We start from the raw sequence: 54,152 nt of genomic DNA, 5'->3' as shown, positions 1-54,152 counted from the left end.
GCACGCCCTCGGCTAGGCGGCGCGGCACGGACAGGATCAACGCCATCGTCATGTCGGCCGTATCCTCGGTGAGCACACCGGGGGTGTTCGTCACGACGATGCCCTTGGCCCGCGCGGCCTTCAGATCGATATGGTCGACGCCATTTCCGAAATTGGCGATCAGTTTCAGCTGCGGCCCGGCCTTCTCGATTAGCGCCGCATCGATCTGGTCCGTCAGCGTCGGTACCAGCACATCGGCCCTCGCCACCGCCTCTTCCAGACGGGCGCGGTCGAAGGGCTTGTCGTCCAGATTAAGCTCGACGTCGAAAAGCTCGGCCATGCGGGTTTCGACTGCTTCGGGCAGCCTGCGCGTGACGATCGCCTTGGGGCGGCGGGGACGCTGCTTGTCGCTCATTCCTCGCGCTATCCGGCCTTCCCGGCCATGCGTCAAGCCGAAGCGTGAAAAGGCCGACGCTGGTTAACAGGACTTGCGACAACCGGGCAGTTGCGACAATGAGAGGCCGCAGGCGTTAACAAGCGGGAGGATCGATGTTCGAGCTGCTGGCAGCCGTCGTGCTTTCAACCACCCCATCCGCCAATTCGGGAAATCTGCCGCGCGACGCGGTCGAGGGTCTGTCGGGCCTGCCGGTGCCAAGGTACGCCTCGCTGGCGTCTGGCAAGGCCAATATGCGGACCGGGCCGGGAGAGCGCTATCCGATCACCTGGCTTTACCAGCGCAAGGGCCTGCCGGTTCGCGTGGTGAAGGAATATGGCATCTGGCGCGAGGTGGTGGACCCGGATGGCGCGCGCGGCTGGATGCACCGGACGATGGTGTCGGGCCAGCGCACCGCCATGGTGCGGAACGGCGTACAGGGACTGCGCGCGCGCCCGGACGCTGGCGCGCCGATCCTCTGGCGCGCGGAACCCGGCGTGGTCGGCGTGCTGAGCGATTGCGCGAACAGCTGGTGCAAGTTCACCGTGGACGGTCGCGGCGGCTATGTCCGCTCCGAAGGAATATGGGGCGTTTCGGCCAACGAGACGCTGGACTGAGGCTTTCCAAGCGACGTTCAGCCCAGCACGATCTCGGCGTCGCGCGCCTGGCCCAGAAAATCGACCAGCCCCCCCGGCTCGACGCCTTCGGGCAACGCATCGGCGGAGAGGCCGGTCAACGCCAGTCCGGTCTGGCAAGCCGTGACCCGCACGCCCAATTCCATCGCGCTTGCAAGCAATTCCGCAATGGCGGGACTGCCGACGGCGGCAAAGCGCACGTCTTCCGCCCAGTTGAGCCCCGGGTCCAGCAGCCGCACCGCATCGGCATGGAGATATATGGCGACCGCCCGCCCGAGCGCGGCGCTGGCGGCCGCCAGCGACAATCCGGCGTGCAGCCGGTCGTGCGCGGCGGAACCGAGCATGAGGGCGAGCGGGCGCTGCTCCGTCATTTCACTGCACCGCAAGCAGGGCAGGCCGGGTCTTTCGGCAGGGACAGCGTCTTCACCCGCATCGTCAGCGCATCGAACAGCGCCAGGCGACCCGCCGCGTCCTCGCCGAAGCGAACGAGTTCACGCAACGCCTCCAGCGCGCCCCAGCTTCCGATCACGCCGGTGAGCGCGCCAACCACGCCCTGATCCGCGCAGCTTGCATCCTCGCGCGCCGGGTCCGCGCCCACGAAGCAGCGGTAGCAGGGCTTGTCCGCCTCCCACCCCCTAAAGGTAGCGATCTGCCCCTCGAACTGGCCGACAGCCGCCGACACCAGCGGGATACGGAGCGTAAGTGCCGCGTCGGCCACCGCCAGCCGGGTCGTGAAATTGTCGCAGCCGTCGACGATCACATCATGCCCCACCAGCATCGCCTCGGCATTGCCGGCGGTGATCCGCGCCTCCACGGGCATGACGGCGACATCGGGGTTGAGCCGTGCGACGGCGCGTGCGGCCGCATCCACCTTCACATGGCCGACTTCGTCCGTACCGAACAGCACCTGCCGCTGAAGATTGGACAAAGAGATGGCGTCGTCGTCGATAATCGTCAGGCGGCCGACGCCCGCCGCCGCGAGATACTGGATCACCGGAGAGCCTATGCCACCCGCGCCGATCACCGCCACGCGCGATTCCAGCAGCCGCGCCTGTCCCGCGCCGCCGATTTCCTTCAGGATGATGTGGCGCGCATAACGGTCGAGCTGTTCGTCGCTGAGCGTCACTTCACAAGCGCTTCGCGCCCCGTGGAGCCGAAGCCGCCCTCCCCACGTGCGGTTTCGTCAAGCTCCGCCACTTCGGCGAAACGCGCCTGCTGCACGGCCGCCGGGACAAGCTGCGCGATCCGCTCACCGCGCCGCACTTCAAAAGGCTCGCCGCCCAGATTGGCGAGGATCACCTTCACCTCGCCGCGATAATCGGCATCGATCGTGCCCGGCGTGTTGAGGCAGGTGACGCCATGCTTCAGCGCAAGGCCGGAGCGCGGCCGGACCTGCACCTCGAAACCCGCCGGAATAGCGATTGCGAAGCCGGTCGCCACGGCATGGCGCGCACCCGGCGCGAGCGTCACATCTTCGGCGGCAACCACATCCATGCCCGCGGCATGGGCGGTCGCATAGGCCGGTAGCGGCAAACCCTCCCCATGCGGCAGGCGCTTCAGGCGGATTTCGATCTCGGCGTTCATGTCTTCAGCCCCCCAAGCGCTTCGGCGATACGTTGAGCGAGGCGGGCGGCGACCATCGGCTTTGGCAGCCGTTCCCAGCTTTCAACGCCTGCGTCCGTCACTAGGTGGACGGTGTTGTCGCTGCCGCCCATGACATCGCCCGACACGTCGTTGGCGACAATCCAGTCGCAGCCCTTGCGCGCGCGCTTGGCCGTGGCGTGGTCCAGAACATCGTTGGTTTCGGCGGCAAAGCCGACCACCAGCCCCGGCCGCTTCTTGGCCGCAGCAAGACCCGCCAGAATATCGGGATTTTCCACCAGCCGGAGCGGCGGAGGCGCGCCATCTCCGCCCTTCTTGATCTTGGTGGCAGACGGTTCGGCCCGCCAGTCCGCGACGGCCGCCACCATCACCGCCGCGTCCGCAGGAAGCGCCTGCTCCACCGCCTCGGCCATTTCCAGCGCCGTCTCGACGTCCACCCGGCGCACGCCGGCAGGCGTCGGCAGCGCCACCGGCCCCGCCACCAGCGTGACCTCGGCGCCAATCGCTGCAAGCGCGCCCGCGATCTCGAACCCCTGCCTGCCGGACGACCGGTTGGCGATATAGCGCACCGGATCGATCGGCTCATGCGTCGGCCCTGCGGTGACGATGACATGCTTGCCCGAAAGCGCGCCCCCACCGACCATTCTCCGGCGGATCGCCTCCAGCACCGCGGCGGGTTCCGGCAGGCGGCCCGGCCCGAACTCGCCGCAGGCCATGGGGCCTTCGTCAGGCTCCATCACCGTCACGCCATCCGCGCGAAGCCGGGCGACATTGCGCCGGGTGGCGGCATGCAGCCACATCCGAACGTTCATCGCGGGCACTGCAAGCACCGGCTTGTCGGTTGCAAGCAGCAGGGTGGAAGCAAGGTCTCCGGCATGGCCGTTCGCCATGCTCGCCAGAAGATCGGCCGTCGCCGGGCAGACTACCACCAGATCGGCCTCGCGGCTCAACTGGATATGGCCCATCTCGGCCTCGTCCTTCAGGTCCCACAGGCTGGTGTGGACGGGCTGTTCGGACAGGGCGGCAAGCGTCATCGCGGTCACGAACTGCGCGCCACCATCCGTCAGCACGCACCGCACCGTGCCGCCTTCCTTGCGGATCAGCCGTATCAGCTCGCACGCCTTGTAGGCCGCGATCCCGCCGCCCACGATCAGGAGAATGCGCTTGCCGTTCATGTCCCTATCCTAAAAGCGCCATCGCGCCCGCGCCAGCCAATATGCCGAGCAGGGCCGAAAGCACGAACCAGCGGGTCTGCGCGACCCGGATGATCTGGATGTCCGGCAGCGGCGGGGGCGGCGGCGCGGCCCCTTCCGGCGGATAGTGGCGGGCGATGCGGCGGACAAGCTCCGGCAGGTCCGCGAGCGTCCGCACATCGCGGATCAGTCGTTCGGAGAACCAGGCTTCCGGCCCCAGCTCGTCGCGTATCCATTCGCGCACGAAGGGCTCTGCCGTTTCCCACATGTTGATATCGGGGTCGAGTGCGGTCGCAACACCTTCCACCATCACCATCGTCTTTTGCAGAAGCAGCAGATGGGGCTGGGTGGGCATGTCGAAATCGCGGGTGATGGCAAACAGCCCATCCAGCATCTGGCCGACCGAGATGTCTTTTACCGGAAGCCCGCGCATCGGCTCGCCCACCGCGCGCAACGCAGTGGTGAACTCGGCCAGATTATGGTGCGGCGGCACATAGCCCGCCTCGAAATGGATTTCGGCGACCCGCGCGTAATTGCCGGTGATGAGGCCGTAGAGGATTTCGGCAAGCCACAGCCGCGCGCGCCGGTCGATCCGCCCCATAATGCCGAAGTCCACCGCCACAAGGCGGCCGTCCGGCAGCGCGAAGAGATTGCCCTGGTGCAGATCGGCATGGAAGAAGCCGTCGACGATCGCTTGTCTCAGAAACGCCTGGACCAGCCGCGCGGCAAGCCGCTTCAGATCATGCCCGGCCGCCACCAGAGCATCGCGATCGGTCAGCTTGATGCCGTCGATCCATTCCAGCGTCATCACGCGCCGCGAGGTGCGCGTCCAGTCGATGGCCGGAACGGTGAAGCCAAGCTCCGCCTGAAGCGATTCGGCAAGTTCGGACGCGGACGCCGCCTCGCGCCTCAGGTCCAGCTCGCGCGCCGTCCACTGCCTGAACATGGCGATCACCAGCCGGGGCCGCAGCCGTGCCGCCTCGCCGCCCAGTGCCTCCACTTGGGCCGCCGCCCATTCATATGTCTCGATCGCGCGGGCGAACTCGTCCTCCACGCCCGGCCGCAGCACCTTGACCGCAACCGACCGTCCGTCGGTCGTGACCGCGCGGTGCACCTGTGCGACCGATGCAGCGCCGACCGGCTCCGGATCGATCGAGGCGAACACCGCCTCCACCGGCTTTTCGAGCGCCGCCTCGATCGCCGCATGCACCGCCGGGAAGGGCGCGGGCGGTAGCGCGTCCTGAAGGCGCAGGAGATCGCGCGCCGCCGCTTCGCCGACCAGATCGGGTCGGGTGGCAAGCGCCTGCCCCAGCTTGATCGCGGCGGGGCCTATCGCCTGGAACGCATCCGCATAGGCCGGCTGTTTCGGCACGCGCGCGCCGAATCGGGCCACGCGGCAGAGCAGCCGCACGCGCGGCGGAGTCAGCGGGTCGCGCTCGATGCCCTTGAGCGCGCCGTGACGGGCAAGCGTCCGCCCCCATCGTACCAGCCGCCAGAGGTGGGTGATGGAGGTGCTCATGCCCGCCCCGGGGCGCGGCCGCGCCGCCAGTTCGCCTGCCGAACCGGGCGCAAGCTCAGATCTTCCAGCCGCTGTGGATGGCGACCACGCCGCCCAGAACAGGCTCGACCCGGGCCTGGGCGAAACCGGCCTCGGCGATCATCGACCTGAAGGTTTCCATATCGGGGAAACGGCGGATCGATTCGATCAGATAGCGATAGCTGTCGGCATCGCTTGCCACCAGTTCGCCGATGCGGGGCACGACATGGTGCGAATAGGCGTCGTAGACCTTGCCGAAGCCGGGCCATTCGGTCGTCGAAAACTCAAGGCAGAAGAAGCGCCCGCCGCGCTTCAGCACGCGATGCGCTTCCCGCAAGGCGGCCGGAATGTCGGTGACGTTCCTTATGCCGAAGGCGATCGTATAGGCATCGAACATGCGGTCGGGAAAGCTCAGCCGTTCGGCATTTTCCTCTGCCCAGACCAGCCCTTCGACCTTCCGTTCGGCCGCGCGCTTCACCCCGACCTCGAGCATCGCCGGGTTGATGTCGGCCACCGTCACCTGAGCGCCGCGGGCGGCCATGCGGAACGCGATGTCGCCCGTGCCGCCCGCCATGTCCAGGATCGCTTCGCCCGGGCGCGGTTTCACGCGCCGGACAAACTGATCCTTCCACAGCCGGTGCAGTCCTCCCGACATCAGATCGTTCATCAGGTCATAGCGGGCCGCAACGCTGCGAAAGACCTCGCCCACCCGGCGCGTCTTTTCCTCGCGGCTCACCTGCTCGTAACCGAAGGATACCTGTTCAGCAGCGTCGTCCATGGATTTGCCCTTAGCCAAGGCTTGTTCGGCAGGCAAACGCGCCATAAGGCTTTTCGCGCCATGCCCGAGCTTCCCGAAGTCGAAACCACCGTGCGCGGGCTGCGCCCCGTGCTGGAAGGCCAGTTGCTCATCCGGGTGGAGCCGCGCCGCGCCGACCTGCGGCGGCCGATCCCGCCGGACCTGAGACAGCGGATGGCCAGCGCGCGCGTGACGGGGCTGGGGCGGCGCGCCAAATACGGCTTGATCCACACCGATCGCGGCGACACGCTGATCTTCCACCTCGGCATGTCCGGCCGCTGGCGGATTTCGCCGGAAGCGATCGGCCCCCACGACCATCTTCTGATCGAGACCGGCAGCGGCATATTGCTGTCGCTCAATGATCCCCGCCGCTTCGGCTCGCTCGATCTCGTGCCGAGCAGCGATCTGACGGCATTCCCCGCCTTTGCCGCCATGGGGCCGGAGCCTCTGGGGCCGGAATTGAGCGCGGCCTATCTGCTGAAGGCGCTGTCCGGCCGCGCCGCGCCGATCAAGGCGCTGCTGCTGGACCAGCGGATCGTGGCGGGCCTCGGCAACATATATGTCTGTGAGGCGCTGCACCTGTCGGGCATCCGCCCGGATGCTCCGGCGGGACGAATCGGCCGCGCCCGGATGGAGCGGCTGGTGGACGCGATCCGGCTGGTGCTGGACGCAGCGATACTGGCGGGCGGATCAAGCCTCAGGGACTATGCCCGGCCCGACGGCGAGCTTGGCTATTTCAGCAAGGAATGGCGCGTCTACGGGCGGGAAGGCGAGCCCTGCGCCTGTGGCGCGCCCGTGCGGCGGCGCGCAGACGGCGGCCGATCCACCTTCTGGTGCGCCCGTTGCCAGCGATAGCCCGCGATTTTCGCCGCGAGGCGGTTGACCGCGCGGCCATCGGAAGGTAGTGAGCGCGCTTTCCGGACGCGGGTCAGCCCGTGGCCGCAACCTATATTGCGTCCGTCCACGACGGACAGGCACAGAAAGTTCGAGGGTTTTCCGATGGCGAATACGCCCCAGGCCAAGAAGCGCATCCGCCGGAACGACCGGCGCGCAGACGTCAACAAGTCGCGCGTCAGCCGTATCCGGACCTTTGTCAAAAAGGTCGAATCGGCGATCACCGCCGGCAACAAGGACGAGGCGGCCGAGGCGCTGAAGGCGGCCCAGCCGGAAATGATGCGCGGGGCGTCCAAGGGCGTTCTCCACAAGAACACCGTCGCCAGGAAAATATCGCGCCTGACCAAGGCGGTGCGCGCGCTGGCCTGAAGATTGTTCCGGAACCGGATCGGCAGATTCGTTCCGGATTAGAAAATATCCGGGCCATGTCACAAAGCTGACATACGGATTTCACGCGATTCGCGAGAGGGGCTGGAAACAGCCCCTTTTCTTTTCAGTGTCTTAGCGGCAAATCTCCGGAATCGCGGGCTTGCGTGTCAATCTTTTTATTTCAAGAAGATGACGTGCGAATCCCTTGATCGACGCTCCACCTTGTCTAAAGTTCCCCCCTGTGAGCGGCAGTCGTCCGGTCACAGAGTATCGCTGTCCAATTCGTGATCTAAGATTTGCAGTTGTATTAACCACAACTGCGAATTGGGGGGAGTTTTGCTCGGTGAATAGAGAGAAGTCTCGGTAGATTCTGCACTATGCCGGGTAATCGCCAAGACCATTCTTGGCCCATTTGAAGAAGGGGATGGATCGGATGCGGCCTGACACGGCGCTCGATCAGTATAAATCCGGATATCGACCAGTGGAGGAAGTCGGATTTCCTTCCGGGCGCGATATGAACCTTTGCGAATCGGCCGAGCAGGTCTGGCCGCAGATACGCGCGCGGCTGCGCGACGAGTTCGGCGGCCGCACCTTTGAGAGCTGGTTGAGCCCGCTCGAGTACGACAGGTTCGACAAGGAGCGCGGCGTGCTGCGCCTGTCGCTCCCCACGCGCTTCATGGCCGACTGGGTGCGCAACCATTTCCTCGAACGGCTGCGCTCGATCTGCGCGACCGAGATCGCGGGCCTTTCGAACATCGAACTTTCCGTCGCGGCCCGTCTGCGCAGCGTCCCGACCGATGAAATCGCGAGCGAGGCGGAGATGCCCGCCCTGCCCGCCGTCCGGGAAGAGACGATCGGCGGCGTGATCGAGGGCCGCTACACCTTCGACAATTATGTGGTCGGTAAGCCCAACGAGCTTGCCTACAACGCCGCCCGCACCCTGGCGGAGGGCGGCAAGATCGCCTTCAATCCCCTTTTCCTCCATGGCCAGACCGGGCTCGGCAAGACGCATCTGATGCACGCCATCGCGAATCAGGTGCGCGCGCAGGATCCGCGCGCCAGGGTCTCCTATCTTTCCGCCGAAAAGTTCATGGTCGAGTTTCTGGCCGCGCTTCGCGCCAAGGACACGATCAGCTTCAAGCAGAAGCTCCGTTCCGTCGACGTGCTGATGATCGACGACGTGCAGTTCATCGCGGGCAAGGATTCGACCCAGGAAGAATTCTTCCACACGATGAACGAGATCATCAGCGCCGGAAAAAGGCTGGTGATCACCGCCGACCGCAGCCCGCAGAACCTGGAAGGCATTCAGGACCGCATCCTGTCGCGCCTGTCATGGGGGCTGGTCGCCGACATCAACCCCGCCGACTATGAGCTGCGACTGAACATCCTCACGGCCAAGCTCGCCGGCATGGCGGAAACGCGCGTGTCGGAGGATGTGATCGAGTTTCTCGCCCGGCGCGTCACGTCGAACATCAGGGAGCTTGAAGGTGCGCTCAATCGCGTGGTCGCCTATGCCACGCTCACCCGCAAGCCGGTCGATCTCGATTTCACCCGTGAAGTGCTTGCCGATGTGCTGCGCGCCAATGACCGCAAGATCACGATCGACGAAATCCAGCGCCGGGTGGCCGAGCATTTCCGGATCAAGCCCGCCGACATGGTCTCCGCCCGTCGCGCGCGCGAGGTCGCCCGTCCCCGCCAGGTGGCGATGTATCTCGCCAAGCGGCTGACGCCCCGCTCGCTGCCGGAAATCGGCCGCAGGTTCGGGGGACGCGATCACACCACGGTGATGCACGCGGTGAAGCGGATCGAGGAACTGCGGGTGGAAGACACCGAGCTGGACGCCGACATCACGCTGCTTTCGCGGCAGTTGGAAGGCTGAGCCCTTTCAACCGGGCCGCACCACGCCTATTCCATGGGAATGTCTTCCGCCGCCCATCTTGCGCCGACGCTTGAGGAGATCGAGACGCTTGCCCGCGCCGCGATCGGCCGCCTGCCGGACATCTTCCGTTCGCATCTGGACGGCGTGGTGTTGAGGGTGGAGGAGTTTCCGGATTCCGAAGTGATCGCGGAGATGGGCCTGGAATCGCCCTTCGACATATTGGGCCTCTACAGCGGCCGTCCGGTGGGCGACAAATCGATCGATCTTTCGGGAAGCCTGCCCGACATGATCCACCTCTACCGTCGCCCGATCCTCGATGAATGGGCTGAAAGCGGGGAAAGCCTGGAAGCGCTCGTCACCCATGTGCTGGTGCATGAGGTGGGCCATCATTTCGGCCTTTCGGACGAGGCCATGCACGCGATCGAGGCGCAGGCGCTCGATTAGAGGGCACCACCGGATTTCCCGCCCGGATAATACCAAATTAACCATTGCAGGACAGAACGCCGAGGCTCGACCTTATTTGGGGAAGAATATGCCTCGCGCGTTGTTTTCGTGTTCGCTGGCGGGCCTGTGCCTGCTGTCCACTTCCATCTCGGCCCTGGCCGCGGGCACCGCGCTCGTCATCGGCAGCGATAGCAGCGGCAGCGCAGGCGCGGGTCTGAAGCTTCGCCTTGAACATGCCGGCTACACCGTCACGACGGTTGCGGACGGCACCGGCTCGCTGGCCTATGATCAGGTCTGGGACGTCCGCATCTCTCCTGCCCTGAGCGTGGACGAGCAGAGCAACTACCTCGACTATATGCAAGCAAGCGGCAGCCTGTTCCTGCTCGGCGAACATTCCGGCTTCGCGGCGCGCAACCAGTCGGTCATCGATGTCATCGCCGCTGCCGGCGGCGGTGATGTGCCGCTGCCCGCAGGCAGCATCGGCACCCAATATGTCACCGCCACCTTCAACGGCGCCAATCTGATCGTCGATGATCTGAATACCGGCTTCTACGTGCCGGCCGCCGGCACTGTGACGAGCCCGGGCAACGGCATCTTCTTCACCACTTCCGAAGCCAATGGCGGCGGCGGCGGTTCCGGCATCGCCTTCGACAGAGGCACGCTGACGAACGCGCTGGATGCCCGGCTGCTCACCTACTTCGACACCAACACCTTTCAGCAGAGCTTCTACGATGCGACACCGGCGCTCCGTGCACTTACCGACCGGATGATCAGCTTCGTCGGCGGCCAATTCACTGCCGACCCCGATCTCGATCCCCCGGGACCCGCCAAGATCGATGACAGCCAGTCCTTCTTCACGCTGGACGATGACGTGGTGGACGAAGATCTCATCACCTTCGACGGCGGCACGCTCCGGCTGTCGGGCGGCAGCTTTGGTGGCAATATCGTCCCGTCCGCCGTGGCGGTCGAGGACGGCGGCGCCTTCGTCGACACCAGCACCGGCAATGGCGGCTTCTCAGGCCCGATCAGCGGCACGGGCGGCGTGATCGTCGAGGGTGGCGGCCGTCTCGCGCTCAGCGGCGACAACAGCTTTTCCGGCGGCGTGGTCGTCGATGGCAGCACGCTCGAGATCACCGGCGCGGGTGCGCTCGGCACCGGCGATGTCGACCTGCTCGGCGGCATGCTCGCCGTCACCGGCGGCGGCACCCTTGCGAACGGCATCACCGTTGGCACTGCCGGCGGCATCGTCAACACCAGCGCGGATGTGACGTTGAGCGGCGTGGTCGACGGCGTGGGCAGCCTGGTGAAGCAGGGCGCCGGCATTCTCAACCTCGCCGGCAACAACAGCCTCTCGGGCGCGACCGTGGTCCAGGAAGGCCGGCTCGCCGTCAACGGTTCCATCGGCAGCTCGATCGCAGCCGTCATGAGCGGGGCCGAGATCGGCGGCACCGGCACGCTGGGGGGCCTCATCGTCCGCAACAACGCGACGGCTGCGCCCGGCAATTCGATCGGCACGCTCAGCGTCGCAACCTTCGCCCGCTTCGAGGAGGGCTCCTTCTACCAAGTGGAGGTTGATGCCGCGGGCGCCAGCGATCGGCTCGCGGTCACGGGCGACGTCACCATCGAAGGCGGCACCGTCCAGGTTCTGGCCGAAGCAGGCGACTATCAGCCGGTGACCGACTATGCGATCATCACCGCCGGCGGCGCGGTCGACGGCACGTTCGACGCGGTCACCTCCAACCTCGCCTTTCTGACGCCGAGCCTCGCCTATGCCGCCGATTCGGTGACGCTCACGCTCATCCGCAACGATCTCAGCTTCGCCTCGGCGGGCGTCACGCGCAACCAGCGCGCCGCCGGCGCCGCCGTCGATCAGGCCTTCGCGCCCGACAGTGCCGTCTACGCCAATCTTGTGGGCGCGAGCGTGGCGCAGGCGCAGGCCGCCTTCGACCAGCTTTCGGGCGAAATCCACGCAAGCGCGGTCGCTGCGGCCGTCACCGATGCGGGTCTGGTGCGCCAGACGCTGCTCGACCGCAGCCGGACGGGCGGCAGCGCCGATGGTGAGCGCTTTTCGCTCTGGGGCCAGTGGCTCGGCTCCTGGGGCGATACGGACGCAAGCGGCAACGCTGCCCGGCTCGATCGCGAGACCGACGGCTGGCTGATGGGCGGCGAGGCACGGCTTGGCGAACATGTCGTGCTCGGCATCGCCGGGGGCGCCAGCAAGACCGATCTGGCGGTCACCGATCGCGGCTCGGACGGGAACATCGATTCCGCCCATGCGGCGATCTACGGCGGCGTCGGCGCTGGGGCGCTGCGGCTGCGCGCCGGCCTCGGCTATGCTTGGCTCGACCTCGACACCAGCCGCACCATCGCCTTCCGCGGCTTCACCGACAGCGCCACGGCGCGCTATGACGGCTCGGTTGTCCAGTTCTTCACCGAAGCCGGCTATCGCGTCGCTCTCGGGCGGTTCGCGCTTGAGCCGTTCGCCGGCCTGACCGCGCTCTGGACGACGACCGAAGCCTTCGCCGAACAGGGGGGCGAGGCGGCACTCAGCGTCCATGGCCGCGACCGCGACGTCCATTTCACGACACTGGGCATGCGGGCGGAGGCACGGTTCGGCGAGGAGTCGCCGCTCGCCGCCAATCTGCAACTCGGCTGGCGGCGGGCGTTCAACGAACTGGAGCCGACCGCCTCGTCGACCTTCCGCGCGGGTGGCCAGGCGTTCACCGTGGCGGGAGCCCCGCTCGATCGCGACAGCTTCCTGATCGATGGCGGGCTCGACTGGCTGGTCGCGCGTCGGCTGACGGTCGGCGCACGCTATGCAGGCGTCGTCGGCAACCGGTCGCAGGACCATGCCGCCAAGGCGACGCTATCCTTCAGCTTCTAGAGCGGGGTGCGTCAGCATGTTCTCGTCGGCCAGCGCCAGCATGGATGCCGCATGCCGTCTGGCCACCGCCATGCGATCCTCGCCATAGCCGCCGCCTAGCGTGCTTGCGAGCGGAATTCCCCTGAGGCGCGCGGCGCGCATCGCAAGGCGGTCGCGGGCCTCAAGTCCGGCGTCGGTCAGCGAGAGCCGCCCCAGCCTGTCGGCGGCATGAGAATCGACCCCGGCCTGATAGAGGATGAGGTCGGGCCGGAAATCATCCAGCACGCGCGGCAGCACATCGCCCAGCATCGCCAGATATTCGCCGTCGCGCACGCCGTCGGGCAAGGCGATGTCCAGCGAGGACTCGGCTTTCCGCGCGGGATAGTTCGCCTCGGCGTGGGCCGAGAGCGTGAAGACGTCGGGCCGCCCTGCAAGCAGCAGAGCGGTTCCGTCCCCCTGATGGACATCGAGATCGAGAATGAGGATGCGGGCGGCATCGCCTTCCGCCAGCAGGCGATTGGCGGCGATCGCAAGGTCGTTGAACACGCAATAGCCCGCACCGGTCGCCGCCTGCGCGTGGTGGCTCCCGCCCGCGCTGTTGGCGGCATGGCCATGGCGCAGCGCCAGCCGCGCCGCCAGCCAGGTGCCGCCTGATGAGAGAAGCGACCGCCTGGCCACCCGCGCAGTGACCGGAAAGCCGATACGCCGTTCCTTGGACGAAGGCACGGTCGAGGACAGCACCTCCTCGACATAGGCAGGATCATGCACCGCCTCTATCCAGTGACGCTCCATCGGCCGGGGTTCATGAAGCGCGAAGGCCCGGCCCGCCGCCGCCAGCGCTTCCATCACCAGCCCGTATTTGTCGAAGGTGAAGCGGCTGCCGGGCGCGGCTGGCGAGACATAGCCGGGATGGTGAACGACCTGGAGCACGCCTGGCTAGCGGTTGACCGGCAGGCAATCGAAGCCGCCGGCCGCAGCGGACGCGCAAAGCGCCAGCGCCGCCGCCCGGCTGCTCCCGCTGCCGAGCTGCACCCTGACGAGCCTCCTTCGCCCGGGCACCTCCTCATAATAGGGCCGGTAAGCCGCGAGGCCGGGGGCTGACCTTCTCACCTGTTCCCACGCCGCTTCCGCAGCCTTTCGGCCCGTATAGGCGCCGATCTGGATTCGCCACCCCTCGCCCGTTCCGGGATTGTCTGCGGCAACACCCTCCGCCGTCGGGGACGCCGCGCTTGCAGCCGCAGCCTCTTTGCCGTGGGTCGCGCGCCACGCGGCCAGATCTTCCCGATACTGGTGATAGGCCCGGTAGAAGGCGACGATCGGCGCTTCCAGCCGTGCAAGCGCCGCGCCGGCATAGCTCTCGAAATCGGCCGGCGGAACCGCGCTCAGCCGAATCACCTCGGCGCTGGCGGCACGGCAGAATCCGGGCAGGGCGGGCGGCTGCGCGAAGTAATTGTAAAGAAGGGTCATGTGCCGGTCCAGCGTCGCCCGACCGTGCCGCGACGTCTCCGCCGCCCAGGCCTTTTTCAGCACCTGTTTGCGATCGGCGAGAAAGCGGTTGTAGGCGCTCGTAATCGCCTTGCCGTCGCCGCACGCAAGCGCCGCGACGTTGAACGCAGCGCGCAGATGCCAGATCGTCTCCTTGGGGCCGATGTCGCTGTTGACGGTCGCGAATTGCCCGTCGGGACCGGGATTGGGCACCGGCAGGTTCAGCGCCGCGCCATAAGGGGGGCGCGGCTCCGGCGGCGGCCGGACGGGTTCGGGTGTCGGGGGCGGCGGCGGAACGGACGCGCAGGCGGCCAGCAACCCGCCCAGCAGGAGCGCGCCGAACCAGCCAGTCTTCCAACCCATAAGCGTCCCCTGTGCGCCGACCGTTTCCCATGAGACGGGAATGGAACAAACCGCTTTCAGGACAGAGCGTTGCGGTCCTCAGATCAGCAGTGCCGGTTCCTCGCCCGTCTCGACAGGATAGCCGCTTTCGCGCCAGGACTTCATCCCTCCGTCAAGCGCGGTCACGCGACGGAAGCCAAGCTCGCGCAGGGTCGCCGCCGCCAGGGTGGAAATCTTGCCGAATTCGCAGACCGTCAGGATTTCGAGATCCGGATCGGGAAAGGTCTCGTCGATCCTGATCTCGAGCTGGCCGCGCGCGAGGTGGCGCGCACCCGGCACATGGCCGCGCCCATAGGCGTCGCGTTCGCGCACGTCGAGGATCACGAAATCGTTGCGCTGCCGGCCGATCCGCCGCGAAAGCTCCTCCAGCGACATGAACGGAATGGCCGACGCCGCCTCGGCCAGAAGCTGCCGCACCGTCTTTCCGCCCGAGATATTAGTACGAAGCGCTTCGGTCAGATGACGCGGCGCGCCGAGATTGAGCCCGCGCATCATCTCGACGAAGGCAGCGCGCTCGCGCTTTTGAAGCCGGGGATTGTTGGCCAACTCCGCCGCGATCGTCGTATGGCCCAGACCCTTATAGTCATGCGCCGGATAGACCAGCGTCTCACCATCCAGCTTCAGCAGCTTGTCGAAAAGGCTGTCATAAAGCTGTTCGGCGTCGCCAGTCGGAAGATCGGTACGGCCGGTGCCGCCGATCAGCAGCGTATCGCCGGTAAAGACCCGGTCTTCGACATGGACGCACATGGAGTCGCGCGTGTGGCCCGGCGTGTGGATCATGTTGAGCCGCAGTTCGCCCAGCGGCAGCAGGTGGCCGTCCTCCACCCGAATGTCGACATGAGGCGAGGGGCTTTCGCGGTGCATGACCGTAGCCGCGCCGAATTCCTGCTTCAATTGCCGCACGGCGGAGAAATGATCCGCATGGGTGTGGGTGTCGATGATGAACCGCACCCGCAGGCCGCTGCGGTGAGACAGGCCGACATAGCGGTTGGCCTGCCCCAGCGCGGGATCGATGATGGCCGCGACGCAGCTCTTTTCGCACCCTATGAAATAGGATTGGCAACCCTCGCCGTCCGCGATCTGCTCAAAGAACATGCGCCGCCTCCCCCAGGTCAGTCGATCGGTTGCGGCACCATGCGAAGATAGGGCTTCACCGCCTTCCAGCCGCCGGGGAAGCGTTCGCGCGCTTCCTCTTCGCCGACCGAGGGCACGATGATCACATCCTCGCCATGCCTCCAGTTGACGGGGGTGGCGACCTTGTGCCTGGCGGTAAGCTGGCAGGAATCGAGCAGGCGAAGCACTTCGTCGAAATTGCGGCCGCTGCTCATCGGATAGAGCAGCATCGCCTTGATGAGCTTGTCCGGCCCGATCAGGAAGACGGTGCGCACCGTCTGGTTGGTGGCCGCCGTCCTGCCTTCGGACGTCCCCGCTTCACCCGCCGGGAGCATTCCGTAGAGCTTGGCGACGTTCAGGTCATGATCGCCGATGATCGGGTAGCGGACCTCGCCTCCGGTCGCGTCCTTGATGTCGGCGAGCCAGCGATCATGGTCGCCCACGGGGTCTACCGACAGGCCGATGATCTTGCAGTTGCGCTTTTCGAACTCGGGCTGGATTCGCGCCAGATAGCCAAGCTCGGTCGTGCAGACCGGCGTGAAGTCCTTGGGGTGCGAGAAGAGCACGCACCAGCTGTCGCCGATCCAGTCATGAAAGCGGATTTCGCCCTGGGTGGTCTGCGCCGTGAAATCCGGCGCCGTGCTGCCGATGGAAAGTGTCATGCCGCTACTCCTCGTGAATCTCCGCACCCGCCGGGGCGGGAAGACGCCGCTCCGGCCGGGGCTCACTGAAATAGCAGATTAACCATGCGAAACGAAGGGGCGGAACGGCTAATGGGCAGGCGTCGCGGCCATCAGATAGTTGAGCGTCAGATCGTCGCTCAGCACAAATCCCCGCGCGGGCGAAAAGCCCAACCCTTTTCGGTCCGACACCTTCAGCCCTGCGTTCAGCAGATACTGCTCCAGCTCATCGGGCGTCAGAAAGCTGGACCAGTCATGTGTCCCCCGCGGGATCATCTTCAGCCCCTCGCCGAGCGTGATCATCGCGAGCCGCGCGGCGGCGGTGCGGTTGGGAGTGGAAAGCACGACAAGCCCATCGGGCTTCACCAGCGCGGCAAGCGCCGCAATGAAGGCGGGCACGTCGCTGACATGCTCGACCACCTCCATCGCGGTGACCAGATCGAACCGGGGGCCTTCATCGCGCAAGGCCCCGACCTCGCCCGCGCGATAGTCGATCTCCAGACCCATTTCGGCGGCGTGGCTCCGGGCGACTGCGATGTTCTCCGGCGCGGCGTCGACCGCCGTCACCTTCGCGCCAAGCCGGGCGAGCGGCTCCGCCAGAAGGCCGGCGCCGCAACCGACGTCCAGCGCCGTCCTGCCCGCCAGCGGATGGCGGTCGCGCCGGGATGCGCCGAAATGGGAATCGATGCGCTCGCGCACATAGGCGAGCCGCACCGGGTTCAACCGGTGGAGCATCGCGGATTCGCCGGACGAGTTCCACCAGTCGGCGGCGAGCCTGCCGAAATGCGCGGCTTCGTCCGGATTGATCGTGGCGGCGGTCATAGGCCCTTCTACACTGGCGGTCATTGCCGGTACAGCGCCTCCAGCCGCGCCGCGTAGACGCCGCGCAGCACATGCCGCCTGATCTTGAGGGACGGCGTAAGCTGCTCGTTCTCGACCGTGAAAGGCGCATCGGCGAGGATGATCCGCCTGACCCGCTCGATGACCGAAAGATTGGCGTTGACCCTGTCCACCGCCGCCATCATGGCGCGCTGGAACTCATGGCTTGTCGAGAGCGCGGCCGGATCATCCGGCAGCCCGCGCGCCGCCGCCCAGGTCCTCGCCCATTCCGGATCGGGAACGACCAGCCCGACCAGATGCGGCCGCCGGTCGCCATGCACCATCGCCTGGAAAATCTCGGGCTGCAGGGTGAGCATTCCCTCCACCCGCTGCGGCGCGACATTGTCGCCCTTGTCGTTGACGATGATGTCCTTCTTGCGGTCGGTGATGACCAGCCGCCCGCGATCGTCGAGGTGGCCGACATCGCCGGTATGGAGCCAGCCCTGCTTCAGAACCCGCGCCGTTTCCGCGTCGTTGCGCCAATAGCCGTGCATCACCAGCTCGCCCCTGACCAGGATTTCCCCGTCTTCGGCGATGCGGACCTCCACCCCCTTCAGCGGTGGGCCGACCGTGTCCATGCGGATGCCCGCGCCCGGCCGGTTGCACGAGATCACCGGCGACGCCTCGGTCTGGCCATAGCCTTGCAGCAGCGTCAGCCCCAGCGACTGGAAGAACAGCCCCACATCGCTGTTGAGCGGCGCGCCGCCTGAAACCATGGCCTTGATCCGCCCGCCGAAGCGGTTGCGCACTTTCGGGCGGAAGGTTCGCTCCAGCAGCAGGTCCAGCGGCTTTTCATACAGCGGCAGACGGCCCCGCTCATAGCGGACGCGGCCCAGCCTCAGCGCCTGCTCCAGCATCCACTGCGCCGCCTTGCCCTGCTTTTCGATCGTCTTGACCATGCGGGCGCGCAGCACCTCGAACAGGCGCGGCACCACGACCATGATCGTCGGGCGCACCTCCTCGATGTTGGAGGCAAGCTTTTCGAGCCCTTCGGCATAATAGATCTGCCCGCCGATCCCGATCGGCAGGAACTGGCCGCCGCTATGCTCATAGGCATGGCTCAACGGAAGGAAGGACAGGAAGGTTTCGGTTCCGTCCGGAAAATCATTGGCGATGATATCGAAGCAGCCCGCGACATTGTGGAGGATGCCGCCATGATGCTGCATCACGCCGCGCGGTGCGCCGCCGGTACCTGACGTATAGATGATGCAGGCGAGATCGTCGCGCGTCAGCGCTTCGGCCCTTTGTTCGGCGGCCGTGACATCGGCCGGACAATCGGCGACCAGCCTATCGAGATCGTACAAAGTCACGTCGGATTGCTGGCCGATGCGCAACGGCTCGAACCCGATCACCGTCCTGCATTCCGACGACTGCACAACGGCGGGCAACAGTGTCCGCGCCAGCTTTGGCGTGGAGACGAACACGGCCTTGGCGCACGCGTTCTCCAATATGTGCAGGTGATCGCGCTCGGTGTTGGTGGTGTAGGTCGGCACCGTGACGCAGCCCGCCGCCATGATCGCAAGGTCCGCGATGCACCATTCGGGGCGGTTTTCGGAGACCAGCGCCACCCGGTCTCCCCGGTTCAGGCCGAGCCCGGCGAGCGCCTCGGCCAGGCAGGCGACCTGCCGGGCGGTTTCGGCCCAGCTTGTCGGCTGCCAACCGTCGCCATGCTTGCGCCACAGAAAGGGGGCGTCCCCGTGCTGGCGCGCACGGGAAAAGAACATCGACACCAGATTCGGAAAATCCTCGAAGCTCCGGACCATGCTCTTCCTCTCCCGCCGCGTCACTCGGCGAGCGCGACGCCTTCACTGCGCGGGTCGGCCCCGCCTTTCCACGCGCCGTCGCGTCGTTCGACCGCATTCACCTTCGATCCAAGCTCGGCGGGCGTGACGATGTGGCCCAGCGCCGTCAACTGGTCACGCATGGCCTCGAGCGACGTTCCCTTCTCCACCAGAATGGCGTTGCCGCTCAGGAAGATATTCGGGAGAGCGATCGCCTGATCGACCGGCAGCCCCCAATCGAGCACGCCGACCAGCGTCTTCATGACATGCATGATGATGCGAGGCCCGCCCGCCGAGCCAAGCGCAAGCATGGCCTTGCCGTCAGGCCCCTGAACGATGGTTGGCGACATGGCGCTGCGCGGCCGCTTTCCCGGCTCCACGCGGTTGGCGACGGGCAGGCCGCCGCGCTCGGGCACGAAGCTGAAATCGGTCAGCTCGTTGTTCAGGTGAAAGCCGTTCGCCATCAGGAAGCTGCCGAACGGGCCTTCGATCGTGGAGGTGACGGCCACGAGATTGCCAGCGCCGTCGCCCGCGGCGAAGCTGGTGGTGGAAGGCACTTCGGCCGCCGGTGCATAGCGCCACGCGCCAGCCCCCGGGGGCTTTCCGGGAAGCGCCTTGGCCATGACCGAGTCGATGCTGATCAGCGCCGACCTTTCCCGGATGTACCCCGGATCGATCAGCCCCGCGACAGGCACGGGCACAAAGCCGGGGTCAGCGATATAGGTGTCGCGATCGGCATAGGCGAGGCGCATCGCCTCTGAGATCAGGTGCCAGCTTCGCGGGTCATTGGGGCCAAGCGCCTTCAGATCGAACCGCTCGAGCATTCCGAGCATCTGGACGATCGCGATTCCCCCGGCCGATGGCGGACCCATGCCGCAGACCCGATAACCGCGATAGCTGCCGCAGACGGCAGGCCGCTCCTCCGCGCGATAGGCAATGAGATCGGCCTCGGTCAGTTGGGAAGGATTGCGCGGAGCCGTTGCAACGGCGGATGAAAGCCTGCGCGCGGGCCAGCCCTGGTAAAAGCCGGGTGCGCCGTGCTTGGCGACATGCCTCAATAGACGGGCCAGTTCGGGATTCTTTATCCGTGCGCCGACCGGCTTGGGCGCACCCGACGCATCGTAATAATGCGCGCGAATGGCGGGAAAGTCGCGCAGCGCGACTTTCATCTGCTCAAGACGCTTGTGGAGCGCCGGCGTGATCTTGAACCCGTCGTCGGCCAGTTTGATCGCGGGCTTGAACAGGCGCGACCATTTGAGCCTGCCCCAGCGCCCATGCGCCATTTCCATCAGCCGCACATTTCCCGGAACGCCGACCGACAGACCGCCAGCGACTGCCTCGCGGAATCCCATCCTGGTGCCATCGGCGTTCAAAAAACGGTTCGCCGTGGCGGCGGCGGGCGCCACCTCGCGCCCGTCGATGGTGGTGACGCCGCCGTTCCGGGCGTCATGGTGGACCAGAAAGCCGCCGCCGCCGATGCCGGACGACTGCGGCTCCACCACGGTGAGCGCAAGCATCATGGCCAGGGCCGCATCCACGGCGGACCCGCCTTCGCGAAGCATCTCGCGCCCAGCCTCCGCCGCGCGCGGATCGGCGGCGGAAACCATTCCCCCCTCGGCAAGGGCCGCCTGAAACGGCAGCGCCAGCAGGGAGAGGACAAGAAGAAGTCGGACCATCATTTCTCTTCGGTTCCCACGGCATCGGCCAAGGTTGCAAACCCGTCGCGTTCCAGCAGCCGGGCAAGTCCCTGATTGATCCTTCGGACCAGCCCCGGCCCCTCATACACAAGCGCGGTGTAAAGCTGCACCAGGCTGGCGCCCGCGCGAATACGCTCATAGGCGTCTTCGGCCGAGCCGATACCCCCGACGCCGATAAGCGGAAGCGCGCCGCCCGTGGCCCGCCGGAACTGCCGCAGCATCTCCAGCGCGCGCCCTTTCAGCGGCGCGCCCGACAAGCCGCCCGATTCACCCGCAAGCGGAGAGCGGAGTTCGCGCGGCCGGTCGATCGTCGTGTTCGAGACGATCAGCGCATCGATCTTCCGCGCCATCGCGACGCCCGCGATATCGTCGACATCGGCGGGCTCCAGATCGGGCGCGACTTTCAGGAACACCGGCGGGCCACCCGCTCCGCGTGACGTCATGACGCCGTCCAGAAGTTCGTCCAGCGCCTCGCGCGATTGCAGCGCCCTCAACCCCGGCGTGTTGGGCGAGGAAATGTTGACGGTGAGATAGCTCGCGAGGCCAGCCATCGCCCGCGCGCCCTCGGTATAGTCGGCGATTCGATCGTCCGAGTCCTTGTTCGCGCCGATATTGACGCCGACGATGCCGGGCCTGCCAAGCCGCCGCGTGAGCCGCTGCGCCGCCGCTGCCTGCCCGCCGTTGTTGAAGCCCATTCGGTTGATAACCGCGCGGTCCTCCGCCAGCCGGAACAACCGGGGCGTGGGGTTGCCCTGTTGCGGACGGGGCGTCAGCGTGCCCACCTCTACAAAGCCGAAGCCCTGCCGGAGCATGGCGTCCGGCACCTCCGCGTTCTTGTCGAAACCCGCCGCAAGCCCGACCGGGGACGGGAAATCCAGCCCCGCCACACTTGTGCGCAGGCGCGGCGATGTTTCCCGCAGCCCGGTCTCGGGCAGCATCTTCAGCGCGGCGATGGTCAGGCCATGCGCCCGTTCGGCGTCGAAGCGGAAAACAAGCGGGCGAATCAGACGGTAAGGCATCACAGCGGGGAGCTATGGCAGTCCGTCGGCCATGGGTCAAAACCCGCGTTTTCCGCGAACGGCGCCGCCGCATGCAAATAATTCACGGCCGATGTCGGATTTGTCCAAGACTCGACACCTTGCATTGCACCATTAGCGGGGCGCGACCCGAGGGGACCGTCAAGAAGCGTTCGCGCTTCGCCACGGAACCTCACAACTTGAAGCCCGGCCGGTTTCGGCCGGTCGGGCCTTTTTGTTTCCAGATCAGCAAATTTTCGGTGGACTGGCCCCATGCGGCCCGGCTAGCATGGATCATTCCAGTAAAGCCGGGGGCCCTCGAGTCAGCAATGTTGTCGCTACGCTATGCTGCGCCTGCACCTGAACTACGAGAGTTTATCTCTACTTATTATCTGTTTCGCGCTGATCTTTCCGATATTGCCGACAGTACTCGGGCCGATCTTCCACAGATCAGGTTCATGCTTTCCGGCAGTGGCCACTATACTTTCGGCGACGGATCCAAAGCGAAATGCCCGGAAGCGATGGTGACCGGCCCAACGACGTCCGCCACCCGCATCACTGCCAAGGGACCGCTTGTCGTGTTCGGCATCGGCCTGCTGCCTGCGGGCTGGAACGCGATCATCGGCGGCAGCGCTGCGGAAATGACCGACCTTGTCGAGGATGCGCGCGCTGTTCTCGGCACTTTCGCCGAGGACATGCTCGACATCCTGCGCCACAGCCAAAGCTTTGATAACATGATCGGAATCGCCGATCTTTCGATGCGCAGCCTGGTCCAGCAGCCGCGCGACCGCCCGCTCGAATGGTTCATCCATGCCACCAACGAATGGCTGATGGGCGACATATCACCCAATGTCGATACGCTGATCGCCGAAACCGGTCTTTCCGGGCGCCAGGTCGAGCGGCTGACCAACCGCATCTATGGTGCGCCGCCAAAGCTGCTCGCCCGCAAGTACCGCGCGCTCAGAATCGCTTCCAGCCTTTCCGATGAGGGTGTCGACTGGCAGGACCTTATGGGCGACGCCTTTTACGACCAGTCCCACTTCATCCGCGAGTTCAAGCGCTTTACAGGACAGACCCCGCGCCAGTTCCAGCTTGTGCCCACGCCCCTCACCCGTCTGATGACGGCGCGGCGCAGGATCAGCGGGCTGGTGTCGCCGCTGACCCTGAAAACCTGATCCGGCGGGGGTTGACCCCGGCGCGCCGAGACCCCAAGTGCCAATCGGAACGAATCGGTCCGAATTAGGATCGCGATTGGAGTTGCCCCGGTGCGCCTGACCAGTCTTGCCGATTATGCAGTGGTGGTGATGTCCGCTGCCGCGCGTGCCGAACCCGGCACAAGGCTGTCGGCGGCGCTTGTCGCCGAGCAGACCGGCGTCCCCCTGCCCACGGTCCAGAAGCTGATGGGGCGGCTGGCACAGTCCGGGCTGCTCGGGTCCGCGCGCGGCAGCGGCGGCGGGTTTGTGCTGGCGCGCGCCGCCGACAGCATCAGCCTTGCCGATATCGTCGAGGCGGTCGACGGACCGATTGCGATGACGGCGTGCGTCGATCAGGGCCGGCATGATTGCGGGCTTGAAACAGGATGCCGGGTTCGGTCGCACTGGCCCGCGGTCAACGGAGCGATACGCGGGGCGCTGGCGGGCGTCAGTCTTGAAAGCCTCGCCCATGGAGTGGTTCAATGAATGTGCGTAACCCCGAAGCAGCGGCCGCCGTCGCCGAGGCGTCAAAGTACAAATGGGGCTTTTCCAGCAATATCGAGCAGGAGTTCGCGCCCAAGGGGCTGAGCGAGGATACGGTGCGCTATATATCGGCCCGCAAGAACGAGCCGGAATGGATGCTCGACTGGCGGCTGAAGGCCTATCGCCTGTGGCAGAAGATGCCGTCGCCGGAATGGGCCAAGCTCAGAATCCCGCCGATCGACTATCAGGACGCCTATTATTACGCCGCGCCCAAGGCCAAGCCGACGCTTGCCTCGCTTGACGAGCTAGACCCGGAAATCCGCTCCACATACGAAAAGCTGGGCATCCCGATCGAGGAGCAGAAGCTGCTCGCCAATGTCGAGGGCGCGCGCAAGGTCGCCGTGGACGCGGTGTTCGACAGCGTTTCCGTCGCCACCACCTTTCGCGAGGAGCTGAAGAAGGCGGGGGTCATCTTCCTGTCGATTTCGGAAGCGATCCGCGAATATCCCGATCTGGTGAGAAAGTGGCTCGGCAAGGTCGTGCCCCAGGCCGACAATTATTTCGCGGCGCTCAACTGCGCGGTCTTTTCCGACGGCACCTTCGTCTATGTTCCCGAGGGCGTGCGCTGCCCGATGGAGCTTTCCACCTATTTCCGGATCAACGCGGCCAACACCGGCCAGTTCGAGCGGACGCTGATTATCGCCGACAAGGGATCATATGTCAGCTATCTGGAGGGCTGCACCGCACCACAGCGCGACGAGAACCAGCTTCACGCGGCCGTGGTGGAGCTGGTCGCGCTGGACGATGCGGAGATTAAATATTCCACCGTCCAGAACTGGTATCCGGGCGATGCCGAAGGCAGGGGCGGCATCTACAATTTCGTCACCAAGCGCGCCTTGTGCCAGGGCAGACGCTCCAAGGTGTCGTGGACGCAGGTTGAGACCGGCTCCGCCATCACCTGGAAATATCCAAGCTGCGTGCTGTCGGGCGAGGAATCGGTGGGCGAGTTCTATTCCGTCGCCGTCACGAACAATCATCAGCAGGCCGACACCGGCACCAAGATGATCCACCTCGGGCGAAACAGCCGGTCCACCATCATCTCCAAGGGCATATCGGCGGGCAAGTCGGACAACACCTATCGCGGCCTGGTGCGCGTCGGCCCCACCGCCGAAAACGTCCGCAACTTCACCCAGTGTGATTCGCTGCTGTTGGGCCACGACTGCGGCGCGCACACCGTGCCCTATATCGAGGTGAGGAACCCCTCGGCGCAGATCGAGCATGAGGCGACAACCTCCAAGATCAGCGACGATCAGCTGTTCTACGCCATGTCGCGCGGGCTTTCCGCCGAGGATGCGGTGGCGCTGATCGTGAACGGCTTCTGCCGCGAAGTGCTGCAACAGCTTCCCATGGAGTTCGCGGTCGAAGCCCAGAAGCTCCTGGGTATCAGCCTTGAAGGGAGTGTAGGATGAAAAAGCTGCTGCTCGCGCTGCCGCTGGCTCTTGCCGCATGCGGGTCGGCCACCGAAGCGCCGCCGCCGCCGGACGGCAACATGGTCCGCGAATCCATCAACGCGCAAAGCATCGCCTATGGCGAATGCGTTCTTGGCGCGATCAAGAGCATGGAGATCAAGGACCGCCTGGCCTCCACCCTGGCAGACGAGGCCTTCGCCAATTGCCGGTCGATGCGCGAGGCGCTGCTCGCCGACGTGCTGCGCTTCCGCCGCATCGGCAATCCGAGCGAACCCGAGGCGTCCTCGCGGCTCACCGCCGAACAGTCCGTCCTCAACCTCGAGGAGACGCTTCGGGAAAAAGTGCTTGCCGAAGCAACGGTGCGCAAGCTCTCCGACGAGAATGGAAACAATGCTCAGAATTGAAAACCTTCACGCCGAGATTGACGGCAAGCCGATCCTGAAGGGCCTGAACCTGACGCTGAACGCGGGGGAAATCCACGCGATCATGGGGCCGAACGGCGCTGGCAAATCGACCCTGTCCTATGTGCTGGCCGGACGCCAGGGCTATGAAGTGACGGAAGGCTCCGTCACCTTCATGGGCAAGGACCTGCTTGGGCTGGAGCCGCATGAGCGCGCCGCCGCCGGCATCTTCCTTGGCATGCAATATCCGGTGGAGATACCTGGCGTATCGAACGTCCAGTTCCTGCGCACGGCGCTTAACGCCCAGCGGCGCGCGCGGGGGCAGAGCGAAGTGTCGGCCGGAGAGTTTCTGAAGCTGTCGCGCGCGCAGGCCGATGCGCTCGGCCTTTCCGCCGACATGCTGAAGCGCCCGGTGAACGTCGGCTTTTCGGGCGGCGAGAAGAAGCGCAACGAAATGGTGCAGATGGGCGTGCTCGACCCGGCGCTCGCGATATTGGACGAGACCGACAGCGGGCTCGACATCGATGCGCTGCGGGTGGTCGGCGACGGCATCAACCGTATCATGCGCAAGCCGGACAAGGCCGTGCTTCTCATCACCCATTACCAGCGCCTGCTGGACGTGGTGAAGCCCGATTTCGTGCATGTGCTGTCCGCAGGCCGGATCATCCGGTCGGGCGGGCCGGAGCTTGCGCATGAGCTGGAGCGCGAGGGCTATGGCGCAACCGTCGAGGAGGATCAGGCGGCGTGACCCTGCTCACCCTCCCGTCCACCCGCGAAGAGGCATGGCGCTGGAGCGACCTTGCCGCACTGCCCGCGCTCGCCGAGACGCAGCCGAGCGGCAGCGCAGGCGATGCGAGCGGGTTCTTCCTCGGTTGCGGCGGGCCGCGTCTCCTGTTCGTCGACGGCGTCTATCAGGCGGACAGCAGCAGCCCCGGCCCGGTCACCGTAGGCGCAATTGACGCATCGGCGGGCGATCACCCGCTGGGAAGGCTGGCGGAAGGCAAGGGCTGGCGGCTGGCGCTGGGCCGCGACCATGCGCCCGGCGCGCCGGTGGAGATCGTCCACCTGTCCACCGGCGGGACGAACCATCTGGCGGCGCGCATCGACATGGACGACGATGCGCAGGCGAGCATCATCGAAACCTATGCGGGCGAAGGCTGGGTGAACCGGCTGACCGCCATCCGCCTTGGCAGGAGCGCGCGGGCGATGCGCGCCGTGCGGCTGCTGGGCGGCAGCGGCTTTCAAAGCATGACCGAGCGCGCGGAACTGGCCGAGGGGGCGAGCCTTTACACCAGCTTCCTCGGCGCGGGCGGGGCCGACAGCCGGATAGATGTCCGGTCCGAGCTGGCGGGCGAAGGCGCTTTCGCCGAGATCGGCGGCGCTCTGCTGGCAAGAGGCAAGCAGCGTCATGACGCCAATGTCGTGCTGCGCCATGCAAGCCCCGAAGGGATGAGCCGCCAGACGTGGCGGATGGTGGCGGCGGATCAGGCGACGGCGAGCGTTGCGGCGCGTGTCGAGGTTGCGCGGCAGGCGCAGAAGACCGACGCCGAGCAATCGCTGAAAGGGCTGCTGATGGAGCGCACGGCCACCATCAACCTCAAGCCCGAGCTTGAGATTTTCGCCGACGACGTGAAATGCGCCCATGGCGCGACGGTGGGCGAGTTGAGCCGGGACGCGCTCTTCTATCTCTCCGCCCGTGGCGTTCCTCCGCTTGACGCGCGCGCGCTGCTGACCCGCGCGTTCATCGCCGACGCGCTGGACCGGATCGGCGAGGAGCAGGCGCGCGAGGCCTTCAAGGGGGACGCCGACGAGTGGCTGGGAGGCGCGGCATGACCGCGACCGAAACCCTGCTGAAGATCAACCGCCGGGCCGATTTTCCGGCGATCCCCGATGGCTGGAGCTATCTGGACACCGCCGCCACGGCGCAAAAGCCGCAGCCGGTGGTCGATGCCATAGCGCAGGGCTATGCGCGCGACTATGCGACGGTCCATCGTGGCGTCTACACACGTTCTGCCGACATGACGGTAGCTTATGAGCGGGCGCGGGCGCGCGTCGCGGCGTTCATCGGCGCCGATTCCCCCGATGAAATCGTCTTCGTGCGCGGCGCGACCGAAGCGATCAACCTTGTCGCGCAAAGCTGGGGCGTCACCCATCTGAAGCCCGGCGACCGGATCATGCTGTCGGTGCTGGAGCATCACAGCAACATCGTGCCGTGGCAGTTGATCCGCGACCGGACCGGCATCGAGATCGACGTCGCCCCGCTGACGGCGGACGGCAAGATCGACCTCGACGCAATGGCGGCAATGCTGACCCCCGCGCACAGGCTTGTGGCGCTGGCCCATGTGTCAAACGTGCTTGGATCGGTGCTGGACGCCCGACGCGCCGCCGATCTGGCGCATGCGGTTGGTGCAAAGCTGCTGCTCGACGGCTGCCAGGCCGCGCCCCGCATGAAGCTCGACATGGCGGCGCTCGATTGCGACTTCTACGTGTTTTCGGCACACAAGCTCTATGGCCCGACCGGCATCGGCGTGCTGTGGGCAAGGCCCGACATATTGGACGGCATGCCGCCGTGGCAGGGCGGCGGCGCGATGATCGACCAGGTGACCTTCGCGCGCACCAGCTATGCCCCGCCGCCCGCGCGGTTCGAGGCGGGCACGCCGCACATCATCGGCGCGATCGGGCTTCACGCCGCGATCGACTATGTCGAGGGCATCGGCATGGACCTGATGATCGAGCATGAGACCGCGCTGGTGCGGCTGGCGCGGGAAAGGCTGTCGCGGATCAACTCCGTGCGCCTGTTCGGGCCGGAGAACGCGGCCGGCATCGTCAGCTTTGCGGTCGACGGCGCGCATCCGCATGACGTCGGCACCATATTGGACGAGGCGGGCGTGGCGATCCGCGCCGGGCACCATTGCGCCCAACCGCTGATGGAGCATCTGGGCGTGCCGGCGACCGCTCGTGCGAGCTTCGGCATCTACAATGACGAAAGCGATGTCGAGGCGCTGGTCCGCGGCATCGAGAAGGTAAGCAGGATATTCGGATGAACGACGAAACGGGCAAGTTCACCGTGGAGGAAGTCGATGCGGCTCCGGCAAAGCCGGAACGGCCGCAGGTGGACCCCCGCGCAGATCGCAGGCCGGATTATCTGGAGGGTTTCCTCACGCAAAAGGCGGAGGCGCTGACCGGAAATGAGCCGGGCGGCGAACTCTATGAGGCGGTGATCACGGCGCTGAAGGAAATCTATGATCCCGAGATACCCGTGAATATCTATGACCTAGGTCTTATATATGGACTTGAGATCGACGATGACGCCCATGCCGTCGTCACCATGACGCTCACGACGCCGCATTGCCCGGTCGCCGAATCCATGCCGGGCGAAGTGGAATTGCGGGTGGGCGCGGTGCCGGGCGTCGGCCATGCCGAGGTCAATCTGGTGTGGGACCCGCCCTGGGACCCGCAGAAGATGTCCGAGGAAGCGAAACTCGAACTGGGAATGCTGTGATGAGCACCACGACCCGCGCCCGACCGGCCGCCCTGAACGTGACTCCGAACGCCACCGAACGGATTCGCGAGCTGATGGCCAAAGCCCCCGAAGGGACGGTGGGCGTACGCCTTTCGACGCCCAAGCGCGGCTGTTCCGGCCTTGCCTATTCGGTGGATTATCTGGCGGACGCCAGCCCGATGGACGAGCGGATTGAAACCCCGGGCGGCATATTGTTCGTCGACGCCGGTTCGCTGCTTTATCTGATCGGATCGACGATGGACTGGCGCGAGGACGATTTCACCGCCGGATTCGTGTTCGACAATCCCAACGCCAAGGGCATGTGCGGCTGCGGCGAAAGCTTCACAGTCTGACACGCCGCATCAGTTGCAGACCCTCGCCCTGGCGGCGGCGTATTCATCTGCCAGACGATCGATGAAGGCGGCCGCGGGCTGAACGGCCGTGACCGCGCCGATGCCCTGGCCGCAACCCCAGATTTCTTTCCACGCCTTTGCCTGCCCTTCGCCCGCGAAGTTCATCTTTGAAGGGTCGGCGTCCGGCAGGGCGTCGGGGTCCATTCCGGCGGCGCGGATCGACGGTTTCAGATAATTGCCATGAACGCCGGTGAAATAGCTGGTGTAGACGATGTCGGCCGCCGCGCCGTCTACGATCGCCTGCTTGTAGGCGTCGGACGCATTGGCCTCGTCGGTCGCGATGAAGGCCGAACCGACATAGGCGAAATCCGCACCCATGGCCTCGGCCGCCAGCACCGCGCCGCCGTTGGCAATGGAACCCGACAGGGCGAGCGGGCCATCGAAGAACTGGCGGATTTCCTGGATCAGCGCGAAGGCCGACTGGGTGCCGGCATGGCCGCCCGCGCCGGCTGCCACCGCAATCAGCCCATCGGCGCCTTTTTCCACCGCCTTGGCCGCGAATTGGCGGTTGATGACGTCATGAAAGGTGACGCCGCCCCAGCCATGAACCGCATCATTCACATCCGTTCGCGCGCCAAGCGAGGTGATGACGATAGGGACCCGGTGCTTTTCGATCACGGCCATGTCCGCGTCCAGCCGCTCGTTGGAGCGGTGGACGATCTGGTTCACCGCAAAGGGGGCTGACGGTCGATCCGGATTGGCGGCGTCGTGATCGGCCAGTTCCTCGGATATGCGATGCAGCCATTCGTCGAGGAGCGATTGCGGCCGTGCATTGAGCGCGGGCACGGAGCCGACAATTCCGGCCTTGCACTGCGCGATCACCAGATCGGGACAGGAGATGATGAACATGGGCGAACCGATCACCGGCAGCCGTAGCCGGGACCGAAGGGCCGTCGTTGTCGGATGTCGCATCAGTGATTTTTCTCCGGGCCAAGCGCGGGGTCGAGATCGCGGGGCCGAATGAAGCGGCTCAGCGCGCCGCCGCCCGGCTGCACCGCGCGCCAGTTGGGCACGTCAAGGGTGATCTGGGCGATCGAGGCGGTAGGATATTTCTCCTCCACCTTGTCGCGCTCGCCGTCTTCCTCGCGGTCGGGGACCAGCAACAGCACCAGCTCCTCAAGCCCTGGATTGTGCCCGACCAGCAGCAGCGTGTCGGCATTGTCGGGCGTGTCGTGAATAACGTCCAGAAGCGTCTCGGCCGATGCCAGATAGATGCGCCTGTCGAAATGCGGATCCAGCGGCGCGCCATAGCCGGTCTCGACGCTTTCCAGCGTCTCCTTCACCCGCGCCGCCGGAGACGCGGTCACCTGATCGAAGTGCATGTCGAGCGATCGCATATGCCGCCCCACGGTGGCTGCGGCGCGGCGTCCCTTGGCGTTCAGCGGCCGGTCGAAATCTCGCTCGACTGGATCGTCCCAGCCCGATTTTGCATGTCTCAACAATGTGAGTGTCTTCACGATCCGCCGTCAACCTCTACTCAGCGTCTTCGTTCTGGTGATGCACCAATCGGTCTGTCATTGAAAGCCTTGCCCGAACATGGGCAATGGCTGCGTCAAGTGTCAGCCTCGTGACAGGCGTGCCGGGCGGAAAAGCCGTCAGCAGCCGCGAGGGCGTGGCGGCGGAAAGCAGCACGAAAACGCCCCGATCATCGGCTCGCCGGATGAGCCGGCCGAACGCTTGCGCCAGCCGGGCGCGCACCACCTGATCGTCATAGGCCGATCCGCCAGCTGCTGCCCGTCGTGCCCCATGCAGCACCGTGGGGCGCGGCCATGGCACGCCTTCCATCACCACCATCCTGAGCGAATGGCCGGGCACATCCACGCCGTCCCTCAGCGCATCCGTGCCGAGCAGCGAGGCATGGGGATCGTCGCGGAAGATGTCGACCAGCGTCCCGGTGTCGATCGGGTCGACATGCTGGGCATAGAGCGGCAGACCGGCGCGGGCGAGCGGATCGGCAATGCGGGCATAGACCGATTTCAGCCGCTGGATCGCAGTGAAGAGCCCCAGCGTGCCGCCGCCTGCTGCCTCGATCAGCCGCGAATAGGCACCGGACAGAGCCGCCAGGTCGCCGCGCTTGATGTCGGTGACGATCAGCACTTCGCTGTTGAGCGCATAATCGAACGGGCTGTCGGCGGCGAACCGCGCCGGTTCCACATCCAGATGCACAGCGCCGATGCGCGCCTCGGCGGAAGGCCAGCCGTCCGCGCCCTTGAGCGTGGCGGAGGTGACGAGCGCGCCATGGGCAGGCTCCAGCACCACCCGCGCCAGCGGCCGCGCGGGGTCCAGCCAGTGGCGATGGACGCCAATGTCATATTCCCGCCCTTCGACCCGGTCGACCGCCAGCCAGTCGACGAAATCGGGGTCGGGCGCGCTCCCCAGCCGCGCAAGCAGCGCCACCCATGCGGCAAGCGTCTGCGCCCGCAGGGACAGGCTGCCAAGCGCCCCTTCGATGCGTGCGCGCGCCGGTGCGTCCAGCCAGTCGGGCGCGTCTTCGACCACCGCCTCCAGCCGCCGCTGAAGCGCCGCCAACGGGCGGGCCAGTTCCTCCAGCGCGGTCGCCGCATCGCCCGCCGCCACGACAAGGCTTGCGTCCAGCTCAGCTACCTCCGTCTCTATGCCATAGCCCGCATCCTGCGCGCTGGCGCGGGCAAGCGCGGTGCCCCGCACCTCGGCCAGCAGCCGCTCGATCGGGCCGAAGGGATCGCCCTCCGCCAGCCGCGCCAGCCAGCCGTCGGACGGGAGATCGCGCGCGGCGCGAATGATCGCCTCGATCGCGGCGGCGCCCTGCTCGTCATAGCTTGCGACGTCCATCAGCCGCGCGGCCAGCCCGCGCCTGCGCCCCCGCGCGCGCGATTCCGGCCCCAGCAGCCAGCGGCGAAGCTCGATCGTCTCCTGCCCCGTCAACGCCACGGCAAAGGTGGAATCGGCGGCATCGAACAGGTGATGCCCTTCGTCGAACACCAGCCGGGTGGGCGCGCCGCCGGTTTCGCGACCGCGCGCGGCGAGAAGCATCACCAGCGCATGATTGGCGACGACCAGATCGGCATGTTCGGAGGCGCGGGAGGCCCGCTCGATGAAGCAGCGGCGAAAATGCGGGCATCCGGCATAGACGCACTCGCCGCGCCGGTCGGTGAGCGCGTTCGACCCGTTGCGCCGGAACAGCGACGGCAGCCAGCCAGGCATGTCGCCGCCCACCATGTCGCCGTCGCGGCTATAGGCCGCCCAGCGCGCGGCGAGATGGGCAAGGATCAGCGCCCGCCCCTGAAAGCCGCCCTGCAGCGCCTCTTCAAGGTTGAGCAGGCAGAGATAATTCTCCCGCCCCTTGCGCACCACGACGCGCCGCGCGCGCTCCGCCGGATCGGCGATCAGTCGCCCGGTCTCGCGATCCAGCTGGCGTTGCAGCGCCTTTGTGTAGGTTGAAAGCCATACCGCGCCGCCCGCCCGTTCGGCCCAGAGCGAGGCAGGCGCGAGATAGCCGAGCGTCTTGCCGATCCCGGTGCCCGCTTCCGCCAGCACCATATTGGGACGCCCGGCTTCGCGGCGCGGCGCAAAGGCCATGGCGGCCGCCTGCGCATAGGCGCGCTGGCCGGGGCGCTGTTCGGCCCCGTCGCCGGTCAGGTCGGCCAGCCGTTCCGCCACATCGGCTTCGGAAAGCGCAACGGTGCGTGCGGGGGGGCGGGGCGCGCCTTCCTCCCATTCCGGCAGGCGCGAGAACAGCCAGCGTTCGGGCTTGTTCGGCTTCTTCAGCCGCTCCAGCACGGGCTGCGCCCAGGGCCAGCGGGTGCGCAGCAGCGCCTGCGCCGAATCCCATGCGCCCTCGCGCTCCGGCCAGTCGCCCTCCAGCCGGGCGAGCAGCGCGTCGGCGGCCCTGAGCAGGAATGCGGCGGCCATTGAGTCGTTTTCCGGCGGATCAAGCCCCAGCGCGCGCGCCATGCCCGCCGCCGTCGGCACGGCGAAGCGCGCGGGATGGATGAAGGCGTACAACTCCAGCAGGTCCAGGCCCGAAAGCTCGGGATAGCCAAGGCGGGCGGCGGTGAGCGGCGCGTTGAGCAGGATGACGGGCGTATCCGCCGCGCGGGCGATCCCCTCCCCCCGGCCCACGGCCCGGGTCTCGCCGCCCGGAAAGGCGATCCAGTTGCCGGCATGGCTTGCAACGAGCGCGGGATAAGGCAATGGAGCAGCCATAAGGAGTTCGGTTATGCCGAACGGAACAGAAGAGCAACAGACCTTGACCGAGTTTCGCGACGCAGCCGTCCTTTCCAAAGCCTGGCCGTTCGAGGAGGCGCGCAAGCTGCTGAACCGGTACAAGGACGGGACGCCCGCCAAGGGCCATGTGCTGTTCGAAACCGGCTATGGCCCGTCCGGATTGCCGCATATCGGCACCTTCGGCGAGGTGGCGCGCACCAACATGGTGCGCCGCGCCTATGAGATATTGTCCGACACGGCCACCCGCCTCGTCGCGTTTTCCGACGATATGGACGGGCTGCGGAAGGTGCCGGACAATGTGCCCAATCAGGAGATGATGGCCCAGCATCTCGGCAAGCCGCTGACGCAGGTGCCGGACCCGTTCGGCAAGTTCGAGAGCTTTGCCCATCACAACAACGCCATGCTGCGCGATTTCCTCGACCGCTTCGGCTTTGAATATGAGTTCGTCTCCGCCACCGAATGCTATCGCGCGGGCCGGTTCGACGATGCGTTGAAGTCCGTGCTCACCCACTATGAAACGATCATGGGCGTGATGCTGCCGACGCTGCGCGAGGACCGGCGCAAGACCTATTCGCCGATCTTGCCCGTTTGCCCCAGGACGGGCGTGGTGCTTCAGGTACCGCTCACCGAGTGGAACGCAGAGGCCGGGACCGTCAGCTATTATGACCCGGAAGACGGGCAGGACGTGACCGTCTCCATCCTTTCCGGCGGTGCCAAGCTGCAATGGAAGGTAGATTGGGCGATGCGCTGGGTGGCGCTTGGCGTCGACTATGAGATGGCGGGCAAGGATCTGATCGATTCGGTCACCCAGTCGTCGAAGATCGCCCGCATCCTTGGCGCGCGGCCGCCCGAAGGCTTCAACTATGAGATGTTCCTCGACGAAAAGGGCGAGAAGATCTCAAAGTCCAAGGGCAACGGCCTGTCGATCGAGGAGTGGCTGACCTATGCCACGCCCGAAAGCCTTGCGCTCTACATGTATCGCGAGCCGAGGAAGGCCAAGCAGCTTCACTTCGGCGTGATCCCGAAGACGGTGGACGAATATTACCAGTTCCTCGGCGGCTATGCGGGCCAGCCGGTGGAGCAGAAGCTCGGCAATCCGGTGTTCCACATCCACGGCGGCAATCCGCCCGCCAATGTGCCGCCGGTGAGCTTTGCGCTGCTGCTGAACCTTGTCGCGGTTGCGGGCACGAGCGACAAGGCCGTGCTGTGGGGCTTTGTTTCCCGCTATGTGCCGGGCGCGACTGCGGAAACCCAGCCGGAACTCGACCGGCTGCTCGACTATGCGCTTGCCTATCACCGCGATTTCATCGCCCCGACGCTGAAGCGCCGCGCGCCTGACGAACGCGAGGCGGCGGCGCTCAGCGACCTTGACGCGCGCCTCGCCGCCCTGCCCCAAGACGCAGCGGCGGATGCGATCCAGAGCGAAGTGTTCGAAGCGGGCAAGGCCGCCGGGTTCGAGCCGTTGCGCGACTGGTTCAAGGCGCTGTACGAGACGCTGCTCGGCTCCTCACAGGGGCCGCGCATGGGCTCGTTCATCGCGCTCTACGGAATCGCCAACGCCCGCAAGCTCATCGCCGAGGCGCTGAGGGGGTAAGCTTCCGCTCTTCGAAGCGGGGGTGGTACCCCTACATCTCCCCGCGCGCGCGGCGGAGGGCGTACCATTTCTCCACATTCGCCTGATGTTCGGCCAGCGTATCGGCGAAGATGTGTCCGCCGGTGCCATCCGCCACGAAATAGAGCGCCTTGGTCGGCTCCGGGTCCAGCACGGCGGCGATGGATTCGCGGCCGGGGTTGGCGATCGGCCCCTGCGGCAGGCCGGCCCTGGCATAGGTGTTATAGCCATTGTCGGCCTTCAGTTCCGACTGGCGGATGCGGCGGCCCAGCGGCTTGCCCTTTGTCACCGGATAGATCACGGTCGGGTCTGCCTGAAGCGCCATGCCGATGCGCAGGCGATTGGCGTAGACGCCCGCCACCATGCGCCGCTCCTCGGGCTTGCCGGTTTCCTTCTCGACGATGGAGGCGAGGATGATCGCCTCGCGCGGGGATTTGACCGGCGTCGTTTTCTTCCGCGCCTTCCACAGTTCGCCAAGCGTCGCCTTCATCGCATCCTGCATGCGCTTCAGCACCGCCGCCCGCGTTTCGCCGCGTTCAAAGCTGTAGCTGTCGGGCAGGACGGACCCTTCTACCGGAACCTCTGTCGTTCCGGTCAGCAGGGGCTCTGCCATCAGCTTTTCATGGACGAGGATCGACGGCATGCCTTCCGGAATGGTGATGAGCCGCTGCACCGGCGTGCCATGCTGCAGGATATCGAGGATGCGCGCGGCGCTCGCCCCTGCGGGAATGGCGAACTCGCCCGCGCGGATCGGGTCCGACGAGCCGAGATAGCGCGACAGGCGGCGGAAGAGCGTGGCGTCGCGCAACACCTGCTTTTCCTCCAGCAGCCGGGCGGCCGCGCCGAGCGTCGCCCCCTGCGGAATCTGCACGGTCATGTCCTCTTTGGACGGACCCGGCGCATGCCAGTAGACGAAGGGCGCGGCAACCGCCACGGCGGCGAGCACCAGCAAGATGGCGAGAAGTTTGCGCACTCTCATGCCTTTGCGCTCACCCTGAGCTTGTCGAAGGGTTAGCGCGCGACTTCGACAAGCTCAGGGTGAGCACCACGTTATTAGATGGACCGCATGATCAGCGACGCATTGGTGCCGCCAAAGCCGAAGCTGTTGTTCAGCACGGCCCGGACCTTGCGCTTCTTGGCGACATGGGGAACCAGATCGACGCCCGCGCAGCTTTCGCTCGGATTGTCGAGGTTGAGCGTCGGCGGCACGATCTGGTCGCGCAGGCTCAGCATGCAGAAGATCGATTCCACCGCGCCCGCACCGCCCAGTAGATGGCCGATGGCGGATTTGGTCGACGACATCGACACATTGTCGATCGCCGAACCAAACAGCCGCCGCACCGCGCCAAGCTCCAGCTCGTCGCCAAGCGGGGTGGAGGTGCCGTGCGCGTTGATATAATCGACGTCCTCGGGATTGAGGCCCGCCTTCTTGAACGCCATCTGCATCGAGCGAAAACCGCCCGAACCTTCCGGATGCGGCGCGGTGACGTGATAGGCGTCACCCGACAGGCCATAGCCGATCACTTCGGCGTAGATTTTCGCGCCGCGCTTCTTCGCGCGCTCATATTCCTCAAGCACGACCACGCCCGCGCCTTCGCCCATGACGAAGCCGTCGCGGGCCTGGTCATATGGGCGCGACGCCTTTTCGGGCTGGTCGTTGAAAGCGGTCGACAGCGCGCGCGCCTGGGAGAAGCCGGCGATACCAAGCGGGCAGATCGCGCTTTCCGCACCACCCGCGAGCATGACGTCGGCATCATCCAGCGCGATCATCCGCGCCGCGTCGCCGATCGAGTGCGCGCCCGTGGAGCAGGCGGTGACGACTGCATGGTTCGGCCCCATCAGCCCGTATTTGATCGACACTTGGCCGGAGATGAGGTTGATGAGCCGGCCGTGCACGAAATGCGGGGAGACGCGGCGTGGCCCCTTTTCATAAAGAACGATGGATTCGCTTTCGATGCCGGGCAGTCCGCCGATTCCCGAGCCGATCGAGCTGCCCGCGCGCAGCCGTTCTTCCTCGGTCATGTCGAGAAGACCCGCGTCCTCGATCGCCTGACCGGCCGCATCGATTCCATAGACGATGAACGGATCGACCTGGCGCTGGATCTTGTGATCGACGCGCTTGCTTGCGTCAAAGGTCACGCCGCTGCCGTCGCCGGGCTTCACTTCGCAGGCGATGCGACAGGCGTAATCGGTGGGATCGAACCGCTCGATCGTCCCCGCGCCCGATTTCGAGGCCAGAATGTTGCCCCAGACGGTCTCGACATCGCTGCCCAGAGGCGTCACGAGACCCAGCCCGGTCACGACCACTCGCCGCATCAATCCATCTCCAACCCTATTTCCACAGCAAAACGGCCCCCCAGCCTCCCGGGGAGCCGTCAATCCCTCGGCAGAGGCTGTATATCAGGCGTTGTTCGCCTCGATATAGGAGATCGCGTCCTTCACGGTCAGAATCTTTTCCGCCGCGTCGTCCGGAATCTCGACACCGAATTCTTCTTCAAACGCCATGACGAGCTCGACGGTGTCGAGGCTGTCAGCGCCCAGGTCGTCAATGAAGCTCGCCTCTTCGGTCACCTTCTCGGCTTCAACGCCCAGGTGCTCAACCACGATCTTCTTCACGCGCTCGGCGACGTCGCTCATAAATGCCCCTTCTCGCTAGGCTGTGTTCCGTGCCTGCCCTAATCTGCCCCCCCGCCGCTGGCAAGCCCAAACCGACGCGATTCGTGCAAGCAGGGCAGGCCGGCTAGATCATTGCCATGCCGCCGTTCACATGAAGCGTCTGGCCGGTGATATAGGCCGCCTCCGCGGATGCCAGAAAGGCGACGGCGGCGGCGATGTCCTGCCCTTCGCCCAGCTTGCCGGCGGGAATCTTCTGGAGCAGCGCGTCCTTCTGCGCGTCGGGAAGCACGTCCGTCATTGCCGAATGGATGAAGCCGGGCGCAACGCAATTGACCGTGATGTTGCGGCTTGCAAGCTCCTGCGCCAACGCCTTGGACATGCCGATCAGGCCCGCCTTCGACGCCGCATAATTCGCCTGACCGGGGTTGCCGGTGACGCCCACGACCGAGGTGATGGAGATGATGCGCCCGTGCCGCGCCTTCATCATCGGCTTGGCGGCGGCGCGGATCAGGCGGAACGCGGCTTCCAGATTGATGCGGATCACCTGATCCCACTCCTCGTCCTTCATCCGCATCGCCAGATTGTCGCGCGTTACCCCGGCGTTGTTGACGAGGATGTCGAGCCTGCCGCCCAGCGCCTCGACCGCGCGGGGGACCAGCCCGTCGACATCGGCCGGATCGGACAGGTTGCATGGCAGGACCACGGCATCGCCGCCGATCTCCACCGCCACCGCCTTCAGCGCATCCTCGCGCGTGCCGGACAGCGCGACGCGCGCACCCTGCGCCGCCAGCCCCCTGGCGATGGCGGAACCGATGCCGCCGCTCGCGCCCGTCACCAGCGCCGTCAAACCCGTCAGATCGAACATGCTCAAATCTCCTTCGCCAGCGCTTCGATATCGTCCATCGAAACGGCGCTGGTCACCCTTGCGTCGGGCGCGATGCGCTTCACCATCGGGCCGAGCACCTTGCCGCCCAGCTCGATGAAATGCGTGACGCCCGCCTCGGCCATCGCCGCCACGCTTTCCCGCCAGCGCACCATGCCCGTCACCTGCGCGACCAGAAGGCGGCGAATCTCGTCCGGATCGGCAACCGGGGCGGCGGTGACATTGGCATAGACCGGCACCAGCGGCGCGCGCAGATCGGCCTTTGCGAGCGCCTCGGCCATGGCATCGGCGGCGGGTTGCATCAGCGGGCAGTGGAACGGCGCGGAAACCGGCAGCAGAAGCGCGCGCTTGGCGCCATGATCCTTGGCCATCGCCACCGCGCGCTCGATCGCGCCCTTGGCGCCTGAGATCACGACCTGACCTGGATCATTGTCATTGGCGACTGCGCACACCTCGCCCTCGGCCGCAGCGGCGGCGATTGCCCGCGCCTTTTCCAGGTCCGCGCCAAGCAGCGCCGCCATTGCGCCCTCGCCGACCGGAACGGCCGCCTGCATCGCCCGGCCGCGCAGCTTCAGCAGCCTGGACGTGGTGGCGAGGTCCAGCGCCTGCGCGCCGCACAGCGCGCTATATTCGCCCAGCGAATGGCCCGCGACATAATCCGCCTTGTCGGCGAGCATCAGCCCGCCTTCCTTCTCAAGCACCCGGAGCGTCGCAATCGCATTGGCCATGATGGCGGGCTGGGCGTTTTCGGTGAGCGTGAGCTGGTCTTCGGGGCCTTCCGCCATCAGGCGGAAGAGATTCTGGCCCAGTGCGTCGTCCACTTCCTGAAAGACCTCGCGCGCGGCGGCGCTCGCCTCCGCCAAAGCCTTGCCCATGCCCACGGACTGGCTGCCCTGCCCCGGAAATACAAAAGCCCTCACACCATGCTCCCCTGATCCATATTGCGTCCCGTTATTCGTCTGGCACGCGACAAGCAACCCGCCTTGCCTTTGACTCCTGTTTCTGCCAAGAGCGCGCCTTCGCCGGGCGGAAGGGCTCTTCCGGCCGCCGATTCATGTTTGACGACAGCCGGAGGGGCAACGGATGGTCCGTTGTCAGCGATCGGCCAAAACAGAAAGGAAGCGCACATGCCGCTCTACGAGCATGTCTTCCTCGCGCGTCAGGATCTGGCACAGACCCAGGTCGATGGACTCGCCGAGGCGGCAACCAAGATTATCGAGGACAATGGCGGCAAAGTCGCGAAGGTGGAGACCTGGGGTCTTCGCAATATCGCCTACCGCATCCGCAAGAACCGCAAGGCGCATTATGTCCTGATGGACATTGACGCCCCCGCCCCCGCCATCGCCGAGCTGGAACGCCAGACGTCGATCAACGAAGACGTGATCCGCTATATGACGCTGCGCGTCGATGCGCATGAAGCCGGACCTTCGGTGATGATGCGCAAAGGCGACCGCGACCGCGAACGCCGTGGTGATCGGGGCGACCGAGGTGATCGTGGTGATCGCGGCCCACGTCGCGAACGCGACGACGTGGCAGCGTAGGAAAGGCATAAGAACATGGCACGCCCATTTTTCCGTCGCCGCAAGTCCTGCCCCTTTTCCGGCAAGGACGCGCCGAAGATCGACTATAAGGACGTCCGTCTGCTCCAGGGCTTTGTGTCCGAGCGCGGCAAGATCGTCCCCAGCCGCATCACTGCGGTTTCCGCCAAGAAGCAGCGCGAGCTGGCGCAGGCGATCAAGCGCTCGCGCCATATCGGCCTCCTGCCCTTCATCGTGAAATAAGGAGGGCCAGTCATGCAAGTCATCCTGCTTGAACGGGTCGAGAAGCTGGGCCTCATCGGTGACGTGGTCACCGTGAAGGACGGCTTTGCCCGCAACTTCCTCCTGCCGCGCGGCAAGGCGCTGCGCGCCAACGAGGCGAACAAGAAGAAGTTCGAGGCCAACCGCGCCCAGATCGAAGCCGAAAACGCCAAGCGGCGTGAAGCCGCGCAGAAGGACTCAAAGGGTCTGGAAGGCAAGTCGGTCGTGCTTATCCGCCAGGCGTCGAATACCGGGCAGCTTTACGGCTCGGTCTCGGCGCGCGATCTGGCCGATGCGCTGGAAGCCGATGGCGCGACGGTGTCGAAGAACCAGATCGTGCTCGACCGGCCGATCAAGGCGCTCGGCGTCTATGACGTCCGCGTCGCGCTTCACTCCGAAGTGGCCGTGGTCGTGAAGGTCAATATCGCCCGCTCTCCGGAAGAGGCGGATCTTCAGGCGCAGGGCGTGGACATCAACGCCCAGTTCTTCGAGCGTGAGGCCGCCGGCTTTACCGAAGCCTATGATCCGAACGCGGAACCGGGTGAAATCGGCCGCGAGGAACCCGCCGAGGGCGAGGCCGAAGAAGCCTGATCGCTTCGGAAATGATACAGGAAGGACCGCCGCGCATCGCCGGGGCGGTCCTTTTCTTTTGGCCTGTGGCCCGGCCGGCCCTGCCGCAGTGGGGGTCGCCTCCCCTGAATTGACCGCAAGCCTCTTGATCGCGAGCCGCTGTTCGCGCATCTGCCCCACATGCCCACCAAGATTCTCCTGGAAGCGATTGCGCGCAAGAACTGCATCGAGGCGGTTTACAACCGCTCGGCCGTCAAGCTCGCGCCGCACATCCTCTATACCCGCCACGGCGAGATCTATCTCGACGCGGTGACAATGGCGCGTGAGGGCAAGCCGCCCCGCGAAGTGAAGATCGGCAGCTTCAAGGTGACCGGGCTATCCGAAGTCGCGCTCGCCCCCGACGGGTTCCGGACGCAGCCCGTGTTCGAGCCCGAGGCGGAGAGATACGCCGGCGTCACCCTGTTCGCGATCGAACCCTGACGCCGGCCCCCGGAGGGCGTTATTCCGGCAGGAAATCCGCCACCGACAGATAGCGCTCGCCGGTGTCATAGTTGAAGCCCAGCACCCGCGTGCCCTTGGGCATGCCGGAAAGCTTCTGGGCGATCGCAGCCAGCGTCGCGCCGGACGAGATGCCGACGAGCAGGCCCTCCTCCCGCGCCGCGCGGCGGGCATATTCCTTCGCGTCGTTCGGATCGACCTGGATTACCCCGTCCAGCACCCGCGTATGGAGGTTGGCGGGCACGAAGCCCGCGCCGATCCCCTGAATCGGGTGAGGGCCGGGCGCGCCGCCGGAAATGACCGGTGAAAGCGTGGGTTCGACCGCATAGACCTTGAGGCCGGGCCATTCCTTCTTCAGCACCTCGGCGCAGCCGGTGATATGGCCCCCGGTGCCGACGCCGGTGACCAGCACGTCAAGCGGCGTGTCGCGAAAATCGTCCAGGATTTCCCGCGCGGTGGTGCGGACATGGACTTCGATATTGGCAGGATTTTCAAACTGCTGCGGCATCCATGCACCGTCGGTCGTCTCGACCAGCTCGATCGCGCGCTCGATCGCGCCTTTCATCCCCTTTTCGCGCGGAGTGAGATCGAAGCTCGCGCCATAGGCGAGCATCAGCCTGCGCCGCTCCAGCGACATGGATTCTGGCATCACGAGGATGAGCCTGTAACCCTTGACGGCGGCGACCATCGCCAGGCCGATGCCGGTGTTGCCGGAGGTCGGCTCCACGATCGTGCCGCCGGGCTGCAGCTTGCCGGTGCGTTCGGCATCCTCGATCATCGCGAGCGCGATGCGGTCCTTGATCGAGCCGCCGGGATTGGCGCGCTCGCTCTTGTTCCACACCTCGTGATCGGGGCCGAACATCCGGCTCAACCGAATATGCGGCGTGTTGCCGATCGTCTCCAGTACCGAATTGACCTTCATCGCGCGATTCCCTGCTGTTGTCCCAATGTGATCTCAACTGGACCCACCGCGGTCAAGCCCGCCATTGGACGGATGGCGTATTGTCGCTGCAATCGGCTTTCGATTGCGATTTGGCGTATGCGGGCCTAATGCGTCGGCACCATGAACGCTCCGCAAGCCAAACCGTGGATAGAGGCCATTGCGCCCTATGTGCCCGGCCGGTCCACCACCGACGACGGGCGCAAGGTCGCCAAGCTGTCTTCGAACGAGAACCCCTTCGGCACGCCGGAAGCGGCGGCCGCGGCCTATGTGCGGGAATCCGGCACGCTGCACCGCTATCCGGACGCATCGGCCGCCGCGCTTCGCGAAGCCCTTGCCGCCAAATATGGGCTGGACCCGGCGCGGGTGATCTACGGCACCGGATCGGACGAGATACTGCATCTGGCCGCCGGCGCTTTTGCGAGCGTGGGCGATGAGGTGCTGTTCCCCCGCTTCGGCTTTTCCGTCTACCCGATCGCGGCGCGCCGGGTGGGAGCGAAGCCGGTCGAAGCGCCCGACCGCGACTATGCAACCGATGTCGATGCGATGCTGGCGGCGGTGACCGAGCGGACGCGCGTCGTCTTTCTCGCCAATCCCAACAACCCGACCGGCACCTTCGCAAGCCGCGACGAGATCGCCCGCCTGCACAAGGGCCTGCCGCAAGACGTACTGCTGGTGATCGATCAGGCCTATGCCGAATATCTGGAACCGGAGGACGACGACGCCGGGCTGGAACTGGCGAAGACCGCATCCAATGTGCTGGTGACGCGGACCTTCTCGAAGATCTACGGCCTTGCCGCCGAGCGGATCGGCTGGGGCTATGGGCCCGCGCCCGTTATCGAGGCGCTGCACAAGATTCGCGCGCCCTTCTGCGTCACCACCGCCGGGCAGGCGGCCGCAATCGCCGCGCTTGCCGACGAGGCGTTCGTCCGCCGCTGCCGCGCCCACAATCTCAGATGGCGGACCTGGTTCGAAGAGGAAATCGGCCGGCTTGGCAATGCCGGAGTGCGCGCCGTCCGCTCCAGGGCCAATTTCACGCTCGTCACCTTTCCCGAAACGGGTCCGGTCACGGCGGAGGGCGCCTATCACGCGCTGATGGAGGCAGGATATATCGTGCGCTGGCTACCGGGGCAGGGCCTGCCCAACGCATTGCGGATCACCATCGGGACCGAGGCGGAAATGCAGGGCCTGACGGCCGCTCTCCGCGCCTATATGGAACGGAGCGCCGACTGAGATGCTGCCCTTTTCCCGCATCTCCATCATTGGTCTCGGCCTCATCGGATCGTCGATCGCGCGGGCGGTGCGGGCGCATATGCCCACCGTCGGAATCACCGGCTATGACGCGGATCCGGCGGTCCGCGAGCGCGCGGCCGAGCTGGGCATCGCCGACGACGTCACCGACACCCCGGGCGCAGCCGTCACCGACGCCGACATGGTCATGCTCTGCGTGCCGGTGGGCGCGATGCGTGAGGCGGGCGAGGCGATCGCCGCCGATCTGGCCGATGGCGTGGTGGTCTCTGACGTGGGATCGGTGAAGGGCAGCATTCTCGACGATCTGCGGGCCGTGCTTCCGCCGGGCGTAGCAATCGTGCCGGGGCACCCGGTGGCGGGAACCGAGAACAGCGGCCCCGACGCCGGCTTTGCGCAGCTGTTCCATAACCGCTGGTGCATATTGACCCCCGACGAGCGGACCGAGGCATTCGCGGTGGAACGGCTCAGCGCCTTCTGGTCGCGGCTGGGCGCCAATGTCGAAGTGATGGACCCGAAACACCATGATCTGGTGCTGGCCGTCACCAGCCATCTGCCGCATCTGATCGCCTATACGATCGTGGGCACCGCGTCCGACATGGAAAGCGTGACCCGGTCGGAAGTCATCAAATATTCGGCCGGCGGCTTTCGCGACTTCACGCGGATCGCCGCCTCGGACCCGACGATGTGGCGCGACGTCTTCCTCGCCAACAAGGAAGCGGTGCTGGAGATGCTGCAGCGCTTCACCGAGGATATGACGGCGTTGCAGCGCGCGATCCGCTGGGACGACGGCGATGCGCTGTTCAACCTGTTTTCGCGCACGCGTGCGATCCGGCGCAGCATCATCGATCAGGGTCAGGACGATGCGCGGCCCGATTTCGGCAGGGCGCACGATTGAACCGGCCATGGTGTCGAGCCGGACTTCCCGGCTCAGCTAGGAGAAAAGACGTCTCGCACCACCGCATTGGCGGCGCCACATGCCAGCATGGCGATGGAATGTCTGCATTCGGTTTCCGTCGGATAGCCCTGGGATGCCGCGACGATGATTCCGCCTGGCCGGCAGAAGCGCCAGCGCCAGTCACCACCGCCGCTCAAGGTTGACGTGAGTCTGACGAACGGCGCTCGATAGACTTCGAAATACATTCCTGCGTTCACGGCCGGCTGGCGCTGTGATTGCGGCAGTGCAGGCGCGGAAAGCCGATGGCCGGTTCTACTGGCTAGGCGGGACGGCATGACGATCTCCTACTGGCAGGCAGAAAGGAATCTCTATCGCCGCGTGCCTGCAAGGCCGGCGTGAGGCAGGCGCTGCATGCACCCGTGTCCCCACCCGTCATTTCTTCATGAGATTGCTCAGCGGCCCCTTGACCGAAGGGTTGGAGGCGTTCTGTTTCGTCGGCCCGGCCTTCTTCGGCTTTCGGGCCTCCTTGGTTCCTTTGCGTTGGCTTTTGGCCATTTCAAGCTCCTGGTGAAAGTTCGATTGAGTGGCGGCGGCCGCTCCCTGCCAACGCAGCGGCGATTCGCCCTGGTCCGTCAGCGCACTCTGGACGCGGCAGCCTTGGACGCGGCGGCCTTGGGCGCGGGGACGGAAGACGGCGCCTTCGCACCATCGCCCATGCCCGCTATGAGATTGCGCCAAATGCCATATGCCCTGCGATGATACAGGCGATCCCGCTCGGTCGTGGCCGCTTCAAGCGCGATCAGGCTTTCCGCCGCGCGGGCATTATATTCGTCCAACTTGCTCATCTGCTGGGGCGCTCCATGCTGTTGCCGGCAAACTGCGAATTTCGCGGCAGGCAGGGCTTCCGATATGGCCGATGGGGAAATCCCATGGCCTCGATCAGGGGGCGCAAGGCGGACAATGCCCGATCATGGCCAGCCAGTTCAGCCGCGCTGGTGGCGGCGTCTGCCTGCATCAGAGCCAGTTGTTCTTGAGACAGAAGGGAGTTGAGGTCCATGGCGCGCGTTTCCCGTTGCAAGCGGGGGCGCGCAGGTCCCTCAGTCACCAAAATGCTTGAAGCGTGTTTTCTGTGATGGCTGGGAATGTAGCACACTCCGCCAGAAACCCCGCATACAATCGCCCGCCCGGACTTCGGTCAGTGCGATGGAGCGTTGAGCGCGTTGATCGCGGCATGGACGCGCGCCTCGGCCTCGTTTCTCGGCAGGCAGGGCGGGATCATGTCGCCAAAGCGAATGGTGATGGTGCCGGCGTGCTTCACGAAGCTGTCGCGCGGCCATAGCCGCCCCGCGTCCAGCGCGACCGGCACGACGGGCAGGCCAAGATGGCGGTACAGCCCCGCAAAGCCTGAGCGGACGGGCGGCGATTCGCCGTGCGGGACGCGGGTGCCTTCCGGAAAGATGGCAACCGGGCGGCCGCTGTCGCGGGCCGCATTGGCTGCCTTCAGCATGGCGCGAAGCGCCCGGGTGGTGCCCTCGCGATCGACCGGGATCATGCCATAGCGCCGCGCAAGCCAGCCCCAGAGCGGGATCGCCGCAAGCTCCGCCTTCAACACGATCACCGGCTCGTTCAAAAGCCCGATAAGCGCAATCGTCTCATAGGCCGATTCATGCTTGGCCGCGACCAGCACATGTTCGGCAGGCAAGGCCCCTTCCACCTTCAGCCTGATGCCCAGCAGCCAGCGCGCACACCATTGGTGGAAATGCGCCCAGCCATGGACATAGGGCTTCAGCAGCCTGGGGTTGAACGCAATGGGAACCGCCAGGATGACGATCGGAACGGTAAGCCCGTAGAAGACGGCCGAATAGACAAGCGAGCGCAGCCACGCCATTCAGACGATCCCCAGCCACACAGCCAGCAGCCGCAGCACATATTTGGTGTATTCGCGCGACATGGCGGCGGGCGGCCGCTCGCCCGGCACCGCGTCCGACACGATCAGGACATCGTCGTCGAGCCGGGCCGACAGCTCCAGCCGCGCGCGCGGCATGTGCCAGGCCGAGGTCACGAGGCGGATGGAGCGATAGCCGCGCCGCTTCACCCACTTCGCCGTCTCGTCGGCGTTGGACCGCGTGTCCACTGCCTCGCGCCCCAGATCGACGCAGCATTGGAAGAGCGACGGCGGCGCGTCCACGGTGAGCGCAAGCTCATGCGGGCGGACGGTGCGGGCGACGCCCGAGACGAGCAGCCTTTTGGCCCGACCGGCGCGGAGCAGGTCGACGCCGCGATCGACGCGGCCCGGCCCGCCGGTCATCACGACAATGCCGTCGGTCCTGATGCCGTCATCGCCGCGTTCGGGCAGCAGCACCACCCATAGCGCAAAACCCAGCACCCAGATGAGCACTGCGGCGGCGACAATGCGGACCAGCGCGCTTCTCACAGCCTTTCGCTCAGGCTCCGAAAGACGGTGAGCCTCGCCGTCACCGCCGCAAGCAGTGCGGCGAGCACCGGCAGCGCTGCAAGGGCCGGCCAGACATGGGCGGGCATACCGACGCTGCCGAGCAGGCCCGATCCCGTGGCGATGACCCGCGCCTGAAGCGCCGCCAGCACGAGAAAGGCGGCGGCAAGCGCCATCAGCCCGCCGAGCAGTCCGTCAAATGCCGAACGACGCTCGAAAAGCCGGGAAATCTGCCCGTCCGTCGCCCCCATCAGATGCATGACCTCGATCGTTTCGCGATGCGTGTTGAGCGCCGCCCTGGTGGCGAGGACTACCGTGCCCACCATCGCCAGCGCAACCAGCAGCACGATGCCCACGCCCAGCAGCCGCAATGTGTCGAGCAGGCCCGACAAGGGCTGGAGCCATGCGCTTTGCTCGTCGATGCGGGCGTGCGGGGCCACCCGCCCCAAAATCGCGCGGACCCGTCCGACACCGTCGCTGCTCGCCCCGTCAAAGCTCACGTCGATCAGCGCGGGCAGGGGAAGCTCCGGATCAAATGTCGCCGCGCCTAGCCAGGGCTCCAGGAAAGCGCCTATCTCCTCGCGGTTGAACGGCTTGACCGAAGCGACGCCGGGCATCTTGCCAAGTGCGGCGGCGGCGGCCCGCGCCTCCCGCTCGCGCACGGCGGGGTCGTTATGGACGATCTGGACGGTCAGCGTCCGCGACAGTTCGCGCGACAGCCCCTCGGCGGCGCTCGTCAGCGACAGCGCGCCTGCAAGGGCAAGCGCGGTCAGGAACACCATGATTCCGATCAGCATCGGCAGCACCGAAAAGGCGCGGAGCGCGGGCAGCAATCCTTCGGCCGTGCCCAGGGTGAAGCGCGGGATCATGAAGCGGTCCGCGCGACGGGCGGCTGCGCGGCGATGTCCCGCGTGTCGCCATTGATCAACCGGCCGCGCTCCAGCCGCATCGTTCGCGCCGACGGCACCCGCGACATCAGCAACGGGTCATGCGTCGCGACCAGCACCGTGGTGCCAAGCCGGTTCAGCTCGTCGAACAGATGCATCAGCCGGAAAGCCATGTCCTGATCGACGTTTCCGGTGGGCTCGTCGGCCACCAGCAGTTCGGGCCGGCCGATCACTGCCCGTGCGATGGCGACGCGCTGCTGCTCGCCACCCGAAAGCGTGGCGGGCCGCGCCGCCGAACGTCCGGCAAGGCCCACCCATTCAAGCAGTTCGGTGACATGATCGTTGATCTCGGTCTCGCCGACGCCAGCGATCCGCAGCGGAAGGGCCACATTGTCGAACGCCGACAGATGCGAGACGAGACGGAAATCCTGAAACACCACCCCGATCCGCCGCCTGAGCGCTGGAAGGCGCGAACGCGCCATGGTGACGACATCCTCCCCGAACAGCGAAATGAACCCCCGGCTTGGCCGCTGCGCCAGATAAAGCAGGCGAAGCAGCGACGTCTTGCCCGCCCCCGACGAACCGCTCAGAAAATGAAACGAACCTTCCTCCAGCGCGAAGTTCAGATCGCGCAGCGTCTCCGCGCCCGTGCCATAGCGCAGGCCGACATTCTCGAATCGAACAACGCTGACCATTGCTGCAACCGGCTCGCCAATATCCCGGGGTCGAAACCCATTAATTCTTTTGCCTGTTTGGCCGATGGCAAGGCTTGCGTCCAGCGGGCGGATGCCTTCTAACTGTGCGCGCCATCGGTTCATCGATGTGCCGGGGTCTGTCTTGATGAGCGCGGATTGACGCGATGATGCTAACCTGTCCAAGCTGCGGGACACGCTATCTTGTTCCGGACGCGGCGATCGGCCCGGCCGGGCGCAAGGTGCGCTGCGCGGCGTGCAAGCACAGCTGGTTCCAGGGCCCGCCCGAGGAAGTGACCGGCCGCGACCTGGTGGAGCGCGGCGCGCGCAAGGTGGTCGCCGCGTTCGAATCGCTTGCGCCGGACAGCGACACATCGCTCGCCGAACCTCCTCCTCCACCGCCGCCGCCTCCATCCTGGGTGGCCGAGGCCTCCCCGATGCGCGCCGCGCACGTCGAGGAGGACGAGGAACCGGCCGGCCCCGCGGTGGTCCCGGACATCAATCCCTTTGCGCATGAGCCGCCCTTCCGTCCCCGCCGCAACCCGGCAAGGCGATGGACGATGGTGGCGGTCGCAGGCGCGGTTGCGCTTGTCGCGCTGAACATCGGCCTTGTGACCATGGGCGGTATCGACGGAATCGCCGCGCGCCTTGGGGGACAGCCGGTGATCAGCGATCCGGCATCGCTGCTGCAGCTTGCGCCCACCGGCGCGCCCGAACGGCGGCGGCTGGACAATGGCTATGAGATACTGACCGTGACCGGCCGCATCGACAACCCGACGCGGACCGAACTTCCCGTGCCGGATATTCGCGCGGAACTGCTGAGCAGTGACGGTCAGCCCATCTATGCCTGGACGATCAGCGCCCCTGCGCCGACGCTGGAAGCGGGCGCATCACTGCCGTTCGACGGTGTCACGGTCGATGTCCCGGCGGAAGCGACGCGAATGCGCCTGAGCTTTGCCGAGGAAGGCGCAAACTGACGTAGAGCAGCCAGCTTCCCTGCAACAACGCGGCAACGACCATGCCTGCGGCCGACGCATAGACCAGGCCCATCGGGCCGATCTCCCAGTGACGGATCAGCAGCCAGCCGAGACCGCCCGTGACCAGGAAGAAGGCGATGATGCCGTTGACGCCGGCGGCGATCTGCCGGCCCAGCGACCGGAGCGCATAGACGAACACCATCTGCACGCCGTCGAACAGGATGAACGGCGCCCATATGGCAAGCATGGCCGCCGCCAGAGCCAAGGTCTCGACATCGCTGGTGAACGGCCAGAGGATATTGCCGCCTGCCGTTGAGTAGACGAGGCCGACGCAACCCAGGCCCAGCACGGCCAGTCCGGCGGCGACAAGGCTGCGCGGCAGCGCCATGTGCAGTTCGCCCGCGCCGACCGCGTTTCCGACGCGGACCCCTGCCGCCGATCCGAAGCCGATGGCCAGCGCGAAGGCGAAATTATGGAGTGAAAAGACGATCTGGAACGCGGCCGCGCTCACCGCGCCCAGCTGCGTTGAAAGCACGATCAGCCAGCTGAAGCCCAGCAGTTCCAGGCCGGACGCGATCCCCGGCACAAGGCCAAAGCGCAGCAGTCCGGCGATGCCCCGCCATGTGCCACGCCATGCGGCGCGCGAAAGCGCGCGCACGCCATCCTCAACGGCCGTAGGAAGTGTCCAGACCGCGCCCAGCATCGCCAGCGCGCCGAAGATGGAGGTGAGCGACGTGGCAAGCGCCGCCCCGACTGCGCCTGCCGCCGGTAAGCCCCAATGGCCGCCCGCCCATGCCCATGCGAGCGCCGCATTGACCGGCAGCATCACAAGATTGACGGCCATTGCCCGGCGGGGCTGGCTCACGCCTTCCAGCGTGTAAGCTGCGGCGCAAAGGACGAACTGCGGCGGGAAGGCAAACGCCATGGCCCGGACGACGCTGGTTCCCCGCGCGACAAGATCGGGCGCGATACCCGCCCCGCGCACCAGCGTTTCCGCCCAGAAGAGGAGAATCCCCATGCAGAGCAGCCCCATCAGCAGCGCAAGCGCCACGCCCTGACGGAAAATGCCGCCGATTCGGCGCCGGTCCCCCGCGCCATCGGCCCGCGACGTGAACACAAGCACGCCCGACATGGCGGCGATGCCGACGATGATCGGCACATAGGTGAGCGCGCGCCCGGCAGCGAGGGCGCCAAGCTCATGCGTGCTCACCTGCCCGACCACGGCGACGTCGATCAGGTGCAGCAGCGTCCAGTTGAGCGACGTCAGCATCACCGGCCAGGCAAGGGACAGAACCCGGCGCGCCTCGCCATTCAATTCACGCATGTTGAGCCGCATGGGCGAGACGGATAGACCAGAGGCAGACCAGCCGGAAGCGAAAAGGAGCAGCTTGATGCATATCGGAATCCTGACCGGCGGCGGCGATGTGCCCGGCCTCAACGCCTGCATCCGTTCCGTCACCCTTTCCGCGCTGGATCTGAGCTGGGAAGTGACCGGCTTCCGGCGGGGCTGGCAGGGATTTCTCAGCGTCGATCCGGACAATGTCCAGAGCGTCGCCGACCACACGCGCCGACTGGACCGGGAGGCCGTGCGCGGCATCGACCGGATGGGGGGCACGATTCTCCACACGTCGCGCACCGATCCCCGGACCACGAAGGACGGGGACCGGACCGACCATGTTCTCCATGTGCTGAAATCGCTTGGCATCGACGCGATGATCACCCTGGGCGGCGACGGCACGCTGCGCTTTTCGGCGCATCTCGCCAGCCTTGGCTTTCCGGTGATTTCCGTGCCCAAGACGATGGACAACGACGTTTACGGCACCGATTACTGCATCGGCTTTTCAACCGCCGTCAGCCGCTCGGTGGAGGCGATCAACGCGCTCAGGACGACCACGGAAAGCCATGAGCGAATCGCCGTGGTGGAACTGTTCGGCCGCCGGTCGGGCGAAACGGCGCTGCTGGCCGGGTTCCTCGCCCAGGTGGACCGGACCGTCATCGCCGAAGTCACGGCCGATCTCGACGTGTTGCTGCCGCTGCTGGTGGCCGACCGGAAGTCGCGGCCGACCAACTATGCCGTCTGCGTCATCTCGGAAGGGGCGAGGCTTTCAAGCGACGACGGCAAGAGCGGCGGCGACATCTCCAAATCTGCCACCCAGCGCGACGACATCGGCGTCGGCCAGCGGCTGGCGCGCGAGATCGAGGCGCGCACCGGCCAGGGGACGGTGGTTCAGGAACTCGCCTATCTGATGCGTGCGGGAGAGCCGGACGCGATGGACCGGATGGTGGGCTTTGCGTTCGGCGGGCTTGCGATCCAGCTTCTCCAGCAGGGAAAGTCCGGGCGCATGGTGGCGCTGCGCGACGGCAATTACTGCCACGTCCCGGCGGAAACGCTTCTTCAGTCGCAAAAGTCGGTGGATGTCTCGGCGCTGTACGACGCGCAGAACTATCGAGCCAAGCTGATGCGGGTCGAAGGCATGCCGATGTTCCTCTATTGAGGACGCCACATCGGGGAAATTACTTTTCCCAGCTTCCGTCCAGCATCTTGATGATGGCCGAAAAATCCTTGCTCCCGCCGCCGATGTTGGCGAACGCCTGATAGAGCGCCTCTGCCGCCGCCCCCATCGGTACGCTTGCGTCCACGCTGTGCGCGGCCTCCACCGCAAGCTTCAGGTCCTTGAGCTGGAGCGCCGCCGCAAAGCCGCCCTCATAGCCCCTGTCGGCGGGTGATTCCGGACCGACGCCGGGCACCGGGCAATAGCTTGTCATCGACCAGCTCTGGCCCGACGCCTTGGACGAGATATCGTAGAAGGTCTTGAGATCGAGCCCCAGCTTGTCGGCGAGCGCGAAGGCCTCGCAGGTCGCGATCATCGTCGCGCCCAGCAGCATGTTGTTGCAGATCTTCGCCGCCTGCCCGGCGCCAAGCGCCCCGGCATGGATCACCGCCTTGCCCATCTGCGACAGGATCGGCTGCGCCTTGGCGAAGGCCGCATCCTCGCCCCCGACCATGAAGGTGAGCGTCCCCGCATTGGCGGCCGCGATTCCGCCGGACACCGGGGCGTCGACGAATGCGAAACCCTTTGCCGTCGCCTGCTCGCCGACTGCCCGCGCGCTTGCCACGTCGATCGTCGAACAATCCATCAGGAGCGTGCCGGCCTTGGCCGAGCCGAACACCTGATCGCCGTAGACGGCGCGGACATGCTTTCCAGCCGGGAGCATGGTGACGACGGCATCGGCGGCGGAGACAGCCGTCAATGCGCTTGCCGCGCGTTCGCAACCCGCCTCAACTGCCTTGGCGAGCGCCGGCTCGGACAGGTCGAACGCCAGCACGCGATGCCCCGCCTTCGCCAGATTCGCGGCCATGCCGCCGCCCATATTGCCCAGGCCGATGAAAGCGATGGTTGCCATGATTCTCTCCTGTTCACCCCTGCGCGGGGGTGTTGTGCGTCAGCGTCCTTTCCAGACGCCGGGGCGCTTTTCGACAAAGGCCGCCATGCCTTCCTTCTTGTCTTCGGTAGCGACCAGTATCTGGAACAGGCGGCGTTCGGTCAGCAGACTCTGGTTGAGCCCCGTCTCGAACGCCAGATTGACCATTTCCTTGTTTATCATGGCGGCCATGGGCGGCATCGCGGCGATCGCGGCGGCCGTCTTCATCGCCTCGTCCAGCAGTTCGGCGGCGGGCACCACGCGCGAAACCAGGCTTGCGCGCTCGGCCTCCACAGCGTCCATCATCCGGCCGGTCAGGCACATGTCCATCGCCTTGGCCTTGCCGACCGCGCGGGTCAGCCGCTGCGACCCGCCCATCCCCGGGGCGACGCCGAGCTTGATCTCGGGCTGGCCGAACTTCGCGGTATCGGCGGCCAGGATGAAATCGGCCATCATCGCAAGCTCGCAGCCGCCGCCCAGCGCAAAGCCCGCGACTGCCGCGATCCACGGCTTGCGGGTGGCGGTGACCCTGGACGTCCATCCGGAGAAGAAATCCTCCAGGAAGAAGTCGGCGGCGTCCTTTTCAGACATCTCCTTGATGTCGGCACCGGCCGCGAACGCCTTCTCATTGCCGGTCAGAACCGCGCAGTGCTGCGTCGGATCGGCGTCATAGGCGGCGAAGGCTTCGATCAGATCCCGCAGCACCTGGCTGTTGAGCGCGTTCAGCGCCTGCGGGCGGTTGATCGTCATCAGCGTGACTGCACCGCGTTGTTCGACGAGGATCGTTTCATAGGCCATGGTTCAGGCTCCCAGTTCCGGCAAAGGTGTCCATTCCTTACTCGCTGGTAGCGGAGCAAAGAGCGACTCCACAAGCTCCTTGGTGACGCCTTCGGGCGTGGCGGGGTTCCACCGGGGTGCATTGTCCTTGTCGACGATCACCGCGCGCACGCCCTCGACGAAGTCGGGGCGGCGGATCACGTGGCAGGCGATGCGATATTCCATCCGCATGTTGTCGGCAAAGCTGGACTTGGCCGCGCCCTCGGCCAATTGGCGCAAGGCGACCTTGATCGTCTGCGGCGACTTGGCGGCAAGCTGCCCAAGCTGCTTTTCCGCCCATTCGCCGCCATCCGCCCTGAGCGCGGCGAGAATATCCTCGTAGCGATCGGACGCGAACAGCCGGTCGATGTCGGCGCGCAATTCAGAAATAGCGGAAGCAGACAGCGTTTCGTTCGCCGCATCCAGAATCGCTTCAAGCCTTGCCGGATCGGCAATGATCCGCGCCTTTACATCGTCGAGCCTGTCGGAGGCGATGA

59 protein-coding genes (2 of these 59 cut by a window edge) are annotated in these 54,152 nt (G+C 66.0%); 24 read left to right on the top strand and 35 right to left on the bottom strand.

Annotation, left to right across the window (positions count from 1 at the left end; genetic code table 11):
- Positions 1-394, bottom strand: the start of a protein-coding gene (locus BSL82_RS15280) for a 2-hydroxyacid dehydrogenase (protein ID WP_072598144.1). 605 nt of this gene lie to the left of the window's left edge; 394 of the gene's 999 nt are visible here — the first part of the coding sequence; its start codon is at positions 392-394; the stop codon falls past the left edge of the window.
- Positions 395-528: 134 nt separating this feature from the next.
- On the opposite strand from BSL82_RS15280, the gene BSL82_RS15275 reads away from it, so the two are divergent.
- Positions 529-1,029 (top strand): SH3 domain-containing protein, encoded by a 501-nt coding sequence (locus tag BSL82_RS15275; RefSeq protein ID WP_072598143.1) that lies wholly within the window; start codon positions 529-531, stop codon positions 1,027-1,029.
- Between the two features lie 17 nt (positions 1,030-1,046).
- Here BSL82_RS15275 and BSL82_RS15270 read toward each other — a convergent pair whose 3' ends face one another.
- From BSL82_RS15270 to BSL82_RS15245, 6 genes are read right to left on the bottom strand one after another with little or no spacing between them, the layout of a single operon-like run.
- Positions 1,047-1,418, bottom strand: coding sequence for a DsrE family protein (locus BSL82_RS15270; protein WP_072598142.1), 372 nt, complete (start codon positions 1,416-1,418; stop codon positions 1,047-1,049).
- Complete coding sequence (locus tag BSL82_RS15265; protein ID WP_072598141.1) at positions 1,415-2,173, bottom strand: HesA/MoeB/ThiF family protein; 759 nt, start codon at positions 2,171-2,173, stop codon at positions 1,415-1,417. The genes BSL82_RS15270 and BSL82_RS15265 overlap by 4 nt, the downstream gene beginning before the upstream one ends.
- Positions 2,170-2,631, bottom strand: a complete 462-nt coding sequence (gene dut, locus BSL82_RS15260; protein ID WP_072598140.1) for a dUTP diphosphatase — start codon at positions 2,629-2,631, stop codon at positions 2,170-2,172. The genes BSL82_RS15265 and dut overlap by 4 nt, the downstream gene beginning before the upstream one ends.
- Complete coding sequence (coaBC, locus tag BSL82_RS15255; protein WP_072598139.1) at positions 2,628-3,824, bottom strand: bifunctional phosphopantothenoylcysteine decarboxylase/phosphopantothenate--cysteine ligase CoaBC; 1,197 nt, start codon at positions 3,822-3,824, stop codon at positions 2,628-2,630. The genes dut and coaBC overlap by 4 nt, the downstream gene beginning before the upstream one ends.
- A 4-nt stretch (positions 3,825-3,828) precedes the next feature.
- Entirely contained in the window at positions 3,829-5,361 is a 1,533-nt protein-coding gene (gene ubiB, locus BSL82_RS15250) for a 2-polyprenylphenol 6-hydroxylase (RefSeq protein WP_072598138.1), read from the bottom strand.
- Between the two features lie 55 nt (positions 5,362-5,416).
- Positions 5,417-6,157, bottom strand: a complete 741-nt coding sequence (locus tag BSL82_RS15245; RefSeq protein WP_072598137.1) for a class I SAM-dependent methyltransferase — start codon at positions 6,155-6,157, stop codon at positions 5,417-5,419.
- Between the two features lie 60 nt (positions 6,158-6,217).
- Between BSL82_RS15245 and mutM the strand changes: the two genes are divergently transcribed.
- The 5 genes from mutM (at position 6,218) to BSL82_RS15220 (ending at position 12,645) form a co-directional block, all read left to right on the top strand.
- Positions 6,218-7,030, top strand: coding sequence for a bifunctional DNA-formamidopyrimidine glycosylase/DNA-(apurinic or apyrimidinic site) lyase (mutM, locus tag BSL82_RS15240; RefSeq protein ID WP_072598136.1), 813 nt, complete (start codon positions 6,218-6,220; stop codon positions 7,028-7,030).
- A 144-nt stretch (positions 7,031-7,174) separates the two neighbouring features.
- On the top strand, positions 7,175-7,438 hold the full coding sequence (gene rpsT, locus BSL82_RS15235) for a 30S ribosomal protein S20 (RefSeq protein WP_072598135.1): 264 nt from the start codon (positions 7,175-7,177) through the stop codon (positions 7,436-7,438).
- A 514-nt stretch (positions 7,439-7,952) separates the two neighbouring features.
- On the top strand, positions 7,953-9,317 hold the full coding sequence (gene dnaA / locus BSL82_RS15230; protein ID WP_072598825.1) for a chromosomal replication initiator protein DnaA: 1,365 nt from the start codon (positions 7,953-7,955) through the stop codon (positions 9,315-9,317).
- Positions 9,318-9,356: 39 nt separating this feature from the next.
- Entirely contained in the window at positions 9,357-9,761 is a 405-nt protein-coding gene (locus tag BSL82_RS15225) for a metallopeptidase family protein (protein ID WP_072598824.1), read from the top strand.
- Positions 9,762-9,849: 88 nt separating this feature from the next.
- A complete protein-coding gene (locus BSL82_RS15220; protein ID WP_072598134.1) occupies positions 9,850-12,645 on the top strand; it encodes an autotransporter outer membrane beta-barrel domain-containing protein in 2,796 nt (931 codons plus the stop codon).
- On the opposite strand, the gene BSL82_RS15215 is transcribed toward BSL82_RS15220, so the two are convergent.
- The 8 genes from BSL82_RS15215 to BSL82_RS15180 form a co-directional block, all read right to left on the bottom strand.
- Positions 12,628-13,554: a histone deacetylase family protein gene (locus BSL82_RS15215; RefSeq protein WP_072598133.1), complete on the bottom strand. Its 927-nt coding sequence runs from the start codon at positions 13,552-13,554 to the stop codon at positions 12,628-12,630. The genes BSL82_RS15220 and BSL82_RS15215 overlap by 18 nt on opposite strands.
- A 6-nt stretch (positions 13,555-13,560) precedes the next feature.
- Entirely contained in the window at positions 13,561-14,472 is a 912-nt protein-coding gene (locus BSL82_RS15210) for an SPOR domain-containing protein (RefSeq protein ID WP_072598132.1), read from the bottom strand.
- Between the two features lie 78 nt (positions 14,473-14,550).
- Positions 14,551-15,606 (bottom strand): MBL fold metallo-hydrolase, encoded by a 1,056-nt coding sequence (locus tag BSL82_RS15205; protein ID WP_072598131.1) that lies wholly within the window; start codon positions 15,604-15,606, stop codon positions 14,551-14,553.
- A 17-nt stretch (positions 15,607-15,623) separates the two neighbouring features.
- A complete protein-coding gene (locus tag BSL82_RS15200; RefSeq protein WP_072598130.1) occupies positions 15,624-16,286 on the bottom strand; it encodes a peroxiredoxin in 663 nt (220 codons plus the stop codon).
- Between the two features lie 108 nt (positions 16,287-16,394).
- Positions 16,395-17,150, bottom strand: a complete 756-nt coding sequence (gene ubiG / locus BSL82_RS15195; RefSeq protein WP_226998490.1) for a bifunctional 2-polyprenyl-6-hydroxyphenol methylase/3-demethylubiquinol 3-O-methyltransferase UbiG — start codon at positions 17,148-17,150, stop codon at positions 16,395-16,397.
- Positions 17,147-18,946: an AMP-dependent synthetase/ligase gene (locus BSL82_RS15190; protein ID WP_072598128.1), complete on the bottom strand. Its 1,800-nt coding sequence runs from the start codon at positions 18,944-18,946 to the stop codon at positions 17,147-17,149. The genes ubiG and BSL82_RS15190 overlap by 4 nt, the downstream gene beginning before the upstream one ends.
- Positions 18,947-18,966: 20 nt before the next feature.
- A complete protein-coding gene (gene ggt, locus BSL82_RS15185; RefSeq protein ID WP_335743896.1) occupies positions 18,967-20,640 on the bottom strand; it encodes a gamma-glutamyltransferase in 1,674 nt (557 codons plus the stop codon).
- Positions 20,640-21,680, bottom strand: a complete 1,041-nt coding sequence (locus BSL82_RS15180; protein WP_072598126.1) for a quinone-dependent dihydroorotate dehydrogenase — start codon at positions 21,678-21,680, stop codon at positions 20,640-20,642. The genes ggt and BSL82_RS15180 overlap by 1 nt, the downstream gene beginning before the upstream one ends.
- A gap of 326 nt (positions 21,681-22,006) precedes the next feature.
- Between BSL82_RS15180 and BSL82_RS15175 the strand changes: the two genes are divergently transcribed.
- The 9 genes from BSL82_RS15175 (at position 22,007) to BSL82_RS15135 (ending at position 29,078) form a co-directional block, all read left to right on the top strand.
- On the top strand, positions 22,007-22,852 hold the full coding sequence (locus BSL82_RS15175) for a helix-turn-helix domain-containing protein (protein WP_072598125.1): 846 nt from the start codon (positions 22,007-22,009) through the stop codon (positions 22,850-22,852).
- Positions 22,853-22,942: 90 nt separating this feature from the next.
- Positions 22,943-23,356, top strand: a complete 414-nt coding sequence (locus BSL82_RS15170) for an SUF system Fe-S cluster assembly regulator (RefSeq protein WP_072598124.1) — start codon at positions 22,943-22,945, stop codon at positions 23,354-23,356.
- Positions 23,353-24,822, top strand: a complete 1,470-nt coding sequence (sufB, locus tag BSL82_RS15165; RefSeq protein WP_072598123.1) for a Fe-S cluster assembly protein SufB — start codon at positions 23,353-23,355, stop codon at positions 24,820-24,822. The genes BSL82_RS15170 and sufB overlap by 4 nt, the downstream gene beginning before the upstream one ends.
- Positions 24,819-25,226: a hypothetical protein gene (locus BSL82_RS15160; protein ID WP_072598122.1), complete on the top strand. Its 408-nt coding sequence runs from the start codon at positions 24,819-24,821 to the stop codon at positions 25,224-25,226. The genes sufB and BSL82_RS15160 overlap by 4 nt, the downstream gene beginning before the upstream one ends.
- Complete coding sequence (sufC, locus tag BSL82_RS15155) at positions 25,213-25,971, top strand: Fe-S cluster assembly ATPase SufC (RefSeq protein ID WP_072598121.1); 759 nt, start codon at positions 25,213-25,215, stop codon at positions 25,969-25,971. Before BSL82_RS15160 ends, sufC begins: the two co-directional genes overlap by 14 nt.
- Positions 25,968-27,056, top strand: coding sequence for a SufB/SufD family protein (locus tag BSL82_RS15150; protein ID WP_072598120.1), 1,089 nt, complete (start codon positions 25,968-25,970; stop codon positions 27,054-27,056). Before sufC ends, BSL82_RS15150 begins: the two co-directional genes overlap by 4 nt.
- Positions 27,053-28,267, top strand: a complete 1,215-nt coding sequence (locus tag BSL82_RS15145; RefSeq protein WP_072598119.1) for an aminotransferase class V-fold PLP-dependent enzyme — start codon at positions 27,053-27,055, stop codon at positions 28,265-28,267. The genes BSL82_RS15150 and BSL82_RS15145 overlap by 4 nt, the downstream gene beginning before the upstream one ends.
- Positions 28,264-28,725, top strand: a complete 462-nt coding sequence (locus tag BSL82_RS15140; RefSeq protein ID WP_072598118.1) for an SUF system Fe-S cluster assembly protein — start codon at positions 28,264-28,266, stop codon at positions 28,723-28,725. The genes BSL82_RS15145 and BSL82_RS15140 overlap by 4 nt, the downstream gene beginning before the upstream one ends.
- Entirely contained in the window at positions 28,725-29,078 is a 354-nt protein-coding gene (locus BSL82_RS15135) for a HesB/IscA family protein (protein ID WP_072598117.1), read from the top strand. Before BSL82_RS15140 ends, BSL82_RS15135 begins: the two co-directional genes overlap by 1 nt.
- A 9-nt stretch (positions 29,079-29,087) precedes the next feature.
- Here the strand turns inward: BSL82_RS15135 and BSL82_RS15130 are convergent, their stop codons facing one another.
- The 3 genes from BSL82_RS15130 to BSL82_RS15120 are packed head-to-tail and all read right to left on the bottom strand — an operon-like array spanning position 29,088 to position 33,323.
- A complete protein-coding gene (locus BSL82_RS15130) occupies positions 29,088-30,050 on the bottom strand; it encodes an NAD(P)H-dependent flavin oxidoreductase (protein ID WP_072598116.1) in 963 nt (320 codons plus the stop codon).
- On the bottom strand, positions 30,050-30,595 hold the full coding sequence (locus tag BSL82_RS15125; RefSeq protein ID WP_072598115.1) for a SixA phosphatase family protein: 546 nt from the start codon (positions 30,593-30,595) through the stop codon (positions 30,050-30,052). Before BSL82_RS15125 ends, BSL82_RS15130 begins: the two co-directional genes overlap by 1 nt.
- 16 nt (positions 30,596-30,611) lie before the next feature.
- Positions 30,612-33,323, bottom strand: coding sequence for an ATP-dependent DNA helicase (locus tag BSL82_RS15120; RefSeq protein ID WP_072598114.1), 2,712 nt, complete (start codon positions 33,321-33,323; stop codon positions 30,612-30,614).
- A 13-nt stretch (positions 33,324-33,336) separates the two neighbouring features.
- Between BSL82_RS15120 and BSL82_RS15115 the strand changes: the two genes are divergently transcribed.
- On the top strand, positions 33,337-34,938 hold the full coding sequence (locus BSL82_RS15115; RefSeq protein ID WP_072598113.1) for a lysine--tRNA ligase: 1,602 nt from the start codon (positions 33,337-33,339) through the stop codon (positions 34,936-34,938).
- Between the two features lie 31 nt (positions 34,939-34,969).
- Here the strand turns inward: BSL82_RS15115 and mltG are convergent, their stop codons facing one another.
- The 5 genes from mltG to fabD all read right to left on the bottom strand — a co-directional run bounded on the left by mltG (position 34,970) and on the right by fabD (position 39,375).
- Positions 34,970-35,935, bottom strand: a complete 966-nt coding sequence (mltG, locus tag BSL82_RS15110; protein WP_083579241.1) for an endolytic transglycosylase MltG — start codon at positions 35,933-35,935, stop codon at positions 34,970-34,972.
- 74 nt (positions 35,936-36,009) lie between these two features.
- A complete protein-coding gene (fabF, locus tag BSL82_RS15105) occupies positions 36,010-37,272 on the bottom strand; it encodes a beta-ketoacyl-ACP synthase II (RefSeq protein ID WP_072598111.1) in 1,263 nt (420 codons plus the stop codon).
- Positions 37,273-37,356: 84 nt separating this feature from the next.
- Entirely contained in the window at positions 37,357-37,593 is a 237-nt protein-coding gene (locus BSL82_RS15100) for an acyl carrier protein (RefSeq protein WP_072598110.1), read from the bottom strand.
- Positions 37,594-37,696: 103 nt separating this feature from the next.
- Positions 37,697-38,437, bottom strand: a complete 741-nt coding sequence (gene fabG, locus BSL82_RS15095; RefSeq protein ID WP_072598109.1) for a 3-oxoacyl-[acyl-carrier-protein] reductase — start codon at positions 38,435-38,437, stop codon at positions 37,697-37,699.
- Between the two features lie 2 nt (positions 38,438-38,439).
- Complete coding sequence (fabD, locus tag BSL82_RS15090) at positions 38,440-39,375, bottom strand: ACP S-malonyltransferase (RefSeq protein WP_072598108.1); 936 nt, start codon at positions 39,373-39,375, stop codon at positions 38,440-38,442.
- Positions 39,376-39,582: 207 nt separating this feature from the next.
- Between fabD and rpsF the strand changes: the two genes are divergently transcribed.
- The 4 genes from rpsF to BSL82_RS15070 all read left to right on the top strand — a co-directional run bounded on the left by rpsF (position 39,583) and on the right by BSL82_RS15070 (position 41,304).
- A complete protein-coding gene (gene rpsF, locus BSL82_RS15085) occupies positions 39,583-39,996 on the top strand; it encodes a 30S ribosomal protein S6 (protein WP_072598823.1) in 414 nt (137 codons plus the stop codon).
- Between the two features lie 15 nt (positions 39,997-40,011).
- Positions 40,012-40,236: a 30S ribosomal protein S18 gene (gene rpsR / locus BSL82_RS15080; RefSeq protein ID WP_072598107.1), complete on the top strand. Its 225-nt coding sequence runs from the start codon at positions 40,012-40,014 to the stop codon at positions 40,234-40,236.
- A gap of 12 nt (positions 40,237-40,248) precedes the next feature.
- Positions 40,249-40,845, top strand: coding sequence for a 50S ribosomal protein L9 (gene rplI / locus BSL82_RS15075; protein WP_072598106.1), 597 nt, complete (start codon positions 40,249-40,251; stop codon positions 40,843-40,845).
- Positions 40,846-41,004: 159 nt separating this feature from the next.
- A complete protein-coding gene (locus BSL82_RS15070; protein ID WP_072598105.1) occupies positions 41,005-41,304 on the top strand; it encodes a hypothetical protein in 300 nt (99 codons plus the stop codon).
- A gap of 19 nt (positions 41,305-41,323) precedes the next feature.
- Here the strand turns inward: BSL82_RS15070 and cysK are convergent, their stop codons facing one another.
- Positions 41,324-42,244, bottom strand: coding sequence for a cysteine synthase A (cysK, locus tag BSL82_RS15065; protein ID WP_072598104.1), 921 nt, complete (start codon positions 42,242-42,244; stop codon positions 41,324-41,326).
- A 141-nt stretch (positions 42,245-42,385) separates the two neighbouring features.
- Between cysK and hisC the strand changes: the two genes are divergently transcribed.
- Positions 42,386-43,495, top strand: coding sequence for a histidinol-phosphate transaminase (hisC, locus tag BSL82_RS15060; protein WP_072598103.1), 1,110 nt, complete (start codon positions 42,386-42,388; stop codon positions 43,493-43,495).
- A 1-nt stretch (position 43,496) separates the two neighbouring features.
- Entirely contained in the window at positions 43,497-44,408 is a 912-nt protein-coding gene (locus tag BSL82_RS15055; RefSeq protein ID WP_072598102.1) for a prephenate/arogenate dehydrogenase family protein, read from the top strand.
- A 32-nt stretch (positions 44,409-44,440) separates the two neighbouring features.
- Here the strand turns inward: BSL82_RS15055 and BSL82_RS21850 are convergent, their stop codons facing one another.
- The 7 genes from BSL82_RS21850 to ftsE form a co-directional block, all read right to left on the bottom strand.
- Positions 44,441-44,653, bottom strand: a complete 213-nt coding sequence (locus tag BSL82_RS21850) for a YegP family protein (RefSeq protein WP_072598101.1) — start codon at positions 44,651-44,653, stop codon at positions 44,441-44,443.
- A gap of 187 nt (positions 44,654-44,840) precedes the next feature.
- A complete protein-coding gene (locus tag BSL82_RS21565) occupies positions 44,841-44,963 on the bottom strand; it encodes a hypothetical protein (RefSeq protein ID WP_257786806.1) in 123 nt (40 codons plus the stop codon).
- Between the two features lie 77 nt (positions 44,964-45,040).
- Entirely contained in the window at positions 45,041-45,253 is a 213-nt protein-coding gene (locus BSL82_RS15045; protein WP_072598100.1) for a hypothetical protein, read from the bottom strand.
- Between the two features lie 350 nt (positions 45,254-45,603).
- On the bottom strand, positions 45,604-46,296 hold the full coding sequence (locus BSL82_RS15035; RefSeq protein ID WP_072598098.1) for a lysophospholipid acyltransferase family protein: 693 nt from the start codon (positions 46,294-46,296) through the stop codon (positions 45,604-45,606).
- Positions 46,297-46,842, bottom strand: coding sequence for a YdcF family protein (locus tag BSL82_RS15030; protein WP_226998489.1), 546 nt, complete (start codon positions 46,840-46,842; stop codon positions 46,297-46,299).
- Positions 46,839-47,729 carry a cell division protein FtsX gene (locus BSL82_RS15025; protein WP_072598097.1) on the bottom strand — a complete coding sequence of 297 codons (891 nt, stop codon included), beginning with the start codon at positions 47,727-47,729 and terminating at the stop codon, positions 46,839-46,841. Before BSL82_RS15025 ends, BSL82_RS15030 begins: the two co-directional genes overlap by 4 nt.
- A complete protein-coding gene (ftsE, locus tag BSL82_RS15020) occupies positions 47,726-48,442 on the bottom strand; it encodes a cell division ATP-binding protein FtsE (protein WP_072598096.1) in 717 nt (238 codons plus the stop codon). Before ftsE ends, BSL82_RS15025 begins: the two co-directional genes overlap by 4 nt.
- Before the next feature lie 164 nt (positions 48,443-48,606).
- On the opposite strand from ftsE, the gene BSL82_RS15015 reads away from it, so the two are divergent.
- Positions 48,607-49,416 (top strand): MJ0042-type zinc finger domain-containing protein, encoded by an 810-nt coding sequence (locus BSL82_RS15015; RefSeq protein ID WP_072598095.1) that lies wholly within the window; start codon positions 48,607-48,609, stop codon positions 49,414-49,416.
- On the opposite strand, the gene BSL82_RS15010 is transcribed toward BSL82_RS15015, so the two are convergent.
- Entirely contained in the window at positions 49,349-50,740 is a 1,392-nt protein-coding gene (locus tag BSL82_RS15010) for an MATE family efflux transporter (RefSeq protein ID WP_226998488.1), read from the bottom strand. The genes BSL82_RS15015 and BSL82_RS15010 overlap by 68 nt on opposite strands.
- A 67-nt stretch (positions 50,741-50,807) precedes the next feature.
- Here BSL82_RS15010 and BSL82_RS15005 point away from each other — a divergent pair, with 67 nt between their 5' ends.
- Positions 50,808-51,911 carry a 6-phosphofructokinase gene (locus BSL82_RS15005; RefSeq protein ID WP_072598094.1) on the top strand — a complete coding sequence of 368 codons (1,104 nt, stop codon included), beginning with the start codon at positions 50,808-50,810 and terminating at the stop codon, positions 51,909-51,911.
- Positions 51,912-51,930: 19 nt separating this feature from the next.
- Here BSL82_RS15005 and mmsB read toward each other — a convergent pair whose 3' ends face one another.
- The 3 genes in view from mmsB to BSL82_RS14990 are tightly spaced (at most 39 nt apart) and all read right to left on the bottom strand, a layout consistent with a single transcriptional unit that may run on beyond the window.
- Positions 51,931-52,821 (bottom strand): 3-hydroxyisobutyrate dehydrogenase, encoded by an 891-nt coding sequence (mmsB, locus tag BSL82_RS15000; protein WP_072598093.1) that lies wholly within the window; start codon positions 52,819-52,821, stop codon positions 51,931-51,933.
- Positions 52,822-52,860: 39 nt separating this feature from the next.
- Complete coding sequence (locus BSL82_RS14995; protein WP_072598092.1) at positions 52,861-53,637, bottom strand: enoyl-CoA hydratase-related protein; 777 nt, start codon at positions 53,635-53,637, stop codon at positions 52,861-52,863.
- A gap of 3 nt (positions 53,638-53,640) precedes the next feature.
- Positions 53,641-54,152 carry the end of an enoyl-CoA hydratase/isomerase family protein gene (locus BSL82_RS14990; protein ID WP_072598091.1) on the bottom strand. 547 nt of this gene lie beyond the right edge of the window, so only the last 512 of its 1,059 coding nucleotides appear in the window; its start codon lies off the right edge, out of view; it ends in the stop codon at positions 53,641-53,643.

The organism is Tardibacter chloracetimidivorans (assembly GCF_001890385.1).
Lineage (GTDB): Bacteria > Pseudomonadota > Alphaproteobacteria > Sphingomonadales > Sphingomonadaceae > Tardibacter > Tardibacter chloracetimidivorans.
Note: the sequence above shows the minus strand (reverse complement) of the source record. Positions and strands in the feature narration are given on the sequence as shown.

Coding starts and splice junctions, on each gene's coding strand:
- BSL82_RS15275 (WP_072598143.1), top strand. CDS start 529: ATGTTCGAGCTGCTGGCAGCCGTCGTGCTTTCAACCACCCCATCCGCC.
- BSL82_RS15270 (WP_072598142.1), bottom strand. CDS start 1,418: ATGACGGAGCAGCGCCCGCTCGCCCTCATGCTCGGTTCCGCCGCGCAC.
- dut (WP_072598140.1), bottom strand. CDS start 2,631: ATGAACGCCGAGATCGAAATCCGCCTGAAGCGCCTGCCGCATGGGGAG.
- coaBC (WP_072598139.1), bottom strand. CDS start 3,824: ATGAACGGCAAGCGCATTCTCCTGATCGTGGGCGGCGGGATCGCGGCC.
- ubiB (WP_072598138.1), bottom strand. CDS start 5,361: ATGAGCACCTCCATCACCCACCTCTGGCGGCTGGTACGATGGGGGCGG.
- BSL82_RS15245 (WP_072598137.1), bottom strand. CDS start 6,157: ATGGACGACGCTGCTGAACAGGTATCCTTCGGTTACGAGCAGGTGAGC.
- mutM (WP_072598136.1), top strand. CDS start 6,218: ATGCCCGAGCTTCCCGAAGTCGAAACCACCGTGCGCGGGCTGCGCCCC.
- rpsT (WP_072598135.1), top strand. CDS start 7,175: ATGGCGAATACGCCCCAGGCCAAGAAGCGCATCCGCCGGAACGACCGG.
- dnaA (WP_072598825.1), top strand. CDS start 7,953: ATGAACCTTTGCGAATCGGCCGAGCAGGTCTGGCCGCAGATACGCGCG.
- BSL82_RS15225 (WP_072598824.1), top strand. CDS start 9,357: ATGTCTTCCGCCGCCCATCTTGCGCCGACGCTTGAGGAGATCGAGACG.
- BSL82_RS15220 (WP_072598134.1), top strand. CDS start 9,850: ATGCCTCGCGCGTTGTTTTCGTGTTCGCTGGCGGGCCTGTGCCTGCTG.
- BSL82_RS15210 (WP_072598132.1), bottom strand. CDS start 14,472: ATGGGTTGGAAGACTGGCTGGTTCGGCGCGCTCCTGCTGGGCGGGTTG.
- BSL82_RS15205 (WP_072598131.1), bottom strand. CDS start 15,606: ATGTTCTTTGAGCAGATCGCGGACGGCGAGGGTTGCCAATCCTATTTC.
- BSL82_RS15200 (WP_072598130.1), bottom strand. CDS start 16,286: ATGACACTTTCCATCGGCAGCACGGCGCCGGATTTCACGGCGCAGACC.
- ubiG (WP_226998490.1), bottom strand. CDS start 17,150: ATGACCGCCAGTGTAGAAGGGCCTATGACCGCCGCCACGATCAATCCG.
- BSL82_RS15190 (WP_072598128.1), bottom strand. CDS start 18,946: ATGGTCCGGAGCTTCGAGGATTTTCCGAATCTGGTGTCGATGTTCTTT.
- ggt (WP_335743896.1), bottom strand. CDS start 20,640: ATGGTCCGACTTCTTCTTGTCCTCTCCCTGCTGGCGCTGCCGTTTCAG.
- BSL82_RS15180 (WP_072598126.1), bottom strand. CDS start 21,680: ATGCCTTACCGTCTGATTCGCCCGCTTGTTTTCCGCTTCGACGCCGAA.
- BSL82_RS15175 (WP_072598125.1), top strand. CDS start 22,007: ATGTTGTCGCTACGCTATGCTGCGCCTGCACCTGAACTACGAGAGTTT.
- sufB (WP_072598123.1), top strand. CDS start 23,353: ATGAATGTGCGTAACCCCGAAGCAGCGGCCGCCGTCGCCGAGGCGTCA.
- BSL82_RS15160 (WP_072598122.1), top strand. CDS start 24,819: ATGAAAAAGCTGCTGCTCGCGCTGCCGCTGGCTCTTGCCGCATGCGGG.
- sufC (WP_072598121.1), top strand. CDS start 25,213: ATGCTCAGAATTGAAAACCTTCACGCCGAGATTGACGGCAAGCCGATC.
- BSL82_RS15145 (WP_072598119.1), top strand. CDS start 27,053: ATGACCGCGACCGAAACCCTGCTGAAGATCAACCGCCGGGCCGATTTT.
- BSL82_RS15140 (WP_072598118.1), top strand. CDS start 28,264: ATGAACGACGAAACGGGCAAGTTCACCGTGGAGGAAGTCGATGCGGCT.
- BSL82_RS15135 (WP_072598117.1), top strand. CDS start 28,725: ATGAGCACCACGACCCGCGCCCGACCGGCCGCCCTGAACGTGACTCCG.
- BSL82_RS15130 (WP_072598116.1), bottom strand. CDS start 30,050: ATGCGACATCCGACAACGACGGCCCTTCGGTCCCGGCTACGGCTGCCG.
- BSL82_RS15120 (WP_072598114.1), bottom strand. CDS start 33,323: ATGGCTGCTCCATTGCCTTATCCCGCGCTCGTTGCAAGCCATGCCGGC.
- BSL82_RS15115 (WP_072598113.1), top strand. CDS start 33,337: ATGCCGAACGGAACAGAAGAGCAACAGACCTTGACCGAGTTTCGCGAC.
- mltG (WP_083579241.1), bottom strand. CDS start 35,935: ATGAGAGTGCGCAAACTTCTCGCCATCTTGCTGGTGCTCGCCGCCGTG.
- fabF (WP_072598111.1), bottom strand. CDS start 37,272: ATGCGGCGAGTGGTCGTGACCGGGCTGGGTCTCGTGACGCCTCTGGGC.
- BSL82_RS15100 (WP_072598110.1), bottom strand. CDS start 37,593: ATGAGCGACGTCGCCGAGCGCGTGAAGAAGATCGTGGTTGAGCACCTG.
- fabG (WP_072598109.1), bottom strand. CDS start 38,437: ATGTTCGATCTGACGGGTTTGACGGCGCTGGTGACGGGCGCGAGCGGC.
- rpsF (WP_072598823.1), top strand. CDS start 39,583: ATGCCGCTCTACGAGCATGTCTTCCTCGCGCGTCAGGATCTGGCACAG.
- rpsR (WP_072598107.1), top strand. CDS start 40,012: ATGGCACGCCCATTTTTCCGTCGCCGCAAGTCCTGCCCCTTTTCCGGC.
- rplI (WP_072598106.1), top strand. CDS start 40,249: ATGCAAGTCATCCTGCTTGAACGGGTCGAGAAGCTGGGCCTCATCGGT.
- BSL82_RS15070 (WP_072598105.1), top strand. CDS start 41,005: ATGCCCACCAAGATTCTCCTGGAAGCGATTGCGCGCAAGAACTGCATC.
- cysK (WP_072598104.1), bottom strand. CDS start 42,244: ATGAAGGTCAATTCGGTACTGGAGACGATCGGCAACACGCCGCATATT.
- hisC (WP_072598103.1), top strand. CDS start 42,386: ATGAACGCTCCGCAAGCCAAACCGTGGATAGAGGCCATTGCGCCCTAT.
- BSL82_RS15055 (WP_072598102.1), top strand. CDS start 43,497: ATGCTGCCCTTTTCCCGCATCTCCATCATTGGTCTCGGCCTCATCGGA.
- BSL82_RS21850 (WP_072598101.1), bottom strand. CDS start 44,653: ATGTATTTCGAAGTCTATCGAGCGCCGTTCGTCAGACTCACGTCAACC.
- BSL82_RS21565 (WP_257786806.1), bottom strand. CDS start 44,963: ATGGCCAAAAGCCAACGCAAAGGAACCAAGGAGGCCCGAAAGCCGAAG.
- BSL82_RS15045 (WP_072598100.1), bottom strand. CDS start 45,253: ATGAGCAAGTTGGACGAATATAATGCCCGCGCGGCGGAAAGCCTGATC.
- BSL82_RS15035 (WP_072598098.1), bottom strand. CDS start 46,296: ATGGCGTGGCTGCGCTCGCTTGTCTATTCGGCCGTCTTCTACGGGCTT.
- BSL82_RS15025 (WP_072598097.1), bottom strand. CDS start 47,729: ATGATCCCGCGCTTCACCCTGGGCACGGCCGAAGGATTGCTGCCCGCG.
- ftsE (WP_072598096.1), bottom strand. CDS start 48,442: ATGGTCAGCGTTGTTCGATTCGAGAATGTCGGCCTGCGCTATGGCACG.
- BSL82_RS15015 (WP_072598095.1), top strand. CDS start 48,607: ATGATGCTAACCTGTCCAAGCTGCGGGACACGCTATCTTGTTCCGGAC.
- BSL82_RS15010 (WP_226998488.1), bottom strand. CDS start 50,740: ATGCGTGAATTGAATGGCGAGGCGCGCCGGGTTCTGTCCCTTGCCTGG.
- BSL82_RS15005 (WP_072598094.1), top strand. CDS start 50,808: ATGCATATCGGAATCCTGACCGGCGGCGGCGATGTGCCCGGCCTCAAC.
- mmsB (WP_072598093.1), bottom strand. CDS start 52,821: ATGGCAACCATCGCTTTCATCGGCCTGGGCAATATGGGCGGCGGCATG.
- BSL82_RS14995 (WP_072598092.1), bottom strand. CDS start 53,637: ATGGCCTATGAAACGATCCTCGTCGAACAACGCGGTGCAGTCACGCTG.